The sequence below is a fragment of the Enterobacter sp. PTB genome (genome assembly GCF_051130085.1).
GTDB lineage: Bacteria > Pseudomonadota > Gammaproteobacteria > Enterobacterales > Enterobacteriaceae > Enterobacter > Enterobacter ludwigii.
On sequence record NZ_JBDKEE010000022.1, the window covers coordinates 1 to 56,233 of the forward strand.

Below are 56,233 nucleotides of genomic sequence, written 5' to 3' on the forward strand. Positions count from 1 at the left end.
TGTCGTATCGGTCATGGAGGTGACGATATCTTTGAAAGCTGCAGTGCCCAGCCCGGCATAAATTGCACCCGGATTCATCACGCTGAAAAATGTCTGGCTCTTGTCCAGCATGCAGACCAGGGCGACATCTTTAATAATGTCTCCGGCAACCAGCTGGGCCTTGTCACCTTTGTATAGCGGGAAGGTACCAAGCACCCTGCCGCCCATAACGAGCTGCAGCGTGCTGGCCCCGGTGTTGCCCTGAGTCGGATAGACAATGACTGGCGTTCTGAGCATCCAGTCCGTGGCACCGTTGATAAAGAATGCAGACGGCAGGCTCAGCGTCAGTGCATTTGCCGACCCTCCGGCAATACCAGCGCAATAGAAACCACTCTGCAGGTGATCAATCTGCACAAACTGGTTCTCAGAGCCGCGGGTGGCAAAATTTGCCACAACGTCATTCAACATCCACCCTTTTGCGGGTGTCCCTTCCTGACCCCTGGCGACCGACAGCACGTCACCGCTGACCGAAAGCAGATGACAAATTTCAAACTCAGTCGCCCCGGAATCAGTCAGGGTGATTTTTGCGAACATATCCAGTTCAGTGGAGGGGTTAACATTATCCTGCGTCAGAAGCGCGGCAAACTTCACGCCCGTCCCCGGCATCACCGGGATGGTCTTTTGTGACGCTGTTATTTCTGCTGCAAGCGCAGAAACGATATTATTTCCAAAGCCAGTAATCATTGCTCTGCCACCGTTGCTGTAAATTCGTAAATAAAAGGCAATTTAACAAGCCCCTGCTGTATCGCTACCTTGAGAAAATTACCGACACCATTGCCATATTCGGGAATGACGATGCTGAAGGTGCCGTTATTGACGGTCACGCCGACATCAAAGGTGTGCTGAACAGGTGGATCAATCCCCCCGACACCATGAATAAACCGCGCTACCCGTCGTTTCAGCCAGTCAATGGAGAAGTGGAACCCGTCACCTTTAAAAAAATTCCAGGTTAATATCCGCCTGAAGTAATCATCCGGCAGATACTCCGTCACGCCGGGGACGTAGCGCTTCAGTCTGGCGTATGGCAACGCGTTATACTCGATGGAATCGTAAGCCCCCTTAGCTACCGCCTCCTTCGACACCATGACAACAGGCCGCTCCTCGCCATAAATCCCCTTCGCTACCCAGTCCAGCAGCAGGCCGGTAATCGCGGGCGACGTCCAGCAGGGAAGATTAAGGTTGTTCAGGGAGTCGAGGTACTGCTGTGCCAGCTCGTTGTACGCGTCAAAAAAGGCCACCACATCTTCGTCGTCCCGGTACTGAACGAACGGATATGCCGGCAGGATATTAAGAACTGGAGTCACCATGTTTTTTCACCTGAATCTGAGCGGCAGAAGTTGAGAAGTATTTGTAGGTGTCGCCGTATACCAGGCTGGTATCAACCTCAGGCGGCACCACCGCTCCGTTGATAGCTACCTTAACGTCAATCATCGACACCATCGACGAAGGCACCAGCGGCGCGACGGAGCGCAGAAAAATGTCGCGGATCTCCAGAATGTTTATCGGTACGCCGACGGGGATCGCGTTGGTGTAGTCAGCGAGGGGCTGGGCCACAGCCTTCTGCACACCTGCAGGGTCCACATACGACAGGGAAACAGTGTTCCACTCGATCAGCAGCTGGACGCTCTGGGATTCTGGTGCCACATAGAAGATTTCGTACGTGTCGGGGTAAACCGTAATCTGTACAGTGCGCTTATCAACAGCAGCGCCTGAAGGGTTAACCACGTCAGCGGTCAGACGGGAAATATCCGGCACCGACTGGTAGATCGCATAGGCCACCTCATACGGGTCACCGCCCCCAACAACAACGACCCATTCATTCGACTGAACCTGCCGGTACCGTATTAGATTGTCCTGGGTGCCGTCCACTTTCTTCAGCGCGGCAATTACGCAGTCCGGCGTCCCCTGCACGGCAAACATCCCGGACTGCATCACCTGCGCCCGGTACGAGGCAACGTCCTGTTTATCGGCTCCTGGCAGACCTGCAGTCGGGTTGGTACACGTCAAAGGCTGGTTTGCAGGTACGGAGGTGATGATTTGCGTCACTGATCCCGCCGGAACCGCCCATGTCCCCGGCGAAATGGCAAGGCAGTAAACCGGAGGCGTCTGACCACCGGCCGGAATAACGGTGTTGGCCTGCACCGAATACTGAAAGTTGCCATCCGATACAGTGAACCCGCGCGGAACAACAAAACCCGGAGACCCGCTGAACACCACAGATACTGAGGTATTCGTCCCCTGCCCTGGCTGAATGCCGTACATGGCCCCCAGCTCCATCAGGAGCAATTCATTGGCGCCATACGGCGTAACAGAATTAATCAAATCGACACGGGCCTGGTCTATCAGCGCCAGCGCTCCCGTTGCTGTACTGGCGAGATCGGTGATAAGACCAGCCGGCAGATTGGCGGTGTAACCGGGCACTTTTGCGGCGACGTTGGTTATCAGGGTTTCATACAATGTTGCGGGTGGCGTGGGCTGTGCTCCCGCCGGGGTCATGATTATGGGTAGGTCTGACATATATCCTCTAAAGGTTTTTTATGATTAAACAAATAATTCCTATGATTGCGTTGATTATTTCCGGGTGTGTTTCATATGTTGACTCAGATTCAGAGCAACTTGGTAGCTGCCTGAGTGTCCACGATAGTAGAGGGAATGATTCAACAATAAAGGATGAGGAGATAATTAACTTCCTGAACAAAAGTTCAGATAAGACAATCACCAATATAATAACAAATAACAATGGCACTCTTTATTCAAAAAACAATAGTTCCGCATGCTCCGTTAGTGTGCATTACAATGATGGTACAAAAACGTCACGCGTATTATTTTTAAGGGGCAACAATACAGCACATCCAGAATTCAATCTTTACACCAGAGCGGAATTTGAACAGCAAAGACAACTTATTGTTCAGAAGGATAAACAAGAACAAGATAAAATAGATGAAAAAAGACAAGAAAATAAATCATTCTCAATAAAAGAATTTAAGTCAGCATCGGTAACCGAATACCCTTACATTGCAAAAGCATATTGTTACAATAAAAAAACATTGGCCTTATATACTCCAGAATCTTGTGATATTTATTTGGATGCTTTAGGGAGTAAGGGGGTTGGCCCGGGAAATTATTTCGTAGATAATAAGGAAAGCGCCAATTTCATGCTAAAAGAAAACTTTAATTTCGTATTAAGCATGTCTGAAGAAAACCCATTTCTTGGGATGAAGGTTGATATTCGCTCTCGCAAAACGAACGAGGTATTAAGCACCCACACAGGCAGTTACACTGACTCTGTATTTGTTAGCAACTGATGTGCTCTCATACCTGATTGCCTCCTCAATCTCTTTACAACGCCAGCCAATCGGGTATGATCAAGGGACGGTGCTGAACACACCTCCTGATAGCGGTTACCGCGCCCGATAGTTTTGCGGTTTTTTTATGTCCAGATTTTATGATTTATGGTCGGGTAGCGTGCATACCGAACAACAGCCGCAAGGTTAAGGATGCAGGCCGTCTATCAGCGGTGTTCAAGTACCTGACCACCCCATTGAACACGGGGTCTAATGAACAATCTGATAGGACACCACATATGGCAACTCAACTTGCTTTCAACGAAATTAACTTCAACGTTATCAACCACAACGATCAGATCTGGTTATCAGCTAAGCAACTTGCCTCAGCCCTTGGCTATAAGTGTGCAAAATCCCTCACAAATTTATTTAACGAAAACGAAGAAGAATTCACCCCCACCATGTCATTGGTCATCGAATCGATGACCAATGGTATCAATGGAAGTAAACGCCGCCTGAAAGTCCGAGTTTTCTCCCTCCGCGGTGCCCACCTTATCGCTATGTTCGCCCGCACGCCGGTAGCCAAAGAGTTTCGCCGCTGGGTGTTAGATATCCTAGATCGCGAAGTGGGTGCATCAGCACCTCCCGCAACTAGCGAGATAATCCACGGTGGCCCGCGCACTGTTGTTGTGCACTTCGACGAGTCCGGAAACGTAATACACACAGAACAGGCACCGGAGGGTACAGTTTTATCGACTCTGGACACGTACCGATGGTGGATGGAGCAAAATGGATGGCTGGTGATCAGCCGTGACGCCATTAAGCGAATGACCATAGAGCAGCTGATTTTGCTTAAGTAGCGACCGCCATTCGGTAGCTAACCCCATTGAAAAATACCACGTTGATGCTGTAAGTGGGGTTGGTCGCCCCACTTACGCGCGAGATCGTCAGCGATGCAAAATACCCGGCGAACTGCTGCTGAACCATGTTCACGTAGTAGTCCGGGTACACCTGTTGCACGATACTTTGCTGCGAAGGTATTCCGTACTGCGCGAAGAACGGTGACTCACCCAGGGCGAGCTTCAGAGTCTGGATCAACGTTGTCAGCCAGCCGTAGGAGAAGTCACCGCTGGAATCTGGCTCCACCATCACCCATTGTTTATTTTTGTTCGCATCAACGACCCGGCCCCATGTTCGCATAATTACCCCGCATTCGGTTTTGTAGAAGTTTTGGTGCTGCCGCCGGACTGGACGCCCTCTATATCGTGATTATGACCACTGGAACTGATGCCGTTAATGATCGCATCTTTCTGTACAGTAAGCGGCCCAATCAGAGATGCTTCTGTACTACTGCCTTCCGTAGCTTCCTGACTTATTGCGCCAGCAAGTATGATCTCCCCTGCCTCCAGTCGGATGGTCTTTGCTTTGACGGTAACTACCTCTGGTTCGACAGCCACGCTGGCGCTACCATCGGTTGTTCTCGCCAAGACGCCACCCGGACCGTACATGGTCAGTACTTCAGGATCAACCGATGCCCAACCAACATTAGCGACAGGCATAAAAAATAGCGCCGTCAGCGACGGCGGACGGGACATATCTGCCATACCTGTGCCAAGTCCAGAAACGCCACGTAGTGACACGCTTGCCGGAATGGTCATTCCTTTATCACCAACCTGAATCGGGTAGCGAACATACTCAAAACCGAAGACTGGGATCGTAATCTGAGGCAGTGTCGCCACTGACGGTAGAATATCAAACTGAACGGTAACGATAGCCCCATCAACACTCACTACGTGACACGGCAGCGCCTTACCTGCAAGCTGTTCATTGTCATCGATGGCGTTGGCCTGAAAGTTGGCTAACGACTGAATCAGTGCGCTTTTTTGTGCATTGCTCATGTTTAAGCCCCTTCGTTAATAGGGCTCACCTCGAAGGTGGTAACCCATGCAATGCCAGTAGGGGTATGGTACTCACCTATGTGGCGCATGCTCATCACCTGATAATAACCACTGAAGTTGACCTGCGAACGCTGGGCGGTGTGGGATTGTTGTGAACTCCGAGCCAATAGAGCCCCGGGTCCGGAAGTAATAGTAAGAGGCAGTTTAATTCGGTCCCCAACCTGAATATCACTACGAAGCGGGGTCTTGACTGATACTAGGTTAAATCCTGTCCATGTCGGTTGCCCGATGAGATCCTGCGCCTTTAACTCCAGCAGCGTACCGCTTGCGTCGTTGTCAAAAACACGAATGCCGCCATTCTGAGTAACTATATACACACCGTTATAACCGGGTTTATTCAGCATTCTCTGCGTGTTGTTACGTATTGTTTGAGCCAGATTGCTCAGCTTGTTGTAAGGGACAGCTGGCATATCTTCCGACAACACCAAATTCTGATGAATATCAATATCAATCGTCTTTTGTGGAAACGCCTCCTTCAGGCACCGCTCCAGCACATCCGCTAGCTTTTCACCTTTTCTTCCCGAAAAATTGATAGCGATCTCTTTGCCATTTTCATCAAGGGAAGATGAGGGATTTACGACGAGGTTTAACGTTTGGTTTACCCCCTCCCAGTTTCCGTAAGGGCTCCAAATTTGCCCTTTGATGATCACGCCAGGTCTGGGTTGCGCTGTAGCCAGCGGTAGGCCCCGCATAAACCCAGCCTCAATAGTGATGTTTGCAAGCCAGAGATTTACGCTCTGATTGAGCATGGAAAGGGGTAGCCCATAAATTACCACCGACCCGCCACCGATATTCACATCCTCGGAGAATACGGGGAGATCGAAGACAACATGCAATGCCCCCGCAGGATTTTTCGAGCTGTCGAATAAAAATTTATTCCCATGCCCATCCTCAATAGTTTTTCCGTTTTTGTCTGTAATGTTAATTTTGTAGTAACGCATTAGCTGGCCTCTATGTTGCTGGTACTGGCCCGGTAAACCAATTTTCCCGGTGCCAGAGGTAAAGCGAGATTGATGTCGAAGTCGTCCGGAGAATCCACCATAGGAACATAAACAAGCGTCTGATTGCTTCCCCCGGTGAGACGAAGATAAAAGCGTTGTGCATAGATGTTGAATAGCACGGTGCCATAAACTGCCGTACCACCGACAGTGGCAGAAAAGGTCAATGGCGTATCGCTGGTCGGGTCAAATGGGATTATATTCAAGGGATAAACTCCTGTTTAACCGCCTGCCACATACCGGACCAGCTCAGGCTTTTAGCCGCCTTTGAGCCGTCCGTTATAGCGTTGAGCAGACCATTCATGACGGAATCAAGTTGAGAGGCGTAGAGCAATGGCTGGATGAACTCCAGCGACCAGGAATACTGCACCTGCTTGTTCTGCTCAGAAAATCCCGCAATATCAGTAAACGAAGTCAGCAAACAATCGGTATAGACGAATGCCGGGGTCATGACGATATACGTTCCTCCGGCCTTATTGTGATTGTCCAGCGCAGCTTTCAGCGCTGTTATAGATACGCCCCTGTTTATATATCCGCCGTCTTTAGTATTGGCGGGCCGCGTCATCTGCATGACCACGCGGTTTGGCTTTTGCACCACTGCGTTCGCCGCTGTCGCCTGATTCAGGAAGGGATACTGTGAAACATCCTGCATAATCAGAGTGGTGCCTGCCGAGGGGGTAAAGCGCGTCGACATCTGATCCACTGATACCCCGTTACCGAGCAGCAAACCATTAGCAATACTCAATCCCTCCGTGAAAACCGCTATTGGCAGCACGCCCCCTGGTACGTTAGAGGCAATCCCTCCGGTTAAGAGGATCGGGGAAATCTCAAACGCGAGTCTGAAAGAAGACCGAATTACATTCATGAAAAATCACCCTGGAATGACAAACATAGGTATGTTAGATGGCAGGCGAACACCCTGACTTTTCACGGTCAGCCCTACATCTGAACCCGGTGTCTGCTCAAGACCAACCTGCAGTTGAATACGCGCGTCTTTTTGGTGGTTGCCGCTCCAGGCTGCCGCCAGTTGCTGATCGCTAATCTGGTTAGCCTGGCCACCGTTTTCCATGGAAATAATACCGCGCATCAGCTTCACCATCTGCTCCTTATTCTCCGATGTAATGACAGTAGACGGCTTAATTCCCATGATTTTTGATACGTGCGTTTTATAGGCTTCATGATTCTTTTTCGAATAAACATCGAAAATGGAGTCAATCGTATTTCTGCCTCGACCTAAATAAATCTCGAGTTGATGCTCAAGAGCGTACAGCCCATCCCCCATAGAGTTGAATTTCGCATGAGTGGCATTAGGTCCATCTTCAAGCGTGGCCCCGCGCTGACCTGCAAACTTCAGATTTCCTGGGTTGTTGTTACGGAGCCCTCTGGCGGCCTGAGCATGCTGGACAACCTCACTGTTTCCCGGCCATGTTTCGCCCGGGTGTTGTTTCTGCCAGTCAGCGACTTCTTTCCATTTTTTCTCGTCAAAATTATGAATCCCCTTCATCTCTTCACTGGTGGTCGGCGTGTCGTTATTCGGCACAAAACCTAAAGTCCAGGGGTTTCGAAGCAACATACCTGCAGCGAATTTACCGCCAGCATAGGCGGCACTGGCCGCTACCCCTCCCCCACCAGTCATCGCTAATAGCCCTGCGCCAAATAACCACGGATGATCGGCAGCGAAACGGACGAAACCGCCCAGAGCACTTACAACAGCTTTAACGTCATCAGCGAAATCATGCATATCGCTTTTAAAGTTTGGTCCGCTGAGCCAGTTAGAGAGGTCCGTCAGCCCATCGCGTATCATGTCGAAGACGGCGGTACCATTAGGGCCATCGATAAAGGCTTTCAATCCCTTAGCGATTGTCGTTGACAAATCCCCCAGAGGCCCATTCAGGCTGGCAAGTTTGGAAGTAAGGGCGTTAGAAACAAGGTCCATATTATTCATGAACGTCGTTGTCGCATCCTGATAACTGCTTTGGCTTTTATTCGATATATCGAGAGCTTGCGAGGTATCCTGAAACTGTTGACCATAGGAAGTTAGCTTATCTTTATTCGCATCAGCCTGGTTTGCTGTGTGGAGATCAACTCCCAGCGCACCGTACCCCTGAGAGTCCAGAATAGCCTGCGACAACCCTGTCCCTTTATTGCTCTCGATTAACTGCGCTGCTTTTTCATAAACTTTGGGCAGGTTTACAGCAACACCGTCCCTTGGGTTGAGTCCAATGTTGTAGAGCGCAGCCGCTTCTTTGCTGGTTCCGTCTTTCTGCGCTTTTGCCAGTGCTTCCATGATGGCATCGTTGTTGTCGAACCGGGTAGGGTGTCTATCTGGGCGCAGTTCATGAGGTGTTACACCAGTTGCGAGGTAGATCGGGATTATGTGCTCATCAGGAACACGCCCCTGGTATAGCTTGACCCACTTATTTACAGACGACCTGCCAACTCCAACGATTCTGCCTAACGCGGCCTGACCACCCGCCAAGTGTATAGCTTTGTTTAATGCTGTCATTTTGTTCACCTTGTTGATTTAACATCTACAATCGTGTCCCATAACGCAACGCATGTCAACCTTGGTGAATTTGAAAATGTTGCCCTTAGGCGTACAATCAGCACATGAACGAAGAAAACCTGAAAGATAACGACCTAGCCGGACGCCTGAACGCTATCATGTTTGAAAAGCGCTTAACTCAGGCAGATCTGGGGAGAATAGCTGGAGTAAGCCGCTCTGCGGTTAACCGGTGGTTTGCCCGCGGCACAATACCTGTAGAATGCGCCAGTAAGATAGCGGATGCCACGAACAGCTCGTTGACTTGGATATTAATTGGAAAGGATGAAAGAGTCGGTGATCTCTCCGAAGATGAGCATGCATTGATAGATGTATTTCGAAAAATGCCGCCTATTGAACGTCGGAATATGCTTGCAGCCTTCCAAATGAGGTATGAAGAACTGAAGAATTTCTACACATCCATGGTTTTGAAGTCAGAAACAAAAAAATAATCCTAAATAAAACACAAACATACCGCCTATATGGCGGTTTTTTTATTCCCATATGTATCCAAAAGGTTGACGAGAGTATCTCTTTAAGCAACAATCAATCCCATCAAAGCACATCGGTGCAACAGGTCAAACGTTCCGCCTCCCCGGCGATAAGGGGAAAAACAGGAGAAGCCAGGATGACACACGCAATCAAACAGATCGTCGATACCGATGGCGAGCCAATGATGGAAGTAGTGGTTAACAGCGATTGCTCAGCTGTTGATATGGAAGCGATCCACGCGGAAGCGCTGGAAGAATACGATGCCCGTAATACCTTATACGTTTACGCACCTGGCGACGCTGCCCGTGAAGTATGGAATCAAATGACACCAATTGAGCAGACTGTTTCTGTAGAACTGCGCCATGCCGAAGCGCTGGAAATGAATCTGTTTGAAGATCGGATAGCTGCGGCGGGGAAACTGATGTTTAAACATGGTGAAGAATCAGCAATTGAGGCCTGTCACGCAGAGGCTCTGGAGCTCAACGCGGAAATTGACGACGGCAAAACCATGGACATGTACCACAAGTGGAATACTGCCCCTACTGCTCAGATTCGCCGTGACATGCTTGCTGCAGCCCACTCCGAAGCGCTGGAAATGAATACAGCAATTAAGAATGAACTAACGGAGAAGAGTATGGAATTCCAGAGTTTACCGACTGAAGTGCAGATAATTGCAGCTCAACTACTGGCCGACAAAATCAGGGATAACGATCGCCGCACGGATAAAGAGCCAGCATCAAAACTGGCTCAGGATGTGAATAATTCATTTATGCACCTTTATCACGCTGATCTGATCTCGCTGCTGGAATCATCTCTGGATAGTCAGGGTGGGCACATAAAAGTTTCGCTTGCCTACATTGAACGTTGCCTTGTAGATGCTATCGAACCTCGTCCAGATTCCGCCACGAAAGATTTAAAAACTCTGCTGCAATTACTGACGGGTTCTGGCTCTTGCCATTCTGATTCATTGTGCGTGAGTCACGACACACCCCAATAGCGACATTGTAAGCGGCATCACGAATAGACTCACCATCAGCAAAAGAGCTAATAACATACTCTGCTGTTGGTAACTGAAGGGTTGTTCGATTGGAGCTAATAATTGTTCTTTTAAATCCCGCCAGCTCCATGTCGGCATGAAGTTTGGTGTAGTCATCACTTGTTGCGCCATGAAGTTCAACGCGAACAATAAAATTAGCCATGAAAATTACCTCGTAGTTATTCGGACCACGAGGCTAACACCGGGAGCCAGGTGCAAAAAAGGCCCGCCATATGGCACATGTGGCGTTAGCGGTCCGGATGGGTTCTTTACAGGTATCCCTTACCAAACCGGGTAGCCGGAATGTGCAAGCAAGAGGGTTACTCCCCCTCCATAGAGCGATTCACTATCGTGGCGATTCAGTGTGACGCCCGGGAAGAGACCGGGACACAACACGAAAGCGCATTCCGGTTCGTCTCATTTGAGCTTTGTCGTTAAACCAGATGGTGGAATGCGCTTCCGGTTGTGGTAATCCGCAGAACGGTGCGGCGGTAAGTATGGCCAGGTGCCCTTCCTTCACCTGAGTTGAGGACACCGGGTTACCAGGTTGACCATACGCCTGAGTGGTAACCCCGCCACAACATATTGCTGTGTGTGGTTTTGGTGGTATTAGTTTTTCTTCCTTTGGCTGATACCACCCTTTTTAAAGCGAACTTTGTGGTGTGGTGAATGCGGCTATGCGCACGCGCCTCAGTTAAAAACCTGTCGGTCCCTGTTGGTTCAAAGGCTAGTGGCGAATAAATTTGTTAACTGGATTTATTTATCGGGAGGCACCCGACACCACACCGACAAAGTTTGTTTAATATATGGAGGAAATTATGACTGTTAATATTTCAATTGCCGTTATTAATGTTATTTCATTCTGCCCTGTTATTGAATGCAGTGAATGTGAAATCATCGCGTGTCCATTTGACCGCCATTACGCCGACAGACTCGCTAAGGCCATGACTGAGTATAATGAGGCATACCAAAATTTAAAAAACAAGGAAGATAACCTCAGGGCGGTCCGTCGCCATGGTTAATATGCAGGACGTCATCAACCGTATCAACGCCGTGCAGGTCAAAAAATTCGTCGGAGAATTCCTCGGCGACATGACAATGCTTAATGAAGTTGAAAACGAAAAAGCCAGAATCATTTATGAGGTAGTGTCTAATGACCCCGTTATTCGCTCTCGTTTTAACCATTTGTTCGGGCAGCACTGACTGCACAGATTTAATTGAAGGTGTTTACGAAACGAAAGCTGAATGCAGTCATATCATCTATGAGGAACGTTATTTAAATGCCGGATGTTATCCCGTTGATGGCATTTTGCATTCAGGGGCTGTAACCGCTTCAGACGATTAAACAGAGTTATTTTTATTTATGCCTTCACCGGCAGAGATTAACTTACTCTAAATCCAGGAAATTAAGAATGGATAATGTTATTTGTAGTTGCCGGGGCTGCGGCCACAGGCATGACAGGGCGAAAATGAAATTACAGAAATCAGATATATATCCGTACCAGAGACAGGATTACTACTGCGCAACGTGCATTTTAAAAAGGAAACGAAAAGAAGACATTAATAAATTAAAAGCAAGACTCAGAAAGCCAGCGAAACATAAAACACCAGCGAATATGTCTCAATTCAGGTGGTAATGATTTATGCCGTTGGATTCCTTTTTTGATGAAAACCTCTTGCCTGCCGGGTTATCCGGCGGCGAGTCCGGTGATGAATTAACAGTAATGACCAGTGAACTCTCGCAGCAGGAAGCGAACGCTGATTTTAAAACCGAGCGGCAGGCTATAAAGGCAGGAATGTATGACCATATTTCGAATTATTGATACTGAGACCTGTGGTTTCGAAGGCGGCATTGTTGAGATAGCGTCCGTTGATGTGATCGACGGAGGTCTGCCGGTGAACCCAATGAGTGACTACGTTAAGCCTGACCGTCCTATCGGGTTTGGTGCGATGGCCATTCATCACATCACTGAAGAAATGGTTGCAGATAAACCTTCTGTTGGTGCTGTGGTGGGTCGCTATCAGACCGTGCAACTCTTTGTTGCGCATAATGCGCAGTTCGACTGCGGCGTGCTTCCGGATATGGGCGGGCAGTGGCTGTGCACATGGAAACTGGCTGCGCGCATGTGGCCTGACCTTGAGTCTCACGCCAACCAGTATCTGCGCTACGCCCTCGGACTCAACCCCCGGGTGCCGGAACACCTGCACGCCCACCGCGCGCTGTATGACTGCTACGTCACCGCTGCGTTGTTCTCACGCATCTACACAGAATCTGGATGGTCTGTAGAAGAAATGCTGGAAATCAGCAACCAGCCCATCCTGCTGCGAACCATGCGCAAGGGTAAATACGCCGGGAAGACCTATGAAGAGATTGCCCGTATCGACAGCGGCTACCTGTCCTGGATACTGACTACCGATATGGACGACAACATTAAACACACCGCCCGTCACTGGCTTAAAGGATAAAAAATATGAAATTTGAAAAGGCCATGCGAAAAAAAGCCAGACTGCGGTTGGCACTCACAGGCCCGAGCGGTTCAGGCAAAACTTACAGCGCATTAACTATTGCAAAAAGCATGGGGGGCTCTGTTGCCTTTATCGACACAGAGAAAGGGAGTGCATCCCTTTACTCAAACGAATTTGATTTTGACGTACTGGAGCTGGAGCCCCCCTTCACCCCTGAGCGCTTTATCGCGGCTATAGAGACTGCTGAGAGTGCAGGCTATGACATCGTCATTATTGACAGTATGTCTCACGAATGGAACGGCGTCGGCGGCTGCCTTGAGGAGCTGGATGTTATTTCAAAAGCAAAATTTAAGGGTAACTCCCACGCCGCCTGGTCTGAGATTACCCCGCGCCATCGCAAGTTTCTCGATGCCATCCTGCGCAGCAGCCTGCACGTCATTGCCACCATGCGAAGCAAGACCGAAACCACGCAAATGGAGGGCTCAAGGAAGGTGCAAAAACTCGGGCTTAAGTCAGAACAGCGTGATGGCGTCGAATACGAATTTACTACCGTTCTGGATATCAACCATGAAACGCACGTTGCTATCGCCTCAAAAGACCGCACGGGACTTTTCCCTAACGCTGACTACACGGTTATCGATGCATCAGTCGGCGAGCGTCTCATTGCCTGGCTGAATGAGGGCCGGACAAAAGCCGGGGTGGACCTGGCTCACTTCCTGCGTGCTGCGGAGACGGCCAAATCATATGAGCAACTGAAAGTGGCTTTCGCGGAAGCATTTAAGTCTCTACGGGATAACCCGACCGAACAGGCAGAGGCAAAATCTTTCTACGAGGTTCGAAAGCAGGAATTTCAGGAGGCCACGCAGTGATATCAAATCTGACCGAGGGTGATACGGAGTTACTGAGTGCCCTGCACCATGCTGATGACGGTCGTGACTGGTCGGGCTGGATAGTCTGGTCAATGAACAGCCGCCGCCGAATCAGTGATAAACATTTTGAGCTACCCCCTGCCCGGCCGCAGAAAGTGCCACCGAGCATCAAACCCAGGCAAAAGCGCAGGAAAAAGCGGTGCAAGACTAAGGAGATTAGCTAGCTATGATTCTTTTAAAGATTCTCTGTGCCCTCGCCTTTGTGGTGACCGTGGTGCTCATCGTTTTTGTTCTCTGGCTGGACGTCCTTATCGACGACTGATTTTTGATAATCAATTTCATCCGGCTGTAATTGGTACATTTGCAGCCGCCATGAGGTAAACATGGCCCTTATTACGCTTAAAGAATGGAACAGCAGACAGCCCCGCCCGCGGAGTATGGAGCAGGTAAGACGTTGGGTCAGGTCTGGCCGAATTCAGCCACCTCCTCACATGGATGGGAGAGAATACCTTGTTGAAGATCATGCTGTGAAGATCAACTTAAATGAACGGTATTTTGCACCGATTCGCAACATTTCGAAACCAAGCCTTAGAGAGAGAATTCAGTATGGCCGCCCGGAGAAGAAGTCACAAAACAAATGATCTCCCCCCAAATCTCTATGAACGAAGCGGGTATTACAGCTACAGAGATCCACGAACCGGGAGAGAGTTTGGTCTTGGACGAAACAAGAGAGTTGCAGTAAACGAGGCAGTTGCCGCAAACATGGAAATGATGCCAGTCCACCAAGAGTGTTTGCTGGATAGAATTAGTGGTAAAAGCGCCATTCTGTTTGATGAGCTGGTTGCTAATTTCAGGGAAGAAATTAGCCGTCGGAAACTCAAGCTAAACACAATGAAGCGCCATAACCATCGACTGGAAAAAGTGGCCGGACACTTTGCTGGTATCCCTGTAAAAAATATCGGCATTCGAGAAATTTATAGTTTCCTTGAGCTTAAGGCCTCAGGGGGAAAGTATGCGATGGCAAACCAATATCGCACCCTGCTTTCAGATCTCTATAAAACAGCAATGGCATCAGGTCTCGCTGAGGCTAATCCCGCATCAGAGACCCGTCCTTTTAAGACAGCCGTAAAACGCAGTCGGTTACTCCTGGAAGAATATTTACTGATTAGAGAGAAAGCTGAGCAATTTCCAAAATGGTTCTCTTTGTGCCTTGATCTGGCGCTTGTGACGGGGCAGCGTGAAGGTGATCTGTCAGCAATGTTATGGAGCGACATCGATGACACCAGGCTTCATATTGAACAAGAGAAGACCGGCGCAAAAATCCGCATGTCTCAATCAACTGGTATTGAAAAGCTTGGTTTAAAACTTAGTGATATTCTGGCTCAGCTTAAGCCAATAACGGGCCAGCATGTAAATGTTCTTGGTGGTAAATCAGCGCGAGCTATTGGCTCCCACTTTCGCATGGTTCGAAGCGCAACTGGACTTACATGGGAGGATGATCCGCCGCCCTTCCACGAGATTAGAAGTCTTTCGGGTCGCCTGCATGCAGAGGAGAAAGGTAGCGATTTTGCCCAGGCAATTCTGGGTCATAAAAGCTCCACAATGACAGATAAATACAGAGATGGGAGGGGGAGAGAGTGGAAGGAAATTTAGAACGAATTTCGAATGATTTCGGAATGTGCCACATAACACCATGTTTATAAAGAAATTTTAAAAGAGGAGTGTTTGTTTCATGAATATTCACTCCTCACTGCGCATGAAAGTAGTTAACTTTTGACGGTGAATGCTGAATTGTCATCGGGAATTTTGAAGCCTTTGCCTCTCGGTGTACCATCCCTTCAGAACGTAAATTCAATATTAACCCGGAAAAACAAATGACCTCGCGTGTAATTGCTCTGGATTTAGACGGTACCTTACTTACTCCGCAGAAAACCCTTCTCCCCTCTTCCCTTGAAGCACTCAAACGCGCGCAGGAAGTGGGATATCAACTCCTTATCGTAACGGGTCGACATCACGTTGCCATTCATCCTTTTTATCAGGCACTGGCGTTAGATACACCTGCAATTTGTTGTAATGGCACTTATTTGAATGTGTAGCGTCTATCACAACAAATTTTTAGACCTCTTATACTTCTTCGTACTGGTTTTGAAGTACTGAGTAGGCGGTGTACTATCGACATAACATCGAACCTTCTTACAGTGGGAAAAAACATGGACTTTAGAGTAATTGCTCTTGATCTTGACGGCACGCTTTTAACACCTGAAAAAAAGATCCTTCCTGAATCACTAACTGCCCTACGTAATGCCCAAGAGTCTGGGGCAAAAGTAGTAATCGTGACCGGGCGACATTATGTTGCCATCCATCCTTTTTATCAGGCATTGACTCTTGATACACCTGCAATATGCTGCAATGGTGCTTTATTGTACGATTACAACGAAAAAAGAGTAATTGCATCTGACCCATTACAACCAGAGCAAGCGACACAATTAGTTACCCTACTTGATAGTTACAATGTTCATAGTTTGATGTATGCAGATGATGCAATGTACTATCAAGAACCAACGGGGCATATTATCCGTACAGAAAATTGGGCTGCATCTCTTCCTGAGTCACAACGTCCAATCTTCAAACAAGTATCCTCTCTTAGTGAAGCATCGCAAAATGTTGATGCTATCTGGAAATTCGCCCTTACTGATTCTGATACTGAAAAACTACATAGCTTTGGCCAGATCGTAGAGCGTGAGCTTGGCCTTGCCTGTGAATGGTCTTGGCACGATCAAGTAGACATAGCACAAGCCGGAAACAGTAAGGGTAAACGCCTGGCACAATGGGTAGAATCACAAGGTTTATCTATGAGCCAGGTAATAGCTTTTGGCGATAATTTCAACGATCTAAGCATGTTGAAAAATGCTGGCTTGGGTGTTGCTATGGGTAACGCCGTTGATGAAGTAAAAGCCTGTGCTGATTTAGTAATAGGTAACAATACTGAAACTGGTATAGCTGATGTAGTAAACCAGTACTTTACAGAAGAAAAAATAACAGCGTGACACTGAAACAGGGAGGTTTGTAATGATAGAATTTAAGCCAGAAATTGGAATGAGAATTTATATTGATGAACAGTTAGAACAATTTGGTTTTCAGTTTAATAATGGCTTAACAACACTTGAAAATTTAAAGACTGTTTTTGCATTACAAAGAAGGATACCAAGTGTCAAAAGAAGAATAGTAATCGAACTACCAGGAATTCAAGTGCCTAAGGAAACAGAAAAAGCGTATGACTCAATAAGAAGGAAACTTACCCTTGGGTTATCCATAAAGCCACATCTTTCTTTAAGCACGTCGAAGTACATATATAACGATCTTCTTTTAAACTGTTGGAATATCCATCATTTACATCTTTCTGAAGAACCATATAAGAAAGGATACTTTCAGCGAACTGGCCCCGTTTTATTCTGTATGTTTTTTGATAATGCAGTAGTTCTTATAGACATCATGCCTCATGGAAGCGGACATTCGGATGTTTGGGTTAATGAAAAACTGATAAAAAAAATGCACAAATACCTTCCGGAATCTATAGAACGTTATAAAGTAAAAGGTATTACAGGGCATGATTTAGATTCAAAACAACGCCTGGCGTTGCAAAAAAATCATTGTAATTACTCATTGAAAATGGAAGATGGAACTGTATATCAACTGATGGGGATAATGTCTAATGGTGACTGTTTCCATGATATACATAGATTAATGCATGTTCAAAGAAATATTGATTATTTCACACAAGTAATACAAGCTGATGAGAAAGCATTTAAACAGTCATTAGATATAAAAGAAAATGATAATTTAACATTAACGATAGCTTTTCATGAAAATGACATTAAACTGTATGCACCAGAGCAAAAAACTATAATTAATATAAACACCCCTAAATGAAAATGGCCTCGATTAAGAGGCCACTAAATCATTTACCTAAATCCAGAAAAGATTTTGGAGGTTTACTAATAATCATTTGCACTCCATCTTTAGTCGATTTAAGGGATTTCATTAACTTTCGAGCCGCATCAGGAAGTTTGCTATGTTTAACAACCAAATAACCTCCCTTCACTTTTTTAATAATGCCATCTTTTTCAAGCTGATCAAAATCGACCGTTGCGTACTCTTTTGCTTGTGCAACTATTGCACTTAACAATTCCTCTTTTGAAAGCTCGTTTACATCTTTCATAAAAACCTCGAAGCTCTTTTGTACGTTTTCAGATTATCAGCATTCTCTATTCGTGATCAAGGGACATGATGAAAAAATGTCGATATGCATAGCAAAACTAAAAGATAACTCATCAATGATTTTATTATTTATTCGTTTGTAATCCTTAATGGAATTTTCACAGCTATATAAAAAAAGCCCCTAAGGGGGCTTTAATTTAAGTTACCACTAAGTAACAAAACGATGATTCTGATAATGTCAGATAGTGGGAAAGAGAATAAAACAATACCAAAGTAATCTAAGATAGGTACTAAGATATAGTTATAAACAAGAATGAAAGTACACGCATAACCTAAGAATGATCTCCAGCTTCTACCAGCTTTAATCTCTTCACGGTTTGTTTCCTGTGCTTCACTTGTTTTTTCGATTTCAAGTTCGTCTTTTGACTTAACAACTTCGGTTTTGTTCTTCGTGATAAGACTGATACCGTTTTTGATAAGGTCAATGATAATACTTAACATATGTTATCCTTGTATTTGGCAAACACAAGAAAATACGCGATGACCTTTGTAGATGTGGTTATAAGATAGAAGTACCTGAACGTCTATTTTATCTTTCAGCAACTCAACCATTAGTACATCACCATCACTTACGTTAGGTTTTGTATGATGATGAAAGCTATATACGACTAAATCACCTTTTGTTTTATCAACCTTCTTTTTTATGAGCTTACTACCAGATAGTGCTTTATCATATGGTAAGGTTACACTTACTGGTTGGATTGTCTGAAAAGAAAAATCTGTTAGTACAGTATGATCATAACATGGGAAATTTTCTAAGTTATCCATCTTAATTCCTCCAACGGTAATCAAACGTACCGCGTAATGTTCTTAATTGTTCTATTACTTTTTTCTCGGTTTCATCGTAGAAATCAAACAATGGTTTTCTACCAACGGAACCATAGTAACCAATAACCCTCTTTTCACGTGCCAGCTTTGGATTACGCTTAGATGATTTCTTGGTAGTGTCGATTAAGTACGTGTTACCGTTCCTGCTCTTCACCTTTTTGTATTTATCGCTCTGAGTTCTTGAGCGTAGTTGTGTAATATTCCCCTGCTTCGTTAACTTAGCATTCTTGTACGGAATTATTTTACGTTCGTTAACATGCCTGTAAGCGGGATCAAGAATGTACTTCAAGTATGAGGTCTGGTTAGGTAGTACTATGATCTGGTTTACGGTCTTGTAGTCACTAATCTTTTTAAAATTAAAGTACATACTCTTACCAGTAAACGGTACACCACCACCTGCTACATCATTATCCACTTTACGTTGCATATATTGGGTAACTATACGCATACGGTTACTTAGTTCTTTTTTTAACTCTTGTCCTATCGCTGGGCTGTTGTTGTTTATAAAACGCCTCATATCATTTGGGCTATTGCCTCTACGCCATGCCATAAATCATCCTTAATTTAGTATTTCATATAATGATTGAAGTATTCTACGTAAACGTACAGCATCCTTTCCACTTGGCAAACGTGCCTTATGCATTACGGAAAGATTAATACTTCCCGTTTTCAATCCCTGATTAATGATAAGTGCTGTTTCTACAAATAGTGTTTCTTTCATTGATGGAAAAGCCCACAAAATGGTGCGAGTATAATCTAAGCCATCTTCTATCTTTTGATTAACTATCTTTGAACTTGAACTGTACTCACGCCATCCATTTTCAACTGAATTAGCTTTTAGTTTCTTAACGTCCTTAACTCTCTTATACATCTGTTTACTACCTATATAAGAGGTACTGTCTTCAAACTGGAACAAGTACACGAATCCTACATAACTACCGTTTGTTAATTCTTCCTCACTCCAATCATCATTGTAAATCCATTGCTTCATATAAATACCCTATGATAATTGTTATAAGGTATTTATTTAATGGATTTAAAAAACAGGCTAATTAGCTATGAGGGAACAATTGCCTATCAAACTAAAGTTGGTTATTTTAAGAATGGTAAATTTTGGACATATAAAGATAGTCTTGGTTATCCAACTATTGGGTACGGTCGACTACTAAAACCTGGTGAATCATATCCAAACGGTATTTCACCAGAACAAGCCGAACGGATATTAGAAGAAGATATCAGTACTGCTAAGTCTGCTGTTTGCTCATTAGAATTAGATTTGCCTCCTGACTGGCAGGACTTCATGATCATTATGGTCTTTCAACTTGGCCTATCAGGTACTTTAAAGTTCAGAAAGATGATTCATGCCTTACGTGATAAAAACTATAAAGAAGCGATTGTACAGGCTAAGGATTCACTCTGGTACAGACAAACTAAATCACGAGTAGATCAGATGATTGCAGAACTCACCAACAAATAAAAAAGGGGCAATTTAGCCCCTTTTATTTTTTAGCGTTTCAAGCATTGTAATTACACGCTCAATTTTAATATCAAGCATATGTACACTATCTTCTAAGTTTTTTAATGTCTTCTTCATTTGATCTTGTTCCTGCTCAAGCGAAGTTAGAGACTGATCCATCAAAGCAACTTTCGTTTCAACGGTAGAAATACGTGCATCTAATTCGTCTGAGTCAGATGTAAAATCCCTATAAACAGTCCAGCACAATACTAAAGCTGAAACAATCAATGAACCAATCGTTAAGATGTCCATTTATGTTCCTATGTATTATATTTGGTAATAGTATTTATTACGCATTATATAAAGGTTGATCACCAGCACGATATAAGAATGAAGACCAGTTAGCAGGAACATTAAGTGAAGCAATGCCACTACGTGAAGTTGTACACATCACATAGATATAGTTCCAATTTCCACGACCAACAGGCGGTACATATATAGAATTTAATCTGAACGATGTAGAACTACCGCCGTTACCAGCATCATAATAGAACAAGTTAGTTAAACCAATTCCATCACCACCCATACGAATATAGAAGTATTGACGTTCATATGAGGTCAAGCTAATTGATAAATCACTATCAAAGTAACGTGGGAAATCTTCACCACGAATACGCAACGCTACATAGTGTTGGTTAGCTACTGGATCTAATGCGGCCTGACCACCTGAAACAGTACGTGAACCAAAGATAAACGGTACAGGGTTGATACCCGTCGATTGTGGACGGCAAATATCCCCTACGATACGTGCGGCACTCAAAGTACCAAGAATGTTACAGTTTTCATTGATAGTAACGTTATTGAGCACCCCACTATTTGCAAAAATCGTACCGCGAATAGTAGCGTTTCCAAAGTTGGCTGTACCGTTCTTGTTAATCATCCAACCATTCGTACCATCCCAATTACTGGATTGTATCTGCTGACTTATCTTCGCTGAGTCAATTTCACCATTCATGATATGTGCATTACGAATAGCGGCATTGGCAATCTTAGTATTATCAATAGCTGCGTTTTGAATCTTTGCGGTAGTCACTGCTAAGTTGTTAATTTGGGCTGTATTGATACTCGCATCGGCTATTACTGCTGAGTTAAGAAAAACTTTCCCATTTTGAACAACAAGTGGATAAACCCTGTCTGATAGTTTGGCACTATCCGTACTGATAACACTAAAGCGATCCGCCATAACGGTAAACACTGATGTTTTTTCATCTGCGGCTAAAGCAATGCCCGTTACGTTACCGTTGTTCGATACCTGTAGCTGCCAGCGTGAACCAAGTTCATCTACGATCTGTTTCTCAACAATGCCAGTAGCCGTATCACTGTTAAGTAGCCCATCAATTACATCATCATTGAGCTTGCTGTATGGAACCTTCGTATTCTGGTTGAAACCGATAGTTGGCGACCATACAAGTTCATCGGCCCCAAATATATCTTGAGCGGCAATACGTGCAAAAAATGAACCATCTTCAATACCAAACGATGCTGAATAGCGGTTAGTACTGCTAAAGTACTTCGAGCCTGAACTAAACCCTTCATCAAGTGCGATTTGTAGAACGATTCCCGCATAATCCGGTACGTTTGATTCAGTCCAGTCGATGAACACAGAATCATAACCACTCTTCAAATTGATACCTAACAATTGTGGGTGTTGTGGGTTACTAACTTCAATCTGAACTTCTTCACTATAGATACCAGTACCCCAACCATGAGCGATGATCCCAAACACACGGTAACGGCTAAGGCCATCACTGGTATTCATTGAATATGAGTACGTCCAGTTGCTTGTAGTGGTGTAGTACGATGTGATGTAGTTCCTGTATCGGTCATACACACGAATTTCATAGTGTTTGAAGAAATCAGCAAATGTTTTACCATTTACGGCTAAGTTATTCTGATCATCCCAACGTAAAATAAAATCTTGAGCATAAGTCTGGTTTAAGCCTACATCATCATTCACCATATCAAGATTAGTAATCTTCGGTAATGCGAATATAACTTGTGGTGTTTGATTATATATAGCTACTAATTCCGATGAATAACCTAATGTGTTATACGCCTCAATAGCAAAATCGTACTGTACACCATATAACAGATTTAATATCTCAAAACTCGTAGAGTACTGCCCTACGTTACCAATGCTGATCCAAACACTGGAATCACTGCGTTTATAACGAATCTTATAACCACGTACAGTTGTATCCTGTGATAAATCCCATGTTAATAGAACGGTGTTACCTGATGCCGTTGCCCCTAAACGTTGAGCCTGTAGGTTACTTGGCGGTTCTACGTATGTTGGGTTAGGTAGATTAGTCAAACCTTCCTGTGGGAATTGTCCCGGATCTTTTCCTTGATATATACCATCATCATATGAAATCGCGGTGATCTGGATAATGCCTGCTTTATCTACGGTCATTGGTACAGTACGTTGAATACATCTGTACTTGTTATTACTAAATCCAGCTTCTTTAAAATCAATAGTAAACACATCATATACTTTCATATCTGTTACATAGGTATTGAAAGTAATTATGTTCGTAATGTACTTAGATTTTAGTAATTCAATGTTACTAAGAATAGCAAGCTGATTTTTATCCTGTACCCAAAGATAGTTTAAATCCTTCTTGATAATATAACCATCTTTAGCAATGGATGCGTTACTAATGGCATCACTTGGATAACGGATAATATCTTGTGAATAGTCATTGCCTGGGTTGGTATAGGTACTGTCCATTGTATTAAAATAATCAGATTTTGAACCCGTTGTGATATTCACACTGCCAATAATATTTGTTTCATCAAAATGAATACTCGGAATATCTGGAGCATCAACGGTCAGAAAGTACTTACCGTTTGATTCATAAAGTACACCACCAAATGTTTGTAGAATATTTTCAATATTTTCCTTAAAGGATTTATCATATTGAATATTACCATTGGAATAGAAATGATTCTGAGCACAATAGTTTGCCATATTACGGAAACTGGTAATATCAATATCATTAGGATCAAGGCCGAATCCAAACTCTGTATTAGTGATAAAGTCATATAGTTGGCTTGGAGGGTTTGAACTTGGTTTACGTACATTATCAGTTAAGTCATAGATCATACGTCCACGCATTTCTACCGATAACGTATAGTTCTGGTTCGTTAGAATCCCATCAATTAATGAATCGTTGGTTTTCTTGATTACGGTACAGATCTGTACAAGACCATCACCACGCATGTTGTCAGTCCATTGACTACCGCCATATTGACGGGCAAGCGTCATAGAACCACCGTAGGACGGCTTACCGAAACGTACCTCAATCTGTAAGTATTTGCGGTACTTCTCAATCATCATTGAGGTAGGTACTTTTCCTTCTGTGGTGATGTAAGCACCATCCATGAGTACCGGAGCGTTATCAAAATAGATTTGCTTGATTACGCCTTGTGATTGTTCCCCTGGTACTTGCCCGATTTCACCGATACTGATCGCGTGAACCGTACATAACTGGTTTGAAGTACCTTTATAGACGTTCTGCCATACGACGATAGAGCCTAACTTGTTATAGGCTACCTCTGTTGCGTTGCGGTTAGAACCACCGTATGAAATCGGTATGCCAGTACTTGGTGATGTTGATCGGGCATTGTTACTACCCGTACTCGGATACGTTACCCCCATTTGGCCTACATTCATCATCTGTGATGAACTAATGTAAGATAGTGCTGCTGTACCAATACCTATAGCTACTACTGCTGCTAAAGCTAACCCTGCTGCGTATGCGGCTGCGGCTGCTGATGCCCCTGCGATAATAGCTACGGCAACTGCTGCTATTGCCATAGTTATTCCCCTTTAAATCTGTATATTTTGTCTTTTTCATTTGGGATATATTGAGAAACGATATAGTTAGATTTGTCTTCTGATAAAATTACAACTTTCCCACGCCAATAAACGGTACTGTGACCTGATGAAATGATGATATCCCCATCAAGTGGTTCACTTACTAATTGGCCTTTGTCTTTACACAATAGATGTAGAGTAGAATAACTACAGTTTGCTTTTGCGTATTTTATACCTGCTGTTGGTGTTGTGTATTCCTGATAGATTTCATCACGGTAATTACTGCCAGTGATCATATCAATTACTGTTAGCACCATGATATGACAATCATTAGTACCGTACACTAAAGGTTCACCAACTAAACCACTTAGGTACTCTGTTATAAATCCGTTTTTCATTATTTCTTACTACTCTTCCAGAATTGCTCTGAACTATTTAGTATTCCGATTAGGTCAAAGAACTTATCACCAGTGTGTAATGATTGGTGTACTGATGTACTGGATAGTAGGCGTTGTGTTTGGTCTAACTTCTTCCACAATGAATTTAGATTTACTGTTGTTTCATTTGTTATATTACCTGCTGTGTTGTTAAAGTCAGAACTAAAGTAATCAATGTAACCACTAAACATACGATAGGCATATAGAATACTCCCTGTAGCTGGGTTAACAATTCCCATCCAGATATTAACTTTGGCATCATTCCACAATCCACGTAACGCCATCGATAGATAATCCTGGCTTACATTACTTACTTTCAAAGAAGTACCGTTATTGTTGATTTGGTTCTTTTCTACATAGTTAGCAAATGATGAATCAAGGAAATCAGGTACAGACTTATAGTTAATTCCATTATAGTTCTGATCGGCAATGGCATCAGTTAGATATATGTTACTTCCCGTAGGTGGAAGTACATCTATTAGCTTTACCATAACACCACATTGATATAGTTCTTTTTCTGTTAGTACGGTTTTTTTATCGCCTCGTGTAAGATTCCAGTACGCGACGAGATCCGCATTAGTTAGTACATTACTTGGAATTGACATAAATTAACCCCTGATGTTTTCGGTTGCATTTATTGTCACTTCCATAATATTTGTACTTGGCATCTGATATGCTGCGTTCTGTGGTGTAAGAATAAATGAACCTTGAATATTTTCATATTTCATTACTTCCCCAAGTTGGATGTTTTTGATTAATCCAGGGAAGATAGCAATCACGTTGCCAGTGTTGGCTATGATTCGGTATAGTTTCTTGTGTCCGTTGAATTGAACTAACGTACCAACTTCAAGTGTATTAGCATTAACGGCAATGGATGTTGTCCCCGCCGCCCTTGCTGCTGTTACCTGTACTTGTGATGTTTGAGTACCGTTGTATGTACTCCACCATCCAAGAGGCATAGAGAACGGTTTGCCCTGACCATATAAAGCGTAGAAGTTAGCGAGTTCAGCACGGTTCATCTTGTTCAAGGTAACTTTGAAGCTAAGGGTAAAGTACTGCGAACCAACAACACGTGTAATAGTTTCACCTGTCCATGTCTGGTTTTGGTATTGCGGTATATTATCCGTCAACATGAACTCACTAATAAGTGTGTTATTTAACATATTATTATTCCTTTAATAGTTAGCCCACAATCCATGTGGGCTATATGATATTTATACGTTATTCTTCTGAGATTTACGTGTTGCCTGAACGATAGTATCAGCGTGTTTATCACACATCTTTTGGAAATCAGAATCAGAAATTTGACCATTACTATTAATAATTAACGGTGCATCAATCTTAATATCACCTGATTTACTACCTTCCTGATTACTCAAGTATTTTGTTAAATCCTGGTTTAGTGATTTACCTACTACACGTTCCCCTTTTTCAAGATTGTATGTACCAGTACTTGGTAGTGAATCCCAACCATCATGGGCTTGCCCCTGGATGGCTGTACCTTTGATAGTACGGACAATGGAAGCACCCTGAGCTGCTACTTGTAGACCTGCTGCAATCCCCATAGGCCAACCAAGTTTGATAGCTTCGGATATACCCTGCTGGATGTTGATCACTGCCTGAGCAATGGCAATACCTTTACTTACGGCAAATGCTGCCTTAGCCGCTGCTGATGATTCACCGAATACACCAGCCATGATATCCGCTACGTTACCTGCTCCCGTTTGCCACATCCCTAAAGTATTGGTTAGTGCGTCTGCGGTTAATCGGCCACGTTTCATATCGGCGTTGGCCTGAATCGCTGTTAGCTGATCCTGGTACTCATGGAAACCAAGTACTTTGGCATCATATAGAGCCTTAGCCCCATCTTTGTTCTCTTGTTCTTCGGTGTTGATGTTCTGGTTCTGTACCGGATCTGTCGAAAAGTCTAATGGGTTCTTGTACCCTAAGCCCTGACTAACCGTGTCATTCATCCAGGTATTACCCGCTGCCGCTGCTCGTGCCTTAGCATCTGCTGTTGCATTAGGATCATTAGCAATGGCTGCAATGTTCTGTGCCTGTTTGAGTCTGTTAGTTTCAGAAAGCATCTGATCAACCATGTCTTTGTACTTGGTTTTACGGCTTTCATATTGCTTGGATAACATATCTGTAATTTCAGATTCAGTACTTCCCGCTAATTTACCTGCTTCACGTATACGCTTTTCAATCTGATCTTGTTCATAGTTAAAACGAGTAATACGTATTTGGGCTTCATTAGTACCGATTTGTGATAGCGTCTGTTCTAATAGTGCCTTTGCTCTTTTAGTTTGTTCATTAAGTTTGTCTTGTGCGGCTTGTGCTTTTTTGGCTGCTGCTTCATCTTTCTTAGCTTTATCTTCACGTGCTTTATCTTCATCGGCTGTTAGGCTTTTTACTAACTTCTCACGGTTAGCTTTATACCCTTCATCAAGTTTAGCGAGATCGGCATTCATTGCCGCTTGATCACCCTTATAAGCACGTACTAAAGAATCTTTAATAGTCGCTCGTAATTGTGCATGAGTTGCATCAACGGTATCAATCTGTGCCTGTGTTTTTTGTTTTGCTGAAAGATAAGGTTTTATAGCAGTATCAATAACACTTCTATCTGAGCCTTTATTATATTCTTCTTTCTGTTTATCAAGTAGGTTATGTGCCGCATCAAGGTTTGCTAATAAGTTTGCAAAGGTTTTATTATTTTCCTCCTGATGCTTTTGCTGATCTGCTACTATCTGATTACCATAAATTGAAGAATTTTTTAGTATCTTCTGTTGAAACTGCTGTTGGTATTGTTGAGTAGCCTGAATACCATCTTTACTAACTGCTGCTGCCGCTGCATTAACAGGTTTACTATTAATAATTTTCGTCATTAAGTCGAGAATTTCAGCAAGGTTCTGTGCGATAGGTGCAAGCGTTGAGTTCTTCCAGGTATCCCATGCTTTGGATAAGTTATTAGTTGCCGCCCTGTATTCTTCAAATTGTCGTGATTGTTCTGCGGTTAGTTGAATAGATTCATTAGCAAGACTGTTTTGGTACTCTTGTTCACTATTGAACTCTCGGTATATAGTCATGCGTTTTGACGCGTCATTTGCAACTGTTTCCATCATGTTTACTATCTGGGATTGACTGAATCCCATTTGTTTAGCCTGATAGTAAATCTTAGCAATAATATCTTCACCGTTTTCTGCTGCTTTCTGTAACTCGAACATATTCAACTTCAATGGTTGAATTACGTCAGTTAACATAGAACCAGCATTATTAGTTATGGCATCGCCCAACTTATCCTTACTATCCTTAATTTGGTTAGCGACGTTATCCATAGTAAGACCAACGGCGGCGAACATATTAGTGGCTTGTTGAATCTGTAATATCCCCGACTGTGATAGTGAAGCTGCCTGAAAGACTTCAAACGCCTTTTCTGATTGTTCCTGTACTTTTGCCATAGTTGCAGCAATGGCGATACCTGCGACCCCTACAGCACCAGCGAAACCAGACATAGCTTTAGAGGTAGTAGAAAGGCCAGTATTGATACCACCAAATACTCCACCTGCCTGATCACCAAAGTTACCTATATCATTGGCTGCATTTTTTAGTGATTTTTGTAATCCTGATTCATCACCAGTGATTTCAAAGATCATTGATTGTCTATTGTTATTTGCCATTAGGCTTTACTCCCATCCAATTTAGCATGTTTGCTTTTTGTTGTTCTGCGATCTTCTTCTCCCTCTCTGCATGTTGTTCAGCTAAGGTTTTATTTGAAATAATATTCAGCGAGTCGAGTTCATAGATATTAAATTTAGGTATATCTTCTTTCTTGATGTTGCCAGTACTTAACCAAATTGCCTGTAGTAGTTCGGTATGCCTGATTTGCTCTATCTGTGAGGATTCAGGATCAACGATTTCTTTAAAAACTAATAGGTAGTAGAAAAGCAAAACGGGCATAGTGCAGAGTTCATCCACACTACACCCGTGTTTATACAATAAAGATAGTGATAGTTTGAGAATCGGATCGCGTCTTACTTTCCCTCTACATCCTCAACATTAAAGGATTTAGCGAAAACGTTTCCAATTTCAGCATTCAATTTTAGTTGTACAGTAAGATCTACTTTTGCTTCAACTTGTTCAGGTGAATCAAAAATCTGTTTACCGTCCTCATCAACTACACAATAGAAAATTGCCTTATATGGATCGGCACATTCTGTATGTTGGGTAATGGAAGGTAGTTTGATATACACTGTACATTCTGGTGTTAGTTCTACTTGTGTTAGTTTCACACCAATAGTATTCATTAGATTAGAAAAATCCATTTTGTTTTATCCTTTTAGTTGGTTTGTAGTATTTAGTAATTAAGCACCAGTTACTTCACCAACTGCGATTGGAGCACCAGTTACAGATACAACGAAATCACGAGTAACTACACCATCAAAATCACCGTTCACTACATCTGAACTCACGTAACCATTTACAATACTGTAATATGCAGGACCGTCTTGGTCTGCGATGTTTTGGAAATAGGTTACTTTAACTTGCATTAATTTTTGTGAAGCTGCTGCTGATGCAAGTAGTTCCTGACCTGTTGAACCTGGTTTCCAGTTAACAGTCAGTGTTAAATCTGGAACACTACGAGAACCAAGTAATTTCTTAGCGTACTGTTGACCGAAAGTGTTTACGCTAACAACATTAGATTCTGCACCTGCTGCTGCGGGGAACGCACCAACTTCTTCAACAACGGTAAAAGTAGTTGCCTGACCGCCATTAGCTGGAGCTTCTGCGATTTCAACTTTGACATTATTACCAATGAAAATAGAGTTAAAAGCCATTTTATTATTCCTTTAAATTTAGGGATAGCGATCCTTGCTTTCCCTTTCATATATTATTTATGTATGTAGGTTGTAGTACTTCATATATAAAGCTAAACCTCTTAGTAATTCACCAGTATAGAAACCAAAGTACATTGAATTGTTTTGGCTTGTTGTTGGTGTGCCACTTCTAATGGCTGGCGACCATGCTCCATTCATCACATGATTAGCACTAATTACATCGTAGTTTTGTTGTATCTCTGCAAAGAGTAAATCAAGTAATTCATGATCTGGATAACCTGCAATTGCCATCATCGAAGCACCTGCAAGCCACAAACCAGACATATGACCTGTAAAGCCATCATAGATAACTTCACCATTATCTTTAAATCGTGTTGGTGCGTGGCCATCGTTATTTTTCATGAACCACTTTAGGTAATTCATCCAGTTCTTACAGTACGTAATAATGTTCTGTGGGATTGTGTAATCACCACGTTGATAGAGTTCATGTACTACATCACAACCTGCAAAGAACGCACGAGGTTCATAACCTGACCACGCTTCAGCGTGCCAATGTTGCATGATGAATACGTCTGGTTGTTCACCATCACGTAAGTAAGCTAATGCGTCCTGACGGTTCCACACAAACGCCTGTGCACATGGGCCTGGTACAGTCGGATGAAACTTGTTCGTAAACCAGTTCTGAGCATCACACAGGAACCTCATACTGTTATTTAGTCTGGTTTCATCAATTGCAGTACCCTGAAAGCACCAGATAGCCGGTAGTTGATACCCTGGGTATGGAAGCCCATGCCAGCCAGAATATAACTGAGCATATGGATCGGTGATGTTGCTGAACGGAATCAAGCCTGGTGTGTATGAGAGACTATCAAGCATGTACTGCTTGATCACACAATCACCTAAGCGGGCTGTATACCCGTTTCCGGTACTGTCATTGAACGTAAGACTTAGCAGTACTGAATAGTCACCCGTACCGCCATCATCATAGAGTGCTGGTAGGTCATTAATGCAGTACCAGTCAATACGACCGCTAACACCATCAACCGGATCAGTATCAAGTAGTAACGTAAACTCTTTACGTGCGGTAAGGGTTGGTTGTCCAGGCTGTTCATCACCTTCTTGATGATCAGGTTGATATGAGCTTAATTTAAAATCTAAGACTGAAAATGTTTGTGTTACCCATGTACCATTACTTGCAGGTAACATAGCCCACCAACGCCAACCAAGATCATCAATAATACGGATGTTAAAATCATCAGCATAAGTACGGTATGTGAAAGAAACTAAATCCTGTTCTTCTTTATTGAAAATCCAAAAACCTACTGTAGAACTACCATCACTATCCATAGTACTTGTTATGACGTTATCATAGTACTTACCTGCAATGCCGCTTTGATATTCAAGTTTAGTTACGGTGTTATCACCATAATCAGAAATCATACGCATATCTGCGGTTAAGTACTGTCCACCATCTGGTTTAGCAATTCGTGTAAAGTGGTTCATTGGTATACTCATTGCCTGAATACTGCCATCTGTTTTAGTGATTGGTAGACCGCAACGATATTTAATTGCCCCTTCTTCTGTTTTTGTTTTATTCACAGTTAATGCAACTGCAAGATTTAATGCAGTACCAGACGTATCAACACCACCATATTCAACATAAAAATTACTACTATTATTAAATTTGAACCAGATTGATTGTTGTTCAAGTGTTGTTTGTGCAGATGCACTTTGATTAATTACAATATAACCATCAGCATCACGCGAGTAAGTAGCGGCCTGATTACTTGGATAGAAATAATCGTATGAGATACCGTCGGTGAATGGGGTAGTAGCTGCGGTAGATTTACGAAAAAATTTATCAAATTTATCTATATCAGAGTACCCAATACAAGTAATCAATGAGTTTTGCCAGGCTAACCAGTAAGTACGCTCATTTGTGATATCCCATAGTAGTTTTGCCGCCTGACAGAACCACAATTCAGCATCTGATGCATTATCAGCGAAATCAAAGGAACCATAGTTATCAATCGGTACGTGTACTGGCCTGTTATGCCAACGTTCATTACGCCCCATCAGATAACCGCCGTGTTCTACAGGGTTACGTGTTGCATAGTTGAAGCGGTAACTACCGTTGATGGAAGTATCCTTGAGCTGCACTGTACCAATCTGACTTGTTAGCCCTTCTTCCAGTACATCACCATTGCTATCTACCTTGCGGCCTGTTCGGTCAACGATCCAATCAACATCGTATGTTGGTGCTTTGGTTTTCCAGTCAACCGAACCTTCTGAATCCCACGCATATACAGTAGCGTTTACCTGATTCCAGCCTAAAGAAGCACGTTCAGGAAAAGCGAACCATACAGCATCGAGGTACTCACCATAGTTTGGTGCACCGTGCGGTATCTGTGTCTGTCCGTTTGTCCATGTAAACAGTACTCCCTTGAAGCCTCCATGAGTTGGGTACTCTGGATCTAATGGATAGTGTGCCAGTACCGGAGCTTTGCCGTTACATATCCAGTTACAGCGTAATGAACCATTAGGTGGATCTGGAAACGCTACCCCTCTGTAGAACGCATTGTGATACCCGTTAAAGTAGTTCTTTGCCAGTTCCAGATAGTGGGGTTCTTTGGTTGCCTGATATGCGTATATTGCACCTAAAATTGCTAATGACTGCCCTTCTGTTGTTGCGTCACCATCAGGTTGTGCTTCCCATCCAGTTTCCGCTATAAAGTGCCTGTTATTTGCAAGTACTTTATCTGGATTAAAAACAAAATGTTCAGTTTTGTTATCGTTAGTTAAACCTGTATTTCGTTCTAAAAATTTCAGATGTCCTTCTAACATTTGAAGGGCATTATTTATGTTACCTTTTCTAATCATTAATGAAGATCCGCCATTAGTAAGGAGCCGTACCAGGTACTACCCCCATCTATTGACGTAAATTGAAAAACATCAACTGAATCTTTAGTGAAGGTTAATACTGGAGTACGCCCGTATGACCATTTAACATTCGAAGGCCATTCTATTTTATTAGCACCTGTGCCTTGCGTCAGATATACCGTGATAGCTTGACTGTTCTTAGTACTACCGCTTGCATTGATAATACTTAATTGAGTACTTGCAGATGTAAGTATTGCTGCAAATACTCTTTTCCCATCAGACATATCAAGACGAAGTGTGTCTGTTACGGTATTTAGTACTAACAAATCTTGAGTGATAGTAACCTTAGTATCAATGTTTGCCTGTAGTGCTGCATTCTTTACATCAATCTGTGCTTTCGAATAAGCACCAACATCATTATAGTTTAGTGATACATTAGAACTTAATGGATAACCGTTAACAGTAGTAATACGTAGTGCAAAGAGATCATTTGCCTGAGTACGTGAATATACGTCACTAATATCTGCGGCTAACAATTGAATGTTTGTACCAGATAATGGCTTGTTATTGATTAAGAACGTCTTTGGAACGAAAGTACTATTACTATAACTTAGGCTTGCCATATCCGTTAACTGTGCTGCCGTTAGAGTAATATTACCTGTTAATGCTAATCCATTTACTGTAGTAGTTTTTGCTACAAAGTTTGTATTAACCTGAGTCTGTGAATATATATCTAAAATATCGGCTGCTACCAGGTTCAACACTGTACCTGATAGTGCGTGTCCGTTTAACTGAAAGACTTTAGGAACATAGCTGTTATCGGTTTGCGTTTTTGAGTAAACATCAGATATATCCGCTGCTACAAGAGTGATGTTTCCGCTTAATGGCTTGCCATTGATGGTACGGGTAATCGGTACGTAGTTATTGAGATCTGTAGCCGCTGCTGCACCAAGTTCTGACAAAGTAGGCTTATCGGCAGTGGTATAGACCTTGTACCATGCACCAGTACTTGCTGATGAGAAGTTACGGAAATTCAGTACCGGCGTACCGGATTTGTTCATTACCAGTTGAGTACCGTTCGAACCGTCAAGGTTAGTGATACCCAACATATCTACGCCTGATGGTGAGTTCACCGCTGGGATCTTAACGAATGAGTTACCGTCACGACCTTGATAGCTTGGGAACTCTACCCCGTTAGAACCAACGCCCCAATCACCACGGTTAAGCGGTACTACAGACTCATCAAGGATACCTGCTGCAACCTGTGATTCTGGTGTGAATACATACGAGCGAGTAACAACGGTATCCATATCTGATGAGTCAGATACTTTGGATAGATAGCCGTTGTACATCACATAGTTTACTGATGTATCGTTAGTACCTTCATCAAGCATTTCAACCTTAACCTGCACTAACTGCTGAGAATCAACAACAGAATCAAGTACGGCGTTTTCACCAGGAACATAGTTAACTTCAATAGTCATATCACCATATGAACTATCACCCGCTACTTTAGAGGTGTAAGTACTATCATATGTTTCTACAGTTGAAATAGTTGTTGATTCACTAAAACTTGGAAATCCCGAAAGGTTTTCTACTTGAACAAAAGTACGGGCATTTGGATCAACATTAATTGTATCGGTGTTAATCCATACCGTAGTTAAATTCCCTAAAAATGTTTGAGCCATTATTATTCCCCATAGCTAAAAGATAGAGTTTGCGTGTGTACATAAGCGGTTTCCGTTGCTTCGGCTTGAGAAGTCATTAGGCTATCTTCAATACGCACATTGAATAATGGCATTGGAAGCTGCTGGTTTAGGTCATTAAAGAAACCAGGCGTATAAACTGCTTCAAGGATTTTTTCAATTTCATCGGATGCTTCTTTATATGATTGTCCGACAGACACAAACTCAACACGAAATTCACATAAATTTCTAATAGTTGATGGCATAACCTGATTGTTAATGACTGTGTTTGCTTTAGATACTTGAGTACGTTGTACAGAAGAATCACCAATATAAACTACAGTAATATCATCTACTGATGCTTTTGATGGAAAGTGTAAATTAGTAACTGGAGAGAGTTTATTAATTAAGTACTTTCTGATTTTATAGTCTGCCGTAAACATATTATATTTCCTCTTCTAAATCGACTTTGCGAATATAGTGATAATTAGAGATACCGCTTGTATCATCATCTATCCTATTTACTACGTATTCGATGCTATCGATTTTGAAGGTGCTATTTAGTTTGATACCTGACTTAGCACTAAAATATGTCACGGTAGTTTGACTATCATCAAAAAAAAGCTCGTCTTGTTCGAAAATAGCGGTAATCGTTATTGATACACCATCTTGAACAATGACGAGCTTTTCACCAAAAGCATTAAGTAGTGACTCTGATTGTGAGTTACTAAAAAATGCTCTCATTTTATTTCACCATTAAGCGGATTTGATTTTTAGGTTTACAAAACCTTCTTCATGAGCAATAGCGGTTGCTAAGTACTGGAAGCTGCGGAAAACAGTAATTTGTGCTGCACGGTGAGTAGTTGTATCTACGTCAATTTCCTGACCTTCTGACCAATTCGCAATAATTAGATTACGGAAGTCACCGATGATCACAGAATCGACATCTACAAAAGTACTTTCAACAACACGAACTTCATCGTTTAGCCACATATCGAAACGATGACCTTCAACCATAGTCACGGCTGAGGTGTTATTTAATACGGCGGTTTGACGTAGCTTAGCTAAAGTACTTGGATGCATTACCGCTACGCAAGAACGAACGTCAACGTTAGCAGTACCAAGAGCTTCAATAGCTTTCTGTACATCAGCTTCAGTCATTTTACCGATCGCTGCGGTCGTAACTACTGGAATCGTTGACTGTAGTGAATCAAAGATCTTGGATTCAAGGCCATTAGCCGCATAGCGGATTAGAGCATCCTGAACAAAGGTTGCTGCGGTATCAGAACTTAGCATGAGCTGCTTAGTTACAGGTACTGCACCAGCAAACATCTTTGGTGATAGCTTGATAGAATCGAAATTCGCGATTGTATCTTCAACTGCATCACCTTCTTCATAGAATTTGAAGTTACCTGGTGCCGCTGGAGTTAGACCAGTAAGGCGAGGAATACTAAGAACTCCACGGTAAGCAAGACCAGAATAGATAGTTGGATTTAGGCTTCCAAGAATGGACTGAGCCAATAGAGCGGTTAGATAAGAATCCGCATATACGGTTTTTACTGTTCCTGCTGCTGTCTGAGTATCGGTAGCAAGAGCACGGGAAAAATCCATTTTGAAACCGCGTTGGCCTTTTTCGAGTTCAGCTTTTACAGAATCAAAGTTATCATCGTTGATACTACGGATTAGTTCACCAATTACATTTTTATTCATATTATTAACATCCTTGTTAATTAGATTTGTTTCTTTATTTAGGGATCTGGTTTGAACTTCCTGTTTAAACTGTTCAACTGTCACACCTGATTTAATTGCTTCAGAACCATCTACCTTGAAAAGTTCTGCAATAGCGGTTAACTCACGAATTCTAATTTCGTCAGATTCACCTTTATTTAGTGCTGCACGTTCCTGTGCTTCTACTTCAACAATTTCAGTACTGTCCTGTACTTCTACCGTTTCAGATTCTTCTACTGCTTCTGTACTTTCCTGTACTTCAACATGTTCATCAGATTCAGTACTTTCTTTTACTTCTTCTTCGATTTGTTCAACTACATCATCGGTACGTAGTTCTTCTTGTTGGTTTTCAATATCCATTTGTTCACCTTCACTAAGTTGAATTTCATTTGTATTTAGTGAACGTGAAACACCAACATAATCATCTGCGGGAACAGATACGCTACTTACTTCATATGGCGACCAAAGATCTACAATTAGGTTTTCACCTTCGATATGATAAGATTCAATATTGTATCCAACGGAAATTTTGGTACGGATACCTTCTTGAATCATTGTAAAAATAGTTTCTGCTTCTTGAATTGAAGATAGTTTTACAGTCGCACGACATACATTATCGCTGTCCACTCTCGCATCTAATACAATTCCAACATGACGGGTAAAGTCATGTTCAATTAGTAATGGAGCACCATTTAGCATACGAGTTAGGTTAACGGAATCAGGCGTACATTTAAGGATTTCGTTCAGTACACCAATACCTTCACCAAAATCACGTTTAACAGGTGTTTCACTTGCAAAAGCGATCTCAATGGTTCGATTTTCTACATCAATAGCGTTATTAATTTTCTGTAGGTTTAGTTCCCTCGTTAGTTGTTTCTTCATCCTGAATAACTTCCTGTTTATTATTAATTGTTTTAGCTTCCTCTAATTCAATTTCCTTCTGTACTTGATATGGGTCATAACCAAATTCAGAAACAACCATAGAACGACTCTTGATCTTGTTATCAATCATTAGTACTTGGGTTTGTACGTCTTTGAGAGGATCAAGGGATTCCACAAATTCACTAATATATTTAGCATTTACTAATTTATCGAAATCACTAAATTTCAGATTTAAACTCTGATTACGTAACATTTCTGCTTTAAGCCAGCGTGCGTATATTGGTTTTAATACAAACGTGGTTAATGCATTAGTACGTGTCTTGAAAGTCTGACGTTGTAGGCGGTCTGTTAGTTTTGCTGCTGAGAATGAAGCATTTGCGGTAGAACCGCTTAATGATTGCTCTGTGATACCAAGAGACATAGCAATTTGTTGCATCTGAGTATCTACAAACTCTGTGATTCCATCAGTAGCCCCGTTTGGGTTAACACTCGTTACGTTTTGTCCTGGTTGAAGTTCTACTAAAGCACCGCTTTGTAAGCTGTCATTTTCGTAGTAATCAGGTTCGTACCCTTTCATAAAATCAATATCTTCATCACTACCTGCTGAGTTAGTAATGAAAGCCATTGCAGAGGCTGATAGTTTCTTAGATATGATTGCTGCCTTAATAAAGGATTCAAGATCTTTTAATAAAGTAGTACCTGCAATGATATCCGGTATGCCACGCTCTTGATTAGGGTAGTCCTGGATCATTAGATGAAGCATGTTTGATGCAGGAATTACTTCATACTCACCTGTTTGATACGTATATGTAGAAGGATTCAAACGAGTTACATAGTACTCAATTACTTTCCCATATCGATCAAAATGAATACCATTAGATACATATGAACCATCATCAAAAATTCGGTTTCCAGTAGTAGGTATTCGCATAGTGTCGATAAGTTCAAACTTCACAGTACCGTTTACATCATGACAAATAATGAATGCTTCACCATCAATACTACGAGTACGTTCCACTAAACGCTGAAAAGCTGCTAAATCCATCTTACCATTCATACTAAATGCTTCTGGATTATCTGCGTATTTGTAGAATAGCTGTTCAAGTTCTTCGTTAATAACTAAGTTTTCTTCATTATCATCATGAAGATTAACATCAGGACGGATATACAGACCTGATGCACCCGTTACGCCATCACTGTTAACCTGAAAGTACTTTTTAGCAATTCCATTATTCAAACTTAGTTCACGTGATTTAGCGACTAAGGTAGGTAATGTCATATTGATGATACTATTAATATTTCCTGCTGAATTACCTGCTGAAAACCCAAAACTGATGATTGGTGATTGTGAGTTAGTACGAATCTCTTTTAGTTCACGTTTTAATGCATTATCTGTAAGTTGTTTACGTTCAAACTGTGGTTTAGGTACTTGTTCAGGCTCATCAATTTTTTTCTTTTTCCAGAACATTAGTTACCCCTGTTAAAAGTTGTTATTGATTTAATCGGATTACCAGAAGAAAGCCCCCTCATACGTGCTAATTCTTGGTTAGCAAGTTTTGTATAGTGAGTGCGGAGTTTTAGTAATGCGTCCATAGATTCTGTAGTTAGGCTTTTATTGTTGATGCTCTGAGTGATTACACCACCGCCCTGTACTTTAGACTCTATAACAATATTTATTTCATCAATGATAGATAGGTATTGATTGTATTTGTTTGCTGTCGCAGTTGGATCTACTATCTGAAAGGTACGTACAGCAAATGTTTTATCATTGATAATTGCCGTATATGCACCTGATTTCCAGGTTGAAGTATCAATTACAGAATATGGATAGGTATATGAAATTTTGATCCCATCCACATCTACTATATCTACTTTAGAATCTGCGGCAAAACTAAACACAATGCTTTCACCTTTGATAATATCTGAGGTGAAATCAACGCTGCGTGTTGCCATGTTTATTCCTTATTCATTAAACCAATTTCTTCCCCCCATACGCCTTTTACGTTGTTTACGTACTGGAACATGTTCTATAGGTGTATCATTAGTTTGTATTTCTTCACTGTATTTAGTTTTAGCTATATTGGCGTTGTAGTTCCTTAGTTTTTTATAGGCATCAACACCCAATTTATTTAACATATATTCAAAGCTAATTAGGCAATAGTTGAGCGTATCAAGCATTTCGTTACGATCATCTTTTGAACCAGTACGTTTCACCCAAACAAGTTGACCACCTTTCATTACTCGCTTTTCACTGGTGTACTGAAGGAATGCATCATCCGGTAATGAATGGGTAAAATGGATTCTTTTACCTTCATGTGCTTCATCGTTCATAGCTGCGTTAAGTAGCTTCCTGATACGGTTCTTCCCTTCGTTAACGTTAAGTAGCATGAACTTATAACCACCCGATGTACTTTCTTTGTATAGAGGAATAGTTGTACGTCCATCACCCTTGATAGGTTTGTATATCTCGTTACCTGTTTTATTACAGAATCGGTAGATGGTATTGGTTGCAGCACCATTAGAACTATCTACCCATACCTGAAGTACTCGTAGAGGTGTTCCGTTTTTCGTCTTTAGCTTTGTATTATTTATAAAACTTTGTAATTCTGCATATGCTGGCGAATCATATTTATTACAATCGACTGCATAGAAGCTACGATGATCAAGTACATAATAATTCTTTTCTGATATGCCGACTAAAGTACATTCAAGGCGGTCTAATTGTTGGTCAACCGCATATGCTAAACCTACACAATCATTAGGTATGTTATGTATATCAATATCAAAATCGCGTAGCTGTTCCAGTAGAGTTAAATCATGTTCTACGTTTTCTTTATCAATGTAGGGTTCGCCTAATGCGTTGTTCACAAAACGCATATGGTCAAAGTTCTTAAACGCTTCTGCAAAATCCTGTACCAACTTGCGGATCGACGAAACCGGAGAGTACAAACGTGAGATGTGGTAGCCCCTCACATCCTTAATTTCTGGATGTGTAGCGATCCAACGTCCTTGTGATACTGCTCTTACACGTTCGGCTTCTGTGTACTGGTGTTTACAGTGCGGGCATTCAAGATAGGCAGTATCGGCATCAGGGATAGAACGGCGGCCACCATCTATTACCTTCCACTCGAATTTAACGTTTTTCCATATCAGGCGTTGTTCATCACCACATTCAGGGCAAGGTACGTGAAAGTACCTCTGATCGCTCATAGCAAATTCCTGGCATATGGGATCATCAGGTACTAACGGCGTAGAGCACATCATGATTAATGAGTCACGGAAAGACTCACAACGCTGTGATACAAGGGCTATGGGGTTCCCTTCATCACCCTCGGTATCTACCCCTGAAATCTCATCACAGAAAACACGCTTAGCCGTGAGGCCACGTAGGGTGCTTGGGCTTGAGAGACTAACGAAATAGTTGAAAGTACCAACGGTAGTTTCCTGCGTGGTTGCGTCGTTAGTTTTGGTCTTGTCTGATTTACTCGTGATTAGCTTTGCAAGTGATGGTGTTAGCTGGATAGTTGGATCGTACTTACCATTCTTATACTTCTTCACTGTATTTGCTGTTGTACCAGCAATTACCATGTTTGATGGATCATGTTGAAGAAAGTACAGGGATGCACCAGTAACTATTGTTGTTTTTAGTAACTGTGCCGAACTCATTAGTACTACCTTGCGTACCCCTGGTTCTATAATTGAATCTAACGGTTGTTTCTGAAATTCGTACAAACGCATTGGTGAGCCTTGTAACTCACCATCGCAGAATTTAAGATTCTTCTCTACCCATTCACTCGGTCTGATCTTCTCTGGCGGTAGTATGTTTTTCACCGCCTGATTCAATATCGTTATTAATTTCCTCTGATTCTGAAAATCCATTTTCATATTCATCTTCCTCGTACTCATAATTTCCAATATCTCTGAGTACTTCATCAATTTTATCTTTTAGCGTTTCCCTCAATTGATTTGCATCTTCACTTGCAAAGAGTTCTACATAAGTTGTGTTTGGAATACTACGCAACATGTTCTTCAGTTGTAGTAAGTAACTTGAAAGTGAGTCGGTTACATAATCCACTTCTACTAAGTTCTTTCTTTTTAGATCAGCTTCCATTTCTTCAATGTCTGCTTTAGCTTTTGCTAATCGTAATTGTTCACGCTGAGTTTCTTCTTTTAAATCTGTTTGTCCTCTCAATGGTGTTAGTACATTATCTTGTACCCATTGATAGATCTCATCGTCTGTTCCATCTATATCTAAACCTTTTGCTTTCCAATCACGGCTAACTGTAGCAGGATCGTATCCGTAGATTTTTGCTAATTGTAAGTACGTCATATTTCCTCGTATTGTGAATGAATTAGGTTCAAAACATCATATATTCTATTCAAAGGGTGCGGCGAAACTACGCGAACGCTTGCTTCAATGAGAAGAACCTATGTTGATTTGGGATGAATCTGATGGTAATGTTTGTTTACTATTCAATTGAGAGTTGCATCATGGTAGATAAAACTTTTGTTTGCTTAAGTAAGTCCAAGAAAAATAAAGATTTTTGCGTCGCAGGTAAAATCATTCATCAACATGATCAAGGTATTGACGTTGGCGAATGGATTAGACCTGTTAACCAGTCTGGTGCTATAACTCGCTATGATAGTATTTATGGTAACAGCACAGATTCTCAGTCACTTGATATAATCACAGCAATATTTATCAAACCTACTCCAGAAAAATTTCAAACAGAAAACTACCTGATAGATGAAACCCAGTACTGGAAAAAAGAAGGAGTTTATAGTTCGCATCCTGACTCTCTAAGACTTCTTTGTGATTATCCAGAAACTCTGTGGATAAACAATCATCAGACAAGTAGCGGTAAGTTTGATCAAGTACACCCAGATGAAGTAGAAGATCTTAACGATAGCCTTTATTTTATAGAGGCCGGGCTGATTACTTTTATAACGTCTCGTTGGGAAGACCAAAAGGTAAAAGTGCGAGCCGAGTTTACTTATAACGAAGTAACATACAACCTCAAGGTAACTGATCACAAATGGCTAAATTATTTTGAGAGTAAAGAGGTAGGCCGCTACACGAAGCCTGATTGTTTTATAACTGTAAGCCTTGCATTAGAAGCATTTGAAAATTTAGCAGGGAAATTTCATTACAAATTAATAGCTGAGATAATTTAATGAAAGTATTTTCAATTGGCTTTACTGAAAAAACTGCTGAGAATTTTTTTACCTTGATTAAGTCTCAGCCAATCAAAACTCTGGTTGATGTCCGTCTAAATAATGTATCTCAGCTTGCTGGTTTTGCTAAAAAGAAAGACTTGGAATTTTTCCTTCGCGAACTTTGTGGGGTAGGCTACGCCCATGTTCCAGACCTGGCACCAACCAAAGAGATGCTCGATCCTTATAAGAAAGGAAAAGTCTCTTGGGAGATTTACGAAGATAACTTTCTGAATCTTATGGCAAAAAGGAATATTGAGCGTATAGATAAGAGCTTAATCTCTGACGGTTGCTTGTTATGTAGTGAGCACAAGCCCCATCACTGTCATCGCCGTCTTGTGATAGAATATCTGAACAAGCATTGGGATACAGATTTTGAGGTTAAGCATTTAATATGATGAAAGTACTAATTATGTATCATCCTGATTTTGCTTCAAAGGGTAAGTTTGAGCGAAAGCTTACCCGTATCTTCTCCGAATCGAGTGAATACAAAATCTTCTATTTTGAGGATCACCAGGATTTGATACATAACTATTTTTCCTCTGATTTAATTTTTAAACTTAATCATGATACTCTTGCTGACCCATTTAAAATAGGATTGACGCACGCTATTATTTTTGATTCAGCATTGAAACCAGATTTCACAACTGTTTATGAAACGTTATCATCACAAATTCCTGTAAGGTATATAAAGGATAAAATTACGTTTGTATCCAATAAAGACAGGGGCGAACACTTCGATGTATATTGCGGTCGCGGTACTTTATGGGGTAATCCCTATGCGATTGGAGCCGATGGTGATCGTGATGAAGTTATAAGAAAGTTTAAGTACGACTTTGATAGAAATTTCTTAAAAGGCGGGGAAGATTTCAAAGAAAAGCTTAAAGCACATAGAGGGAAAATCCTTGGCTGCCATTGCAAACCTTATCCGTGCCACGGAGATGTTCTTGCCAGATTTTTAAATGAATTAGATGATGGTGAGTAAAGCCGCTGTAATGCGGCTTAGATTTATAAAAGAGATGTCACCTTAGAGAAGTTCACTGAACGATAAAGATATCCTTGCACCGCTGATACTCCCGCATCACGTAGTACTGGTAGTTCTTGCCGCTGCTCTACTCCCTCAACGATCACATACGGGCAGTACTTCATGATGTTCTTTATCAGTACGTTGAATGTAGGTTTCTGTACTTCTTGATTGTAGAACGCCCTATCAAGTTTGACCGCCTCATAACAACCAGTAGAAAGTGCTGCGGTATTCGCACGGCCTGAGCCAAGATCATCAATGAACAGGCGATAGCCAACGTTTAACAGTGTTTTAAGTACTGGATGATTGATACCGAGTTCAAGCCCTTCAAAGTTCTCTGATATCTCAAGCCTGATGAAATCCATTTTATCCAATAGCTGAATAATCTCCCTGTCAAACACACATAGCCGTGCCTGTATGGTATCAACGTTAACGGTACAGAAAAGCCGGTGCTCTCTGAACCATGACGCATGAACTTCTACAGTCTCTAATTGTTGTTTCAGTAGTTCCTTCTTCCCTTCGACCGACATAGCCATGATGAAGTACTTACTGTTCAGTACTGGAAGATCTTCACGATGGAAGCGGGTTAACAGTTCACACCCTACGAGCTGGCCTGATGTTGTCATGATTGGTTCTGCTATGAAGGTTTTGGTGATCATCCCTGCTTATCTCTAATAATGGTAGATGATCAATTATTGATCATTTTTAGATATCAATAATAGAGCTACCCTACCAAATAACATTACTTAAGCTATTGAAAATGATCATTTTTATGTGATTTTTAGCGTTTCGTATTGATTAACATCAAACCACTGTATAAATTTACAGTATCATAATCTCATCGAAGGGCAGGAAAATGGGTAATAAGAATTCGTTTGATTCAAGCGTTCGAAAAGGTGTTCAGGTGTATTGGCAGTGTGGACAACGGATAGTGGTTGTTCATCCTGGAGGGTACTTAGAACGTATTGAAGATGGGCAATGTGTCTTGTTCGAGACAACACCTCATGAGGATGGTACTCGTTTGTACTGGTTCGGTGTGACTTCAAGTAACGCATACTACTTTATGCTTGAGGTAGCTCAGCCAGTGGATATCTTTGCTGTTAGTAGTTGGTTCTACGCACAACAAGCTATGTTAGAGGTACATGATAAGGATGATGCTTTCTGTGATATGCAGGGTGAGCTGCCGTTTTGATCATGATCTCTTGATATTTTCAGTTGGCTATCACTATACTCAGCGAACATTAAATATTCCTCTTATAAAGAGTGTGAACAAGTACAATGAAAAAAACAAAAATTAATATTGATAAAATGATTTACTTAGATCAGCGGATCGTTGTTAATGAGTTCCAGCAGAAAACCTCTATAATTAAACGTGACAAAGATTATACATTATGGGTAGATATCAATAATATCAAACCTGTAGATTTATATTGCTACTTGCAAGCTCGTTTTGGGAAACCTAACGGAATGCAATCTTTGTTCCGAAAATATGATTCATCAAATCTCATTCATTGGGATTATACATTTGATTATGAAGGTTATCGTATAACGATTATGTGTATGACCTATCGTATAGAGATACACAAATCAATAGATTTTCAAGATCAGAAATTTGCAAAAGATGAATTCATCAAAGATTTAAAAGATGATTTTAAGAATTACGGCAAACAAATTTCCACATTTAGAACAAAAGTAGAAACGTGGCATCTATTTATAAATCCTTTCAAAAGAATTAAAACCGCAATTGATTCAAACTTTGTAGAGTTAGATAATCTGAAAATTGATGAAATAAAGCACCCTGACTTTAAAAAATTTAACAATAGAACTAAGAAAGAAATGTCCATTGTAGGAGAGAAATTTTCAAAAGCAAATACTTTAGGAATCAACATTTCCTTAACACTACCTATTTATGCAGAGTCTTTCATTAATTTTTTAATTTTCACCCTCGCAAAAGTTAATGCATATGAAAATAAAGAAGATTATGAATCTTTTATACGAAGCCCAATCCACGAACGCGTGAAAAACTTACATCTTAAATGTAAAGGTTTCCATTGCCCTGTGGATTATAACAATAATGAGGCATGTAAAGAGTTCCAATCGATAATGAATATTAGAAATGAGATGTTACATGGAAATGTAAATCCATACACCAATCATTTTGACACTGTTTATTTTGATGATAGAACCCCGCTCTTTGCAAAATTTACCAATTTAGCTTTTGACTCCTACCTCGCCTCGCAAACAGGAATTGAATACCAAACCTTATTAAAAAGATATGAGAGTGTACAAAACTTCATTTCCTATGTATTGTCATGTTTGGAATTAAATATTACAAAAGAAATTATGGATATGTTGGATGAGCCCTTTCCAGGATGGAATCCAAAAACTAAAAGATTAGGCAAACTTTTCGCGGATAAAGCTATTGATTTTCAAATAGATTTAGGTAAAACAATAAAGTTAATTTATTAATTGTTTTTTGCACGCTACCGATTAAAGTATGTAGGCTAAGCTATTTAATAAGAGTAGAAATTATAACAATCACGCCCACCCACACCTTAAACAAACCTACCCATAGTGGGTGGGCGTGATGTTCAGAGTGTACATGATTGTGGCTGTAATGGTAAAGTACTAACTCAAGATTCACTATCATGTCGGAAACAAGTAAATGGAATATAAAAATCTAAACCAAACAATACTTGCAGTTGTATTGATTCTTTCATTACTTTTGATTTGTGTCATCTTGAAAGCACTTTTTTTTGGAAGTAATAACTTCGAATGGAGTAGTTTTACCGATTGGATCAGTTCTTTATCGACATTGGGTACTTTGGGTGTAGCTTATGCCGCATATAGAAAAGCCCCCGAATGGCTGTCTCAAAAACATTACGATATAGTTTCTAAAGTTATCGAAGAAGCAATATATGAAGACTTACGAAAGTTGTCATCACTGAGCATTCAATATAAAAGCTATATTGTTCATACAAGTAAAACGCTAAAAAACCATTTAAACGATAAAGAAGAACTGCCAAAAGATATAGGCGAAACTTTTGATAAAATTGAAAATTTGCTTATCGAATTTTTCAACTTATCATATTCAATACAAAATAGATTAAAGGCAATCCAGAGGTATAACTATAAAATCACACCTTATACAGTGAATATAATGAACACTATAAAACATATTGCAGATTGTTACAATCGACTACAAACTCAATTTGAACTGGCAGCCTCTGAAGTTCCAATGCTCATGTATGCTGATGAAGAAGCTATACGTTTAACAGCAAAAGAAATTATTGATATACAACTTGAAGCTATCGAATTAAACCATAGCTTACAGGATTTTGTTAAATCAATTTATGATGATAATAAACCAATAACTGAATTTATCGAAGTTATAAAATAATCACCTCGTGCCTCTCAATGGGGCATGTTTTTAATCATCTAAAGTCAAAAGAGGAACAAGTACTTCAACAGCTTTAATTACTTCATCTACATACGGATTGATAAGACTTTCATTAAAGTACTCATCTTTTCGTTCTCGCAGTGTTAAGTACTGGAACGGATCACCTAAATTCCTTACCCTCGAATCGCGGGTTTGTAACTGTATGCCTGATACGCCATTAGTTTCAATCCTTACTTCCTCGGTAATGTAGAGAAAGTAGTACATATCATCCTGGTATGTATTGAATTCCATTCTTATCATTTCATAAATTCCATAGTAAGTTAGTACCGCTAACTTTTCTATGTATTTACTAATAATTTTTAATTAAGCAATAAAACAGAACATATGAGTATTTGAAAAAAAAATACCCTCACCATATGCAGTGAGGGTACTTCATAAAATAGGGTATTAAGGTTTGTTATGAAACGTCTAACTACCATAATTAGCGTAGAAGATCTTTTAACCCATCAACGCTTAACACTTCACTTCCCCTATGTATCATTGCATGACAGTTTGGACAAAGGGGAACCATGTCCTCAATCGGGTTTACCACATAGTTATCACCTACTGTATGCAGTGGTTTTATATGATGAACGTGTATAAATCCTTTACCGTGTTCGCCATAGACTTTCTCAAAGTCAAACCCACAACACATGCATGAAGTTCCATGATGGTCAATACAAGCCTGTCGTGCTTTTGGATCACGCTCGTAGGAGTTTACTGTAACTTGCTTTTTTGCACCTTCAGCGTAGTTTTCAGGTGAGGTAATTTCATCAGGAAACGGATTAGGTAAGAAGTCTGCATACCAAACAGTACCTTCTTTTCTAAGGTAACGCTTTTCAAGTTTAGGGGTGAAACGTTTGATAACAGCTACATCTCTATCCTCATCGTTTCGCCCCTGCTCCATATCAAACGTGAAAAGATCATAACCTTCAGCTATCAACTGGATGTGTTCAATAGCTTGAATGTATCCCAGATTTTTTCTTGTCCTACCGTCAACTACTTTGGTTTTCCACCGCTCCCTTAGTATGACTGATCTTTCTTGCTCTTTCTGAACATCCCAAGCACCAAAGATCACCATTTTCTTGTCATGATTAACAAATGACCAACTCCAAGTCCAGTTACTACAAGTAGCACCATGCGACTGGATGAATTGTTTTCTGTTCATGTTATCCCTCTCTTAAGTACCTCTTTGTACACAAAAATTGCACACTTGATCCAGTACTTTATGTAGTTATCAAATGGCATCATAGTAAGGGGAAATGACCGGAGCGAGAGGTGTGAAACTGGCGGGGCATTTCGTACTTACCAGTTCACTTTAGGTACTTCACTTGCTGTACTAACACCTATCGAGCAAAGCGAGAAGAAACGCCTTCCGTCTTTTCGAGTACAGCGAGAAAAACGGAACGTTTCTAACCAATACTACGAGGAGTTCACGACGAGTAGTATTCGTGACGCAGTCACAGTTTCATTGAATACTGATAGAGAAAGAAATACATGGAATGAAATGGAATGGATTTCGTATCTCTATACTTAGTTGCCGTATTGATGGTAAGACGCGGGTTTCAGGGGCTTTTTCTGCCGTAATACGGCATGGATATATGCCGTAATATGCCGTAATAAGGCACAACTAACGCAAGCTACTTAAGTACTCAATCATGTCATCAATAAAATTACCTTGTTTTTGTAGTTCTAATAGCTTACCTACCTCTTTATATGTTAGTGTTCTTTGCCCATATGCTGGTGCTGGTAGTGCGTTTGGGTGTTCTATCATATATTGCTCTATTCGTTTTGCTGCATCCGTTATCGCTGCCCCATAGTACCTAATCATACGTTCTTTTACTTGTTTCTTATCCTGTTGTACTTTAATAGCATTGATAGTATTGAATAGTAAATCATTTCGTATTTCGTCTTCATTACTCAATACTGTAAACACGTCATAGACACTAATCTTATCTCTCACCTTAAGCTTTGCTACTGAATCCTTCATAATGTTCTTGATATCTTCACATGGGATATCTTTATATAGCTTGTACTGGCTAATTAGTGCCTTTATGTTTCTGTTATCAAAAGTTGAATAGGTCTTTGCCATGATAAATACTCCTGTATAAATGTTAATTAATAGATGGCCTGTAGTAATTCCACCCACCACAGGCCATTTTCTTTATATTTTTTTAGCGTGTTCTAATAGTGCCGCACTTAGTTTTTCATATTCCTTGTACTTCTCAGCGAGTTCTATCAAACGTGCCTTACGCCACTTCATATGTACTTTATGTGCTTCAAGTTCTGTGGGATAAGTACCTAAACAAATCTTTTTCCCTTCAACACTACAATATGCTTTGAATTTCTTACCTGATGCTTCAACACCTTTCATGTACTTACCAGGTTTGGTACTTTTGAAGAGTTGGTTAACTTCAGGAGGAACATACATACAGTTTTGAGGTGAGTACTCTCGTGAACATGGATTTAGTATATCTTTATCAAGTTGCCAATGCTCTTCATAATTCTGTTCATGCCAATCCAAGAATAATGTTAGTTTGCTAAAACCTTCACCAATACTTACATCAGCATAATCAGGGTTATATAGCGTTCTATCGAACATATTATTGAATGCCTTGCGACCTTCTTTTAGATGAGGATAATCAATATGTTCACGTACATTTTTTAAATCATTTACTCTTTCCATTTTAAGATTCCTTTCTTTTGTGGTGAAACATCCTGTCTCACCATTTGCTATAACTTTATTAGGCGTACAGCATTAGCCTTTTTTCAAAATAATGAATTGCGTCAGTAGGTGCTGAAAAGCACTTGCGAGTGTTTCACGCTCGCAGACACCACTCTTAGATAGTTCCTGCAATGCGGTTAACTGAGCATCAGTTAATCGCACGGTCACACAATTAGTTTTTACATCCTTTTTGTTTTTCATTTGTTTTTCCTTATTAAATGATTTCGATTTCGTAATAAATCCCATGTAAAAAGAACCCTACGGCGTAGGGTTTCTTTTCAATGGAAAGATAGATGAGTCACAATCTATATATTATTTATTAATATTTTTCGAAACATGCGAGATATGTGAAGACATTTTTAGTATAGGATTTTTTTCAAAATCGTTTCACGGATTTTTAAATCCTTATTGTTGATTCAATCTGGAAGTACTGAAGAAGTTGAGACAAAGCATTAAGTACTTTATACCAATATTATACCATATTTATTTTTCCCGTTTCAGGTAGTTCCTAACCCATCTATTTATTACTGGTATCTTTAGTGGAAGTAGAAGTACTACAAGAATCATAAAAAAGAAATTCAGTACTATGAACAATGGGAATAGTACGAACATGTAGATTAGTGTAGCGAGTATCTCAATTAGAAAGTTAGTCATTTGCGTTTTCTCCTGTATCTGATTATTTGTAGTATTTAGTAGATACAGGAGAAAAACATCCGCAAATTCGGATATTAGTTAGAAGTCAGAAAATTAAATTGATTACGCATCCAAACACCTACGGCATCATTCCGATCTATAGCATCTATATAGTTCAGCAATAGCGAGTAATCAATGATTGAAAGATCTTCATTAGTCTGCTGAAAACGGATTTCACCATCTTTAAGCATGATCATGAATGAAGGGGTATAATAGAACTTAGAACCATCTACATCTTCAATGATCACCTCACTGATTAAAGTTTGTTCTTTCTTCTTATTCTCAACAAAAAGTACATGTCTTTTTAACTCGTTCTGCTTATAGTTAATATCAATAATATAAGATGTACCATTACGCTTTAGACGAATATTAGAAACAATTTTGTTTAGTTCATTCTCATAACGTGTGCGTATATCTACGTTATTCACATCATACAATTCAGTAACGTTAACATCCTGTAGTACTGGCACATTTACTTGTACTGTAGCTAATGAAGCCTGTCGTGCTAACAATCTCTCTAACTCTGATTTAGCATCATCGAGTTCTTCACGCATATCAAAAGATATAGGCTTACCAGCACTTTTACGGCGTTCAATACCATTTTCATAGTTAGTGATCTGATCCTTAACTTGATCAATCTGGATACGCAATACTTCTATTTCAGGGTTAAATTCCTGTTCTTTTATTACAGTACTTAGATCCATTCCTAACATATGTTCTACTACAAATCGTTCTACCGTTTCATAGGCCATAGCTTTGTTTTCACAAAGTCCATCACGTTCATTGAGGCAACGGATGTATCTATATTCCTCAATTTTGGGATCGCCTTTCTTTGGTGTACGTTTAGCACGAACCACATTATGATACATTGGCCCGCCGCATTCGGTACAACGTGCGATACCGCTAAACAAATTACTTTTAATCAGTACTTCTTCCTGTCCGTCTTTCTTCACGGTAACTCGTCCAGCATTTGGGCGACGTGATTTTAGCAATTCTTGTACTAATTCAAATTCTTCTTCATTAATCACTACAGGGTACACGTCCATATCGTACTTTTTCTGAGTTACTGGATTTTCAATATCATCATGGTTACGGATGATTTCTGAAATGAAAATCTTACCAGTTACACGGCGATTAGTAAGAATCTTATGAACAAGTTCACCAGTCCACGGGCGATTAAATTTATATTGCTCACCTTCTTTTCTTTGAAGTTGTTTAGCAATAGTTGGACACCCCATGCCAGTTTGATAAAGAGCAAAAATCTCTTTAACTACTGCTGCTTTCTCATTAAGTACATACTTATCTTTTTCTACTTCTATCCATTGAGGACGTTTATTAGTTACGATAGTACCTTTATTAAATGCTTGTTCGCGTTTCTTCGCCCAGCCTTTACGAATACGATCACTTTTATACTTAGATTCATCATATGCCCGTTGAGCATTCATCATTACAAAAGGGAGATCTTTAGAATTACTACGGCTGATAACTATGTTAGCCATTACATCATGAATAGCTACGTTATGTGCCATCAGAGCATTGATGTAACCCATCACATCAAACGGGTTCTGACGGCTAAAGCGGTCTATAGATTCCACTACCAAAATAGAACTATCCCACATACCATTACGTACTTGCTCCATCCATGCCCCTAACTCACCTTCTGAGATGTTTAAACCCTTAAAGGCTGAGACACCTTGATCCGATAGTACTACTGGGGCTGGATCATCCATTTCCGCACAAATGCCAGTACGCTCTAAGTAGCCTTCTAATAGTTCTGCCTGGCGGGACATACCCGATCCCCCATCCTTCCATTGCTGATCGGAGCTAACACGATGATACACAAAAACTTTTTTCATGGGCGACCTTCTTTTTTTTTGTTTGTATAAGCATAACACACTTGTATGATTATCAGGCAAAAAAGGTTTTAGAATCCGATCCGCTGCCCGTGCCTCAGGCGCTGCAATTGATTGATCTGCTTGATGAGCATGCCATTCACGGCCTGATGTATGTGGATAACGCAATGGTGTATGAACGTCCGACAGGCCACGTGATCCGCACCAGCAACTGGGCATTATCTCTGCCTGAAGCGCAGCGTCCGGTCTTTACCCAGGTTTCCTCCCTGCGCCAGGCGGCTCAGGATGTCGATGCTATCTGGAAATTTGCGCTGACGGATGAAGATACCACCAAACTGAATGCCTTCGCGACGCACGTTGAACAAACGCTGGGTCTGGAGTGCGAGTGGTCCTGGCATGACCAGGTCGATATCGCCCGCAAAGGCAACAGCAAAGGCAAGCGTCTGACGCAGTTCGTGGAGTCTCAGGGCGGGTCAATGCAGGATGTGATTGCCTTTGGCGATAACTACAACGACATCAGCATGCTGGAGGCCGCCGGTACAGGCGTGGCAATGGGCAACGCCGACGATGCGGTAAAAGCGCGTGCTAACGTCGTGATTGGTGATAACACCACCGACAGCATCGCGCAGTATATTTATACCCACCTGCTGTAATCAGGTGGTGATGGAGACGCTCTTGATTTGTGCGTAAAGCCACAGGCCAGGCTTGATCCCTAACTCATCTCTGGCCCACGGACTGATGCGCGCCCAGAGCGTCTTGCTGCCCACCTCGAGCTTTACCTCAACCTGTCCGTTATCATCAAAACACTCCGCCACTTTCGCGCGCAGGATATTGCGAATACTGGTCTGCAGCGGCGCTTGTAGCACCAGAGAGACATCTGAAGCCTGAATGCGTATACGCAACGCAGACTGCAGCGGTTTGTCGATTTTGTTGACCCACAGATGCTGGTCGCCCAGCGCCAGTGCGGTCATCGCATAATGCGGGTGATGTTCCAGCACGCTCACCTTAAGGATGCTGCTCTGCTGCTCCTTCGGTAACCACGGGTGCATCACGCTGCTGCCCCACACCTCTTCCAGATTACCGAATGCCTTAACGCTGCCCTCTTCCAGTACCAGCACTTTATCGGCCAGATGCAGGATCTCATCCAGCGAATGGCTGACGTAGAGCATCGGGATATTGATTTCACGCGCCAGGCGCTGAAGATAGGGCAGCAGTTCACGTTTTCGCGGAATATCCAGCGAGGCCAGCGGTTCGTCGAGCAACAGCAGTTCTGGCGCGGTGAGCAACGCGCGGCCTATCGCCACGCGCTGTTTTTCACCACCAGAAAGCGATGAAGGGAGCCGGTCCAGCAGTGACTCAATGCCCAGCAGCGCCACCAGCTTATCAAATTGCGCGGCCATGCTTTTGGCCATGCCGTAGCGAAGATTACCGCGTACGCTGTAATGCGGAAATAATCGCGCATCCTGAAAAACATAACCAATTCGCCGCTTATCCGGTGCCAGGTAAATTTTGTTCTCAACGTCGTTTAAGACACGATCGTTGAGCACAATCCGTCCGGACTGCGGCCGCGTCAGTCCGCTGATGGCATTGATCAATGAGGTTTTCCCTGCACCTGATACGCCAAAGATGGCGGTAATGCCGCTCGCAGGCAGCGTCTCGTTAAGGGTCAGGGTATGATTTCCCAGCGTTTGGGTGAACTGAAGTTCGAGCATGACTATTTCCCCATCCGCTCGCGACTGAGTCGCGCCAGCCATTCCGAAACCAGCAGCGAGACCAGCGCCAGCACAATTGAGATGATGCACAGCCGCGCCGCGGCACCTTCTCCACCCGGCGTCTGGATCAGGGTATACATTGCTGACGGGATCGTTCGCGTCTCACCGGGGATATTTGACACAAAGGTAATCGTGGCACCAAACTCACCCAGCGAGCGGGCGAACGCCAGTACCGTGCCGACAATAATGCCCGGCAGCGTAAGCGGGAGCGTGATGGTGAAAAAAACGCGCCAGCGCCCGGCACCCAGCGTGCGGGCAGCCTGTTCCAGTTTGATATCAACCCCTTCCAGCGCCAGGCGAATAGCCCTGACCATCAGCGGGAATGACATCACCGCCGCCGCCAGTACCGCCCCTCGCCAGCTAAACGCAAACGTCAGCCCAAACCAGTCATATAACCATTCGCCAATAAAACCGCGCCGCCCCATCGACACCAGCAGCAGGTAGCCAACCACCACCGGTGGCAACACGAGGGGAAGATGAAGAACGCTATCCAGCAGGGCTTTGCCGGGAAACTTACAGCGAACCAGTAACCAGGCAAAGAAGATCCCAAAGGGCAAACTCAGCGTAACCGCCAGGGAAGAGACTTTCAGGCTCAGCAGGACAGCCTGCCATTCAGGATCGGTCAATATCATTAGTGAGTCGTAAATCCGTAACGTTTAAAGATTGCGGACGCTTCGGGTCCCTTCAGGTATTCGCTGAAGGCCGTCACGGTCGCATTTTTATGTCCATCAACAATCGCAACAGGATATTCCACTTTCTTGTGGGAGTCTTCCGGGAACGTACCAACCACTTTCACCCCTTTACTGGCGACGGCGTCCGACCCGTAGACTATCCCCAGCGGCGCTTCATTACGTTCAACCAGCGCCAGAGCACCGCGCACATCTTCAGCCGGAGCCAGTGTGGGCGATAACGTCTCCCAGGCACCCAGTTTTTGCAATGCTTCTTTGGCGTAGATCCCCGCCGGTACATGCTCCGGATCGCCAACGGCCAGGCGTCCTCCGTTCAGCAACCGGGTCCAGGGGGTCTCGTTGTTGATAGTGATTTCGCCTTGCTGACTGGCTTTCGGCGCCACCACGACGAGGCTATTCCCCAGCAATGTTTCGCGGGTTGTCGCATCAATCGATTTCTTTTCAGCCGCGTAATCCATCCACTTCTGGTCTGCAGAAATGAACAGATCGGCCGGCGCTCCCGCTTCAATCTGACGTGCCAGCGTCGATGAAGAAGCAAAAGAGGAGACCACCTCGACGTTCTTCTCTTTTTTATACGCTGTCGCAATATCCTGCATCGCGTTGGTCAACGACGCTGCCGCAAAGACGGTAATTTTACCCTCGTCAGCCAGCGCGTGTCCGCTCAGCGAAAGTGTCAGCGTTGCCCCTGCGAAAAGGCGTACCCATGTACGTGCCATTTGTAGCTCCTGTGAGTATCGTTATATACACACTAATATAACGGTAACTCCGGGGAGATCCCAGCGTTAAATCGTACCGCTCAAGGGGTACAGCAAGCTGATGCTTTAAATAATATCGGCGAGAAAGGGAAATACTTGAGAGCAAAACGCCCGGGCAAGCCGGGCGTTTCGGGGGGAAATTAATGCTGCTTTTTAGCCTGGTCTCTGTGACCAATGTTCGAAAATACGTTGAACACTTCACCCAGGCCGTAGATGGCACCGAGGATAACGGCCATCACTACTGGTACCATGATCACGGCGAATACCAGACTTTTCAACAATTCCAACATGGTTTTCTCCAGATATTGTGAATGGCTTATTCTACCCTGAAAAGTGAGAAAAACATCCCCTTTTGTGCGGTGCCCTTTGCGACCTTCGCCATTTGGGTCACAATGCACTTTTTGCCAGGACAGTGTTATGCAGGCCGAAATTCTCCTCACTCTACGACTACAGCAGAAGCTTTTCGCCGATCCGCGACGTATCGCCCTGCTTAAACAAATAGAACAAACCGGTTCAATAAGCCAGGGGGCTAAGAACGCTGGCATTAGCTATAAAAGCGCCTGGGATGCCATCAACGACATGAACACCCTGAGCGAGCAAACGCTGGTTGACCGGGCCACGGGCGGCAAAGGCGGTGGAGGTGCGATCCTGACACGTTACGGCCAGCGCCTGGTTCAGCTGTATGATCTGCTGGCGCAGATCCAGCAAAAAGCGTTTGATGTGTTAAGTGACGACGATAATCTCCCGCTGGACAGCCTGCTGGCTGCCATTTCCCGCTTTTCGCTGCAAACCAGCGCCCGTAACCAGTGGTTTGGTACGGTGATGGCGGGCGATAACGCCCAGGTGCAGCGTCATATTGAGATCCTGCTTGCCGATGGAACAACCCGTCTGAAAGCCGCGATTACCGCACAAAGCGCAGACCGACTGGCGCTGAATGAAGGTAAAGAGGTGCTAGTGTTACTGAAAGCGCCGTGGGTGAATATCACTGCCGATGCCGAAAAAGCAAAAGCCGCTGATAACCAGCTACGCGGTACCATCCGCCACGTTGAACGCGGTGAAGAGCAGTGTGAAGTACTGATGACCCTGCCGGACGGGCAAGAACTCTGCGCAACCCTTCCCCTCAGCGATGCCGCAGAATTAGAAGAAGGTGCTGTGGTGACCGCATATTTCAACGCCGACCGGGTGATTATCGCCACATTGTGCTGAGCACATTGACAAGCGTGTCGACAGTGAGTATCCCTGACATCTGTTGCTGCAAAAAATGGGATAAGTCATGTCATCATTGCATATTTCGCAAGGCACGTTTCGTCTTAGCGACACCCGAACGCTGACGATTTCTGATTTAACAATACGCGCCGGTGAAAGCTGGGCGTTTGTCGGTACAAACGGAAGCGGGAAATCAGCGCTGGCCCGTGCGCTGAGCGGAGAGCTCGCGTACCTTAAAGGGGAATACCAGTGTAACTTTACGCGCCTGACGCGCCTGTCATTCGAGCAAC

64 protein-coding genes and 3 pseudogenes (1 of these 67 cut by a window edge) are annotated in these 56,233 nt (G+C 42.3%); 24 read left to right on the top strand and 43 right to left on the bottom strand.

From position 1 onward, the window contains the following. From AAIR21_RS21385 to AAIR21_RS21395, 3 genes and pseudogenes are all read right to left on the bottom strand, one after another. Positions 1-723, bottom strand: a pseudogene (locus AAIR21_RS21385) (phage tail protein); the annotation flags it as partial. Next, entirely contained in the window at positions 720-1,346 is a 627-nt protein-coding gene (locus AAIR21_RS21390) for a hypothetical protein (protein WP_422713047.1), read from the bottom strand. The pseudogene AAIR21_RS21385 and the gene AAIR21_RS21390, both read right to left, overlap by 4 nt. Further along, positions 1,327-2,556 carry a baseplate J/gp47 family protein gene (locus tag AAIR21_RS21395; protein ID WP_434682258.1) on the bottom strand — a complete coding sequence of 410 codons (1,230 nt, stop codon included), beginning with the start codon at positions 2,554-2,556 and terminating at the stop codon, positions 1,327-1,329. The genes AAIR21_RS21390 and AAIR21_RS21395 overlap by 20 nt, the downstream gene beginning before the upstream one ends. 20 nt (positions 2,557-2,576) lie before the next feature. Here AAIR21_RS21395 and AAIR21_RS21400 point away from each other — a divergent pair, with 20 nt between their 5' ends. Together AAIR21_RS21400 and AAIR21_RS21405 are read left to right on the top strand one after the other, a co-directional pair. Continuing rightward, positions 2,577-3,344, top strand: coding sequence for a hypothetical protein (locus tag AAIR21_RS21400; RefSeq protein ID WP_422713049.1), 768 nt, complete (start codon positions 2,577-2,579; stop codon positions 3,342-3,344). A gap of 278 nt (positions 3,345-3,622) precedes the next feature. Next, positions 3,623-4,183, top strand: coding sequence for a BRO-N domain-containing protein (locus AAIR21_RS21405; RefSeq protein WP_422713050.1), 561 nt, complete (start codon positions 3,623-3,625; stop codon positions 4,181-4,183). Here the strand turns inward: AAIR21_RS21405 and AAIR21_RS21410 are convergent. The 6 genes from AAIR21_RS21410 to AAIR21_RS21435 all read right to left on the bottom strand — a co-directional run bounded on the left by AAIR21_RS21410 (position 4,176) and on the right by AAIR21_RS21435 (position 8,785). Beyond that, positions 4,176-4,523 (bottom strand): hypothetical protein, encoded by a 348-nt coding sequence (locus AAIR21_RS21410; protein ID WP_422713051.1) that lies wholly within the window; start codon positions 4,521-4,523, stop codon positions 4,176-4,178. The genes AAIR21_RS21405 and AAIR21_RS21410 overlap by 8 nt on opposite strands. A gap of 2 nt (positions 4,524-4,525) precedes the next feature. Then, positions 4,526-5,221 carry a phage baseplate protein gene (locus AAIR21_RS21415; RefSeq protein ID WP_422713052.1) on the bottom strand — a complete coding sequence of 232 codons (696 nt, stop codon included), beginning with the start codon at positions 5,219-5,221 and terminating at the stop codon, positions 4,526-4,528. Between the two features lie 2 nt (positions 5,222-5,223). Continuing rightward, positions 5,224-6,222 (bottom strand): hypothetical protein, encoded by a 999-nt coding sequence (locus AAIR21_RS21420; protein ID WP_422713053.1) that lies wholly within the window; start codon positions 6,220-6,222, stop codon positions 5,224-5,226. Beyond that, entirely contained in the window at positions 6,222-6,485 is a 264-nt protein-coding gene (locus AAIR21_RS21425; RefSeq protein WP_422713054.1) for a hypothetical protein, read from the bottom strand. The genes AAIR21_RS21420 and AAIR21_RS21425 overlap by 1 nt, the downstream gene beginning before the upstream one ends. Further along, on the bottom strand, positions 6,482-7,024 hold the full coding sequence (locus tag AAIR21_RS21430; RefSeq protein WP_422713055.1) for a hypothetical protein: 543 nt from the start codon (positions 7,022-7,024) through the stop codon (positions 6,482-6,484). Before AAIR21_RS21430 ends, AAIR21_RS21425 begins: the two co-directional genes overlap by 4 nt. A gap of 126 nt (positions 7,025-7,150) precedes the next feature. Continuing rightward, positions 7,151-8,785, bottom strand: a complete 1,635-nt coding sequence (locus AAIR21_RS21435; protein ID WP_434682264.1) for a YdaS family helix-turn-helix protein — start codon at positions 8,783-8,785, stop codon at positions 7,151-7,153. 104 nt (positions 8,786-8,889) lie between these two features. Between AAIR21_RS21435 and AAIR21_RS21440 the strand changes: the two genes are divergently transcribed. From AAIR21_RS21440 to AAIR21_RS21495, 12 genes and pseudogenes are all read left to right on the top strand, one after another. Then, positions 8,890-9,273 carry a helix-turn-helix domain-containing protein gene (locus tag AAIR21_RS21440; RefSeq protein WP_434682267.1) on the top strand — a complete coding sequence of 128 codons (384 nt, stop codon included), beginning with the start codon at positions 8,890-8,892 and terminating at the stop codon, positions 9,271-9,273. Between the two features lie 176 nt (positions 9,274-9,449). Further along, a complete protein-coding gene (locus AAIR21_RS21445) occupies positions 9,450-10,310 on the top strand; it encodes a hypothetical protein (RefSeq protein WP_434682269.1) in 861 nt (286 codons plus the stop codon). 857 nt (positions 10,311-11,167) lie between these two features. Further along, positions 11,168-11,371, top strand: coding sequence for a hypothetical protein (locus AAIR21_RS21450; RefSeq protein ID WP_434682272.1), 204 nt, complete (start codon positions 11,168-11,170; stop codon positions 11,369-11,371). 131 nt (positions 11,372-11,502) lie between these two features. After that, positions 11,503-11,694, top strand: coding sequence for a DUF1482 family protein (locus AAIR21_RS21455; RefSeq protein WP_422711807.1), 192 nt, complete (start codon positions 11,503-11,505; stop codon positions 11,692-11,694). Positions 11,695-11,992: 298 nt separating this feature from the next. Then, positions 11,993-12,172, top strand: a complete 180-nt coding sequence (locus AAIR21_RS21460; protein ID WP_434682275.1) for a hypothetical protein — start codon at positions 11,993-11,995, stop codon at positions 12,170-12,172. Beyond that, on the top strand, positions 12,150-12,815 hold the full coding sequence (exoX, locus tag AAIR21_RS21465; protein ID WP_434682278.1) for an exodeoxyribonuclease X: 666 nt from the start codon (positions 12,150-12,152) through the stop codon (positions 12,813-12,815). The genes AAIR21_RS21460 and exoX overlap by 23 nt, the downstream gene beginning before the upstream one ends. A gap of 5 nt (positions 12,816-12,820) precedes the next feature. Next, on the top strand, positions 12,821-13,684 hold the full coding sequence (locus tag AAIR21_RS21470) for an ATP-binding protein (protein ID WP_025204036.1): 864 nt from the start codon (positions 12,821-12,823) through the stop codon (positions 13,682-13,684). Between the two features lie 437 nt (positions 13,685-14,121). Beyond that, on the top strand, positions 14,122-14,325 hold the full coding sequence (locus tag AAIR21_RS21475; RefSeq protein ID WP_434682325.1) for an excisionase: 204 nt from the start codon (positions 14,122-14,124) through the stop codon (positions 14,323-14,325). Then, on the top strand, positions 14,291-15,337 hold the full coding sequence (locus AAIR21_RS21480) for a phage integrase Arm DNA-binding domain-containing protein (protein ID WP_434682282.1): 1,047 nt from the start codon (positions 14,291-14,293) through the stop codon (positions 15,335-15,337). Before AAIR21_RS21475 ends, AAIR21_RS21480 begins: the two co-directional genes overlap by 35 nt. Positions 15,338-15,558: 221 nt before the next feature. Further along, positions 15,559-15,771 (top strand): annotated as a pseudogene (locus AAIR21_RS21485) (HAD-IIB family hydrolase); the annotation flags it as partial. A gap of 123 nt (positions 15,772-15,894) precedes the next feature. Continuing rightward, positions 15,895-16,731, top strand: coding sequence for a pyridoxal phosphatase (locus tag AAIR21_RS21490; RefSeq protein ID WP_373164089.1), 837 nt, complete (start codon positions 15,895-15,897; stop codon positions 16,729-16,731). A 22-nt stretch (positions 16,732-16,753) separates the two neighbouring features. After that, positions 16,754-17,614, top strand: a complete 861-nt coding sequence (locus AAIR21_RS21495; protein ID WP_434682285.1) for a hypothetical protein — start codon at positions 16,754-16,756, stop codon at positions 17,612-17,614. Between the two features lie 28 nt (positions 17,615-17,642). Here AAIR21_RS21495 and AAIR21_RS21500 read toward each other — a convergent pair whose 3' ends face one another. The 5 genes from AAIR21_RS21500 to AAIR21_RS21520 form a co-directional block, all read right to left on the bottom strand. Then, positions 17,643-17,903: a hypothetical protein gene (locus tag AAIR21_RS21500; protein WP_434682288.1), complete on the bottom strand. Its 261-nt coding sequence runs from the start codon at positions 17,901-17,903 to the stop codon at positions 17,643-17,645. A gap of 191 nt (positions 17,904-18,094) precedes the next feature. Then, positions 18,095-18,403 carry a hypothetical protein gene (locus AAIR21_RS21505; protein ID WP_373164095.1) on the bottom strand — a complete coding sequence of 103 codons (309 nt, stop codon included), beginning with the start codon at positions 18,401-18,403 and terminating at the stop codon, positions 18,095-18,097. A gap of 3 nt (positions 18,404-18,406) precedes the next feature. Next, positions 18,407-18,730, bottom strand: a complete 324-nt coding sequence (locus AAIR21_RS21510) for a hypothetical protein (protein ID WP_373164097.1) — start codon at positions 18,728-18,730, stop codon at positions 18,407-18,409. Position 18,731: 1 nt separating this feature from the next. After that, the gene (locus AAIR21_RS21515; protein WP_373164099.1) at positions 18,732-19,340 is read right to left on the bottom strand and encodes a hypothetical protein; all 609 of its coding nucleotides are present in this window, start codon (positions 19,338-19,340) and stop codon (positions 18,732-18,734) included. Positions 19,341-19,349: 9 nt separating this feature from the next. Beyond that, a complete protein-coding gene (locus AAIR21_RS21520; protein WP_434682292.1) occupies positions 19,350-19,781 on the bottom strand; it encodes a hypothetical protein in 432 nt (143 codons plus the stop codon). 39 nt (positions 19,782-19,820) lie between these two features. Between AAIR21_RS21520 and AAIR21_RS21525 the strand changes: the two genes are divergently transcribed. Then, positions 19,821-20,267 (top strand): glycoside hydrolase family protein, encoded by a 447-nt coding sequence (locus AAIR21_RS21525; protein WP_423121982.1) that lies wholly within the window; start codon positions 19,821-19,823, stop codon positions 20,265-20,267. A gap of 12 nt (positions 20,268-20,279) precedes the next feature. On the opposite strand, the gene AAIR21_RS21530 is transcribed toward AAIR21_RS21525, so the two are convergent. From AAIR21_RS21530 to AAIR21_RS21615, 18 genes are read right to left on the bottom strand one after another with little or no spacing between them, the layout of a single operon-like run. Next, the gene (locus AAIR21_RS21530; protein WP_028018548.1) at positions 20,280-20,558 is read right to left on the bottom strand and encodes a hypothetical protein; all 279 of its coding nucleotides are present in this window, start codon (positions 20,556-20,558) and stop codon (positions 20,280-20,282) included. 37 nt (positions 20,559-20,595) lie between these two features. Continuing rightward, a complete protein-coding gene (locus AAIR21_RS21535; RefSeq protein WP_434682294.1) occupies positions 20,596-24,126 on the bottom strand; it encodes a phage tail tip fiber protein in 3,531 nt (1,176 codons plus the stop codon). Positions 24,127-24,128: 2 nt separating this feature from the next. Further along, a complete protein-coding gene (locus AAIR21_RS21540) occupies positions 24,129-24,524 on the bottom strand; it encodes a DUF6950 family protein (RefSeq protein ID WP_423122201.1) in 396 nt (131 codons plus the stop codon). Further along, positions 24,524-25,168 carry a DUF2163 domain-containing protein gene (locus AAIR21_RS21545; protein ID WP_434682296.1) on the bottom strand — a complete coding sequence of 215 codons (645 nt, stop codon included), beginning with the start codon at positions 25,166-25,168 and terminating at the stop codon, positions 24,524-24,526. The genes AAIR21_RS21540 and AAIR21_RS21545 overlap by 1 nt, the downstream gene beginning before the upstream one ends. A 3-nt stretch (positions 25,169-25,171) precedes the next feature. Continuing rightward, a complete protein-coding gene (locus tag AAIR21_RS21550; RefSeq protein WP_434682298.1) occupies positions 25,172-25,726 on the bottom strand; it encodes a hypothetical protein in 555 nt (184 codons plus the stop codon). Positions 25,727-25,777: 51 nt separating this feature from the next. Then, positions 25,778-28,240 carry a hypothetical protein gene (locus AAIR21_RS21555; protein WP_434682300.1) on the bottom strand — a complete coding sequence of 821 codons (2,463 nt, stop codon included), beginning with the start codon at positions 28,238-28,240 and terminating at the stop codon, positions 25,778-25,780. Beyond that, positions 28,230-28,538 carry a hypothetical protein gene (locus tag AAIR21_RS21560; RefSeq protein WP_127348488.1) on the bottom strand — a complete coding sequence of 103 codons (309 nt, stop codon included), beginning with the start codon at positions 28,536-28,538 and terminating at the stop codon, positions 28,230-28,232. Before AAIR21_RS21560 ends, AAIR21_RS21555 begins: the two co-directional genes overlap by 11 nt. 56 nt (positions 28,539-28,594) lie before the next feature. Then, positions 28,595-28,885 carry a hypothetical protein gene (locus AAIR21_RS21565; RefSeq protein WP_047955451.1) on the bottom strand — a complete coding sequence of 97 codons (291 nt, stop codon included), beginning with the start codon at positions 28,883-28,885 and terminating at the stop codon, positions 28,595-28,597. Between the two features lie 39 nt (positions 28,886-28,924). Further along, positions 28,925-29,398, bottom strand: a complete 474-nt coding sequence (locus tag AAIR21_RS21570) for a hypothetical protein (RefSeq protein ID WP_072048467.1) — start codon at positions 29,396-29,398, stop codon at positions 28,925-28,927. A gap of 57 nt (positions 29,399-29,455) precedes the next feature. After that, positions 29,456-32,278 (bottom strand): hypothetical protein, encoded by a 2,823-nt coding sequence (locus AAIR21_RS21575; RefSeq protein ID WP_434682304.1) that lies wholly within the window; start codon positions 32,276-32,278, stop codon positions 29,456-29,458. Then, positions 32,278-33,966 (bottom strand): hypothetical protein, encoded by a 1,689-nt coding sequence (locus tag AAIR21_RS21580; RefSeq protein WP_434682307.1) that lies wholly within the window; start codon positions 33,964-33,966, stop codon positions 32,278-32,280. The genes AAIR21_RS21575 and AAIR21_RS21580 overlap by 1 nt, the downstream gene beginning before the upstream one ends. A 2-nt stretch (positions 33,967-33,968) precedes the next feature. Continuing rightward, positions 33,969-34,406 carry a hypothetical protein gene (locus AAIR21_RS21585; protein ID WP_434682309.1) on the bottom strand — a complete coding sequence of 146 codons (438 nt, stop codon included), beginning with the start codon at positions 34,404-34,406 and terminating at the stop codon, positions 33,969-33,971. A 1-nt stretch (position 34,407) separates the two neighbouring features. Further along, positions 34,408-34,707, bottom strand: a complete 300-nt coding sequence (locus AAIR21_RS21590) for a hypothetical protein (protein WP_045143194.1) — start codon at positions 34,705-34,707, stop codon at positions 34,408-34,410. A gap of 12 nt (positions 34,708-34,719) precedes the next feature. Beyond that, the gene (locus AAIR21_RS21595) at positions 34,720-36,573 is read right to left on the bottom strand and encodes a phage major capsid protein (protein ID WP_087776432.1); all 1,854 of its coding nucleotides are present in this window, start codon (positions 36,571-36,573) and stop codon (positions 34,720-34,722) included. Then, positions 36,530-38,041: a phage portal protein gene (locus tag AAIR21_RS21600; RefSeq protein WP_434682311.1), complete on the bottom strand. Its 1,512-nt coding sequence runs from the start codon at positions 38,039-38,041 to the stop codon at positions 36,530-36,532. Before AAIR21_RS21600 ends, AAIR21_RS21595 begins: the two co-directional genes overlap by 44 nt. Beyond that, on the bottom strand, positions 38,041-38,526 hold the full coding sequence (locus AAIR21_RS21605) for a hypothetical protein (protein ID WP_220403667.1): 486 nt from the start codon (positions 38,524-38,526) through the stop codon (positions 38,041-38,043). The genes AAIR21_RS21600 and AAIR21_RS21605 overlap by 1 nt, the downstream gene beginning before the upstream one ends. Positions 38,527-38,535: 9 nt before the next feature. Further along, on the bottom strand, positions 38,536-40,458 hold the full coding sequence (locus tag AAIR21_RS21610; protein WP_434682314.1) for a terminase gpA endonuclease subunit: 1,923 nt from the start codon (positions 40,456-40,458) through the stop codon (positions 38,536-38,538). Beyond that, positions 40,364-40,903, bottom strand: a complete 540-nt coding sequence (locus tag AAIR21_RS21615) for a hypothetical protein (RefSeq protein WP_052952392.1) — start codon at positions 40,901-40,903, stop codon at positions 40,364-40,366. Before AAIR21_RS21615 ends, AAIR21_RS21610 begins: the two co-directional genes overlap by 95 nt. Positions 40,904-41,064: 161 nt before the next feature. On the opposite strand from AAIR21_RS21615, the gene AAIR21_RS21620 reads away from it, so the two are divergent. Genes AAIR21_RS21620 through AAIR21_RS21630 form a run of 3 tightly spaced genes read left to right on the top strand, consistent with a single transcriptional unit; the run spans position 41,065 to position 42,772 of the window. Continuing rightward, positions 41,065-41,748: a dual OB domain-containing protein gene (locus AAIR21_RS21620; protein ID WP_202772307.1), complete on the top strand. Its 684-nt coding sequence runs from the start codon at positions 41,065-41,067 to the stop codon at positions 41,746-41,748. Then, entirely contained in the window at positions 41,748-42,185 is a 438-nt protein-coding gene (locus AAIR21_RS21625) for a DUF488 domain-containing protein (RefSeq protein WP_373166122.1), read from the top strand. Before AAIR21_RS21620 ends, AAIR21_RS21625 begins: the two co-directional genes overlap by 1 nt. Then, positions 42,182-42,772 (top strand): DUF4326 domain-containing protein, encoded by a 591-nt coding sequence (locus AAIR21_RS21630; RefSeq protein ID WP_064186182.1) that lies wholly within the window; start codon positions 42,182-42,184, stop codon positions 42,770-42,772. Before AAIR21_RS21625 ends, AAIR21_RS21630 begins: the two co-directional genes overlap by 4 nt. Before the next feature lie 23 nt (positions 42,773-42,795). Here the strand turns inward: AAIR21_RS21630 and AAIR21_RS21635 are convergent, their stop codons facing one another. Beyond that, positions 42,796-43,470 (bottom strand): EAL domain-containing protein, encoded by a 675-nt coding sequence (locus tag AAIR21_RS21635; RefSeq protein WP_064186181.1) that lies wholly within the window; start codon positions 43,468-43,470, stop codon positions 42,796-42,798. A 197-nt stretch (positions 43,471-43,667) separates the two neighbouring features. On the opposite strand from AAIR21_RS21635, the gene AAIR21_RS21640 reads away from it, so the two are divergent. The 3 genes from AAIR21_RS21640 to AAIR21_RS21650 all read left to right on the top strand — a co-directional run bounded on the left by AAIR21_RS21640 (position 43,668) and on the right by AAIR21_RS21650 (position 46,211). Beyond that, positions 43,668-44,003 (top strand): hypothetical protein, encoded by a 336-nt coding sequence (locus AAIR21_RS21640; RefSeq protein WP_064186180.1) that lies wholly within the window; start codon positions 43,668-43,670, stop codon positions 44,001-44,003. Between the two features lie 86 nt (positions 44,004-44,089). Continuing rightward, on the top strand, positions 44,090-45,280 hold the full coding sequence (locus AAIR21_RS21645) for a hypothetical protein (RefSeq protein WP_186727614.1): 1,191 nt from the start codon (positions 44,090-44,092) through the stop codon (positions 45,278-45,280). 196 nt (positions 45,281-45,476) lie between these two features. After that, positions 45,477-46,211 carry a hypothetical protein gene (locus tag AAIR21_RS21650; RefSeq protein ID WP_434682319.1) on the top strand — a complete coding sequence of 245 codons (735 nt, stop codon included), beginning with the start codon at positions 45,477-45,479 and terminating at the stop codon, positions 46,209-46,211. A 30-nt stretch (positions 46,212-46,241) separates the two neighbouring features. On the opposite strand, the gene AAIR21_RS21655 is transcribed toward AAIR21_RS21650, so the two are convergent. The 6 genes from AAIR21_RS21655 to AAIR21_RS21680 form a co-directional block, all read right to left on the bottom strand. Then, entirely contained in the window at positions 46,242-46,511 is a 270-nt protein-coding gene (locus tag AAIR21_RS21655) for a hypothetical protein (RefSeq protein ID WP_064186177.1), read from the bottom strand. A gap of 181 nt (positions 46,512-46,692) precedes the next feature. After that, positions 46,693-47,418 (bottom strand): HNH endonuclease, encoded by a 726-nt coding sequence (locus AAIR21_RS21660; protein WP_064186176.1) that lies wholly within the window; start codon positions 47,416-47,418, stop codon positions 46,693-46,695. 462 nt (positions 47,419-47,880) lie between these two features. After that, positions 47,881-48,342: a hypothetical protein gene (locus AAIR21_RS21665; protein ID WP_047955436.1), complete on the bottom strand. Its 462-nt coding sequence runs from the start codon at positions 48,340-48,342 to the stop codon at positions 47,881-47,883. A gap of 72 nt (positions 48,343-48,414) precedes the next feature. Next, positions 48,415-48,936, bottom strand: coding sequence for a hypothetical protein (locus tag AAIR21_RS21670; protein WP_087776425.1), 522 nt, complete (start codon positions 48,934-48,936; stop codon positions 48,415-48,417). A gap of 72 nt (positions 48,937-49,008) precedes the next feature. Then, complete coding sequence (locus AAIR21_RS21675; protein WP_158236492.1) at positions 49,009-49,176, bottom strand: hypothetical protein; 168 nt, start codon at positions 49,174-49,176, stop codon at positions 49,009-49,011. Positions 49,177-49,703: 527 nt separating this feature from the next. After that, on the bottom strand, positions 49,704-51,524 hold the full coding sequence (locus tag AAIR21_RS21680) for a recombinase family protein (protein WP_434682321.1): 1,821 nt from the start codon (positions 51,522-51,524) through the stop codon (positions 49,704-49,706). 32 nt (positions 51,525-51,556) lie between these two features. Here AAIR21_RS21680 and AAIR21_RS21685 point away from each other — a divergent pair. Then, positions 51,557-52,174, top strand: a pseudogene (locus tag AAIR21_RS21685) (pyridoxal phosphatase); the annotation flags it as partial. On the opposite strand, the gene modC reads toward AAIR21_RS21685, so the two are convergent. The 4 genes from modC to AAIR21_RS21705 all read right to left on the bottom strand — a co-directional run bounded on the left by modC (position 52,175) and on the right by AAIR21_RS21705 (position 55,027). Then, entirely contained in the window at positions 52,175-53,233 is a 1,059-nt protein-coding gene (gene modC / locus AAIR21_RS21690; protein WP_020884945.1) for a molybdenum ABC transporter ATP-binding protein ModC, read from the bottom strand. 2 nt (positions 53,234-53,235) lie between these two features. Further along, on the bottom strand, positions 53,236-53,925 hold the full coding sequence (gene modB / locus AAIR21_RS21695) for a molybdate ABC transporter permease subunit (RefSeq protein WP_020884946.1): 690 nt from the start codon (positions 53,923-53,925) through the stop codon (positions 53,236-53,238). Further along, positions 53,925-54,698 (bottom strand): molybdate ABC transporter substrate-binding protein, encoded by a 774-nt coding sequence (gene modA, locus AAIR21_RS21700; RefSeq protein WP_063925289.1) that lies wholly within the window; start codon positions 54,696-54,698, stop codon positions 53,925-53,927. The genes modB and modA overlap by 1 nt, the downstream gene beginning before the upstream one ends. 179 nt (positions 54,699-54,877) lie before the next feature. Next, a complete protein-coding gene (locus AAIR21_RS21705) occupies positions 54,878-55,027 on the bottom strand; it encodes an AcrZ family multidrug efflux pump-associated protein (protein ID WP_020884948.1) in 150 nt (49 codons plus the stop codon). Positions 55,028-55,154: 127 nt separating this feature from the next. Here AAIR21_RS21705 and modE point away from each other — a divergent pair, with 127 nt between their 5' ends. Further along, complete coding sequence (gene modE / locus AAIR21_RS21710) at positions 55,155-55,943, top strand: molybdenum-dependent transcriptional regulator (protein WP_047366362.1); 789 nt, start codon at positions 55,155-55,157, stop codon at positions 55,941-55,943. Between the two features lie 67 nt (positions 55,944-56,010). Next, positions 56,011-56,233, top strand: partial view of a molybdate ABC transporter ATP-binding protein ModF gene (gene modF, locus AAIR21_RS21715; RefSeq protein ID WP_183516521.1) — the 5' portion only. Its footprint extends 1,250 nt past the window's final position; only the first 223 of its 1,473 coding nucleotides appear in the window; its start codon is at positions 56,011-56,013; its stop codon lies off the right edge, out of view.

Bases quoted from the DNA above. Each gene is read 5' to 3' on its own strand.
- AAIR21_RS21390 (WP_422713047.1), bottom strand. From the start codon at position 1,346: ATGGTGACTCCAGTTCTTAATATCCTGCCGGCATATCCGTTCGTTCAG.
- AAIR21_RS21395 (WP_434682258.1), bottom strand. From the start codon at position 2,556: ATGTCAGACCTACCCATAATCATGACCCCGGCGGGAGCACAGCCCACG.
- AAIR21_RS21400 (WP_422713049.1), top strand. From the start codon at position 2,577: ATGATTAAACAAATAATTCCTATGATTGCGTTGATTATTTCCGGGTGT.
- AAIR21_RS21405 (WP_422713050.1), top strand. From the start codon at position 3,623: ATGGCAACTCAACTTGCTTTCAACGAAATTAACTTCAACGTTATCAAC.
- AAIR21_RS21410 (WP_422713051.1), bottom strand. From the start codon at position 4,523: ATGCGAACATGGGGCCGGGTCGTTGATGCGAACAAAAATAAACAATGG.
- AAIR21_RS21415 (WP_422713052.1), bottom strand. From the start codon at position 5,221: ATGAGCAATGCACAAAAAAGCGCACTGATTCAGTCGTTAGCCAACTTT.
- AAIR21_RS21420 (WP_422713053.1), bottom strand. From the start codon at position 6,222: ATGCGTTACTACAAAATTAACATTACAGACAAAAACGGAAAAACTATT.
- AAIR21_RS21435 (WP_434682264.1), bottom strand. From the start codon at position 8,785: ATGACAGCATTAAACAAAGCTATACACTTGGCGGGTGGTCAGGCCGCG.
- AAIR21_RS21440 (WP_434682267.1), top strand. From the start codon at position 8,890: ATGAACGAAGAAAACCTGAAAGATAACGACCTAGCCGGACGCCTGAAC.
- AAIR21_RS21445 (WP_434682269.1), top strand. From the start codon at position 9,450: ATGACACACGCAATCAAACAGATCGTCGATACCGATGGCGAGCCAATG.
- AAIR21_RS21450 (WP_434682272.1), top strand. From the start codon at position 11,168: ATGACTGTTAATATTTCAATTGCCGTTATTAATGTTATTTCATTCTGC.
- AAIR21_RS21455 (WP_422711807.1), top strand. From the start codon at position 11,503: ATGACCCCGTTATTCGCTCTCGTTTTAACCATTTGTTCGGGCAGCACT.
- AAIR21_RS21460 (WP_434682275.1), top strand. From the start codon at position 11,993: ATGCCGTTGGATTCCTTTTTTGATGAAAACCTCTTGCCTGCCGGGTTA.
- exoX (WP_434682278.1), top strand. From the start codon at position 12,150: ATGACCATATTTCGAATTATTGATACTGAGACCTGTGGTTTCGAAGGC.
- AAIR21_RS21470 (WP_025204036.1), top strand. From the start codon at position 12,821: ATGAAATTTGAAAAGGCCATGCGAAAAAAAGCCAGACTGCGGTTGGCA.
- AAIR21_RS21475 (WP_434682325.1), top strand. From the start codon at position 14,122: ATGGAGCAGGTAAGACGTTGGGTCAGGTCTGGCCGAATTCAGCCACCT.
- AAIR21_RS21480 (WP_434682282.1), top strand. From the start codon at position 14,291: ATGGCCGCCCGGAGAAGAAGTCACAAAACAAATGATCTCCCCCCAAAT.
- AAIR21_RS21490 (WP_373164089.1), top strand. From the start codon at position 15,895: ATGGACTTTAGAGTAATTGCTCTTGATCTTGACGGCACGCTTTTAACA.
- AAIR21_RS21495 (WP_434682285.1), top strand. From the start codon at position 16,754: ATGATAGAATTTAAGCCAGAAATTGGAATGAGAATTTATATTGATGAA.
- AAIR21_RS21500 (WP_434682288.1), bottom strand. From the start codon at position 17,903: ATGAAAGATGTAAACGAGCTTTCAAAAGAGGAATTGTTAAGTGCAATA.
- AAIR21_RS21505 (WP_373164095.1), bottom strand. From the start codon at position 18,403: ATGTTAAGTATTATCATTGACCTTATCAAAAACGGTATCAGTCTTATC.
- AAIR21_RS21510 (WP_373164097.1), bottom strand. From the start codon at position 18,730: ATGGATAACTTAGAAAATTTCCCATGTTATGATCATACTGTACTAACA.
- AAIR21_RS21515 (WP_373164099.1), bottom strand. From the start codon at position 19,340: ATGGCATGGCGTAGAGGCAATAGCCCAAATGATATGAGGCGTTTTATA.
- AAIR21_RS21520 (WP_434682292.1), bottom strand. From the start codon at position 19,781: ATGAAGCAATGGATTTACAATGATGATTGGAGTGAGGAAGAATTAACA.
- AAIR21_RS21525 (WP_423121982.1), top strand. From the start codon at position 19,821: ATGGATTTAAAAAACAGGCTAATTAGCTATGAGGGAACAATTGCCTAT.
- AAIR21_RS21530 (WP_028018548.1), bottom strand. From the start codon at position 20,558: ATGGACATCTTAACGATTGGTTCATTGATTGTTTCAGCTTTAGTATTG.
- AAIR21_RS21535 (WP_434682294.1), bottom strand. From the start codon at position 24,126: ATGGCAATAGCAGCAGTTGCCGTAGCTATTATCGCAGGGGCATCAGCA.
- AAIR21_RS21540 (WP_423122201.1), bottom strand. From the start codon at position 24,524: ATGAAAAACGGATTTATAACAGAGTACCTAAGTGGTTTAGTTGGTGAA.
- AAIR21_RS21545 (WP_434682296.1), bottom strand. From the start codon at position 25,168: ATGTCAATTCCAAGTAATGTACTAACTAATGCGGATCTCGTCGCGTAC.
- AAIR21_RS21550 (WP_434682298.1), bottom strand. From the start codon at position 25,726: ATGTTAAATAACACACTTATTAGTGAGTTCATGTTGACGGATAATATA.
- AAIR21_RS21555 (WP_434682300.1), bottom strand. From the start codon at position 28,240: ATGGCAAATAACAATAGACAATCAATGATCTTTGAAATCACTGGTGAT.
- AAIR21_RS21565 (WP_047955451.1), bottom strand. From the start codon at position 28,885: ATGGATTTTTCTAATCTAATGAATACTATTGGTGTGAAACTAACACAA.
- AAIR21_RS21570 (WP_072048467.1), bottom strand. From the start codon at position 29,398: ATGGCTTTTAACTCTATTTTCATTGGTAATAATGTCAAAGTTGAAATC.
- AAIR21_RS21575 (WP_434682304.1), bottom strand. From the start codon at position 32,278: ATGATTAGAAAAGGTAACATAAATAATGCCCTTCAAATGTTAGAAGGA.
- AAIR21_RS21580 (WP_434682307.1), bottom strand. From the start codon at position 33,966: ATGGCTCAAACATTTTTAGGGAATTTAACTACGGTATGGATTAACACC.
- AAIR21_RS21585 (WP_434682309.1), bottom strand. From the start codon at position 34,406: ATGTTTACGGCAGACTATAAAATCAGAAAGTACTTAATTAATAAACTC.
- AAIR21_RS21590 (WP_045143194.1), bottom strand. From the start codon at position 34,707: ATGAGAGCATTTTTTAGTAACTCACAATCAGAGTCACTACTTAATGCT.
- AAIR21_RS21595 (WP_087776432.1), bottom strand. From the start codon at position 36,573: ATGAAGAAACAACTAACGAGGGAACTAAACCTACAGAAAATTAATAAC.
- AAIR21_RS21600 (WP_434682311.1), bottom strand. From the start codon at position 38,041: ATGTTCTGGAAAAAGAAAAAAATTGATGAGCCTGAACAAGTACCTAAA.
- AAIR21_RS21605 (WP_220403667.1), bottom strand. From the start codon at position 38,526: ATGGCAACACGCAGCGTTGATTTCACCTCAGATATTATCAAAGGTGAA.
- AAIR21_RS21610 (WP_434682314.1), bottom strand. From the start codon at position 40,458: ATGAAAATGGATTTTCAGAATCAGAGGAAATTAATAACGATATTGAAT.
- AAIR21_RS21615 (WP_052952392.1), bottom strand. From the start codon at position 40,903: ATGACGTACTTACAATTAGCAAAAATCTACGGATACGATCCTGCTACA.
- AAIR21_RS21620 (WP_202772307.1), top strand. From the start codon at position 41,065: ATGGTAGATAAAACTTTTGTTTGCTTAAGTAAGTCCAAGAAAAATAAA.
- AAIR21_RS21625 (WP_373166122.1), top strand. From the start codon at position 41,748: ATGAAAGTATTTTCAATTGGCTTTACTGAAAAAACTGCTGAGAATTTT.
- AAIR21_RS21630 (WP_064186182.1), top strand. From the start codon at position 42,182: ATGATGAAAGTACTAATTATGTATCATCCTGATTTTGCTTCAAAGGGT.
- AAIR21_RS21635 (WP_064186181.1), bottom strand. From the start codon at position 43,470: ATGATCACCAAAACCTTCATAGCAGAACCAATCATGACAACATCAGGC.
- AAIR21_RS21640 (WP_064186180.1), top strand. From the start codon at position 43,668: ATGGGTAATAAGAATTCGTTTGATTCAAGCGTTCGAAAAGGTGTTCAG.
- AAIR21_RS21645 (WP_186727614.1), top strand. From the start codon at position 44,090: ATGAAAAAAACAAAAATTAATATTGATAAAATGATTTACTTAGATCAG.
- AAIR21_RS21650 (WP_434682319.1), top strand. From the start codon at position 45,477: ATGGAATATAAAAATCTAAACCAAACAATACTTGCAGTTGTATTGATT.
- AAIR21_RS21655 (WP_064186177.1), bottom strand. From the start codon at position 46,511: ATGATAAGAATGGAATTCAATACATACCAGGATGATATGTACTACTTT.
- AAIR21_RS21660 (WP_064186176.1), bottom strand. From the start codon at position 47,418: ATGAACAGAAAACAATTCATCCAGTCGCATGGTGCTACTTGTAGTAAC.
- AAIR21_RS21665 (WP_047955436.1), bottom strand. From the start codon at position 48,342: ATGGCAAAGACCTATTCAACTTTTGATAACAGAAACATAAAGGCACTA.
- AAIR21_RS21670 (WP_087776425.1), bottom strand. From the start codon at position 48,936: ATGGAAAGAGTAAATGATTTAAAAAATGTACGTGAACATATTGATTAT.
- AAIR21_RS21675 (WP_158236492.1), bottom strand. From the start codon at position 49,176: ATGAAAAACAAAAAGGATGTAAAAACTAATTGTGTGACCGTGCGATTA.
- AAIR21_RS21680 (WP_434682321.1), bottom strand. From the start codon at position 51,524: ATGAAAAAAGTTTTTGTGTATCATCGTGTTAGCTCCGATCAGCAATGG.
- modC (WP_020884945.1), bottom strand. From the start codon at position 53,233: ATGCTCGAACTTCAGTTCACCCAAACGCTGGGAAATCATACCCTGACC.
- modB (WP_020884946.1), bottom strand. From the start codon at position 53,925: ATGATATTGACCGATCCTGAATGGCAGGCTGTCCTGCTGAGCCTGAAA.
- modA (WP_063925289.1), bottom strand. From the start codon at position 54,698: ATGGCACGTACATGGGTACGCCTTTTCGCAGGGGCAACGCTGACACTT.
- AAIR21_RS21705 (WP_020884948.1), bottom strand. From the start codon at position 55,027: ATGTTGGAATTGTTGAAAAGTCTGGTATTCGCCGTGATCATGGTACCA.
- modE (WP_047366362.1), top strand. From the start codon at position 55,155: ATGCAGGCCGAAATTCTCCTCACTCTACGACTACAGCAGAAGCTTTTC.